Origin of the sequence: Haloglycomyces albus DSM 45210 (assembly GCF_000527155.1) — a bacterium.
Taxonomy (GTDB): domain Bacteria; phylum Actinomycetota; class Actinomycetes; order Mycobacteriales; family Micromonosporaceae; genus Haloglycomyces; species Haloglycomyces albus.
Map to the genome: position 1 here is coordinate 1,263,817 of NZ_AZUQ01000001.1, position 57,671 is coordinate 1,321,487.

Here is a 57,671-nt window from a genome sequence, read left to right on the forward strand (position 1 = left end):
GATCGCGGCCCAAGGCGTTACGCACGTGAACTTTTCGCCGACCATGCTGCGCGTTACCTTGGACGCCGCCGGATCGAACCGGCGGACCGAGGCGCTGTCGCCCCTGCGATACGTGTTCAGCGGGGGAGAAGCGCTGACCGCCGACATTGTGAAGCGATTCTTCCAGCTGCCACTGAAATGTTCGCTGGAAAACGTCTACGGCCCCACCGAGGCGACCATGTGGGCCACCCACAGCACCGTCACCGCCGATGACACCGATGCGGTAGCGCCGATCGGTGTGCCGCTCAACGACTACCGCATACTGGTGCTCGATCGGAACGGTGCCGAGTGTGGAATCGACGTGCCCGGCGAGCTGTGTATCGCCGGAGCCGGGGTCGCGCTCGGATACTTGAACCGTGCCGAGTTGAACGCCGACCGCTTCGTCGAGAATCCCTTCTTCGATCCGGAATCCGATCCAGCCCATATGCGGCGCATGTACCGCACCGGCGATCTCGGATACCTTCGTGCGGACGGTCGCTTCGCCTTCATGCGGCGCATGGATCGGCAGGTGAAAGTCGGCGGAGTCCGAATCGAGTTGGGCGAGATCGAGCAGGCCCTCCTCCACGTGGACGGAGTCGTCGAGGCGGCGGTCGTGGTCGATGAGGGTGTCACGCCGAGCCGTTTGGCGGGATTCTTCACCGCCCGAGGAGAAGTCACGCCTGAAGACGTGCGTGATGCCCTGGGCGAGACGCTGATGCCGCACCTCATTCCCGCGCCGCTGTTGAAACTGGAGGCGCTGCCGACAACGGCGGCGGGCAAACTCGATCGTAGGGATCTGGCCGAACTGCTGTCGCAGGTACGGGAGTCCACCGGCTCTGCCGCGTCAGCTCATGAGGAACGCATCGCCGGTCTGTGGCGTCGTGTCCTTGGGACGGCGGACGTCGATGTGACCGCGTCGTTCTTCGACCAAGGTGGAAACTCGCTCAGCCTCATGACCCTGCAACGCGAATTGCGCGAGGAATTCGGACGCGACATTCGCATCACCGAACTGCTGAAGCATCACAGTGTCGCCGCGCAGGCACGCCTGATCGGTGACACCACGACCGAAGAGGTCACGAGCTACACCCGGGCACGGCAACAGAGCGATATCGCGATCATCGGTATCGGTATTCAGGTTCCGGGTGCCTCCGACGTGCGGGATTTCTGGGACAACCTCCGCCACGGGCAGGAATCCATCACCTTCTACGACGACGCGGAATTGGCCGAACTCGGAGTGCCCGACGGCGACCTGCGCGATCCGAACTACGTGAAGGCCCGAGGCCGTATCGACGGGGTCAACTCCTTCGACCACAATCTCTTCGGCATTCCGCCGTCGGAAGTGGACGCCAGCTCACCGCAGTTGCGTCTGCTGTATAAGTGTTTCTGGCAGGCATGGGAAGACGCCGGATACGACCCGATGTCGCTTCCGGGCCGAGTGGGCGTGTTCGCCGGCGGCAACGACGACTTCGCCTGGTATCAGCGTGCGCTGCTGGCCGATTCCGCGTTCGGCGACGCCTATCAGAACTTCACCTTGGCCACCAACCACTTCTTGAGTACCCGCCTGTCGTACAAATTCGACCTGCGGGGCCCGTCGATGTCCACCCTTACGGGATGCTCGACGTCGTTGATGACGGTGCACCAAGCGGTGCAGTCATTGCGTTTGGGAGAGTGCGATGTGGCCGTTGCCGGGGGAGCGACCCTGGAGCTGCCCAACGAGGGCGGGTATCGCTACGTCGACGGCATGATGCTGTCACCCGACGGGCACTGTCGACCGTTCGACGCCGAGGCGGCCGGGACGGTGTTTTCCAATGGTGCCGCCTTGCTTGCGCTCAAGCCGATCGAGTCGGCGTTGCGCGACGGTGACCCGGTTTACGCCGTGATCAAGGGATCGGCGGTCGGAAACGACGGCGGTCGCAAGGCCTCCTACACCGCCCCAAGCGAGGACGGTCAATACGAAACCATTCAAGCCGCCTATGAGTCGTCCGGGATCGACCCGGCCAGTGTGACCTATGTGGAGGCACACGGCACCGGGACGCTTCTAGGAGACCCGATCGAGGTCGCCTCACTGTCGCGCGTCTTTACGAATGCCCCGACCGGGCACTGCCTGCTGGGTTCGGTGAAGGGCAACGTCGGACACACCGATTCGGCCGCAGGCTCGGTGGGACTGAGTAAAGTGGCCCTCAGTCTGAAACATCGGTATCTACCGGGCACGCGCAATTTCGCGGAACCCAATCCTGCGGCGGAGTTCGAATCCACGCCGTTCCAAGTGACCGCCGAAGGGCAGGCCTGGCAGGCGTCGAAGCGGCGAGCCGGAATCAACTCCTTCGGCGTCGGCGGCACCAATGTGCACATGATCGTGGAAGAGGCACCGGAAATCGAAATGACCGACGACAATCCCTACGAACTGCTGCAGTTCTCGGCGGCCAGTCCCGAAGCCCTGGAACGTACCTCCCAGCGGGTGGTGCGCCACCTGGCCGAGCACGCCGACGTATCGCTCAGCGACGCGGCATTGACCTTGCGAGACGGGCGCGCCGAACTTCCCTACCGGGCGTCGATGGTGGTCGCCTCCCACGGGGCCAGAGACGCCGAGGCCTGGGTGGAGAGGATCGCCGCAGCGTCCACCGCACGGAGTGTCGACGGCGGCAGAACGGCATTGCTCTTCTCCGGCCAGGGCAATCAGTACCACGCGATGGGACTGGGACTGTACCGCAGTGACAGCCATGCGGGCGTGACCTTCCGCTACTGGATGGATCGACTCATCGCCTGCCTGTCCGACGCGGAGTCCGAGACGTTCCGAGACGTGGTCTACGGTCCCGATGACGATGGCCGCATCGACCGCACGGAATGGTCCCAATTCGCGTTGTTCAGCACGCAATACGCGATGGCGAAGGTCCTGGAGACCTACGGCGTGACCCCGGACGTCCTTATCGGACACAGTATCGGGGAACTGACGGCGGCCACCCTCGCGGGAGTGTGGAGCCTGGAGGACGCGGCCATGCTGGTTCGCGAGCGCGGTCGTCTCATGCAGGCGCAACAGCCGGGTGTAATGGTCGCTGTGGCGGGCTCGGTGGATCGGGTCCGTGAGGCGGTGGCCGGCCTCGAGGGCGTGTGGGTGTCGCTGGACAATTCCACGGAGCGTTCGGTTCTGGGGATGACTCGGGAGGCGTTCGGTGACGTGGTGGATCGCTTGGAAGAGCATGGTTTGGTCGGCGGTAAGCTGCACACCTCGCATGCTTTCCATACTCCGATGATGGATGAGGCGGCTCGGGAGTTCGAGTCTCTCATTGACACGGTTACATCCTATGATCCATCTATTCCTATTGTGTCCAACCGTTCGGGGCGGTTGGTTCGCCCTGGGGAGATGACCGTTCCCTCTTACTGGGGCGAGCACATCACCGATCCGGTTCGTTTTACCGACGGTCTGCGGACGCTTCTTGCGGACGGTGCGTTGTTCGGAATCGAGTTGGGTCCCGGTCGTAGTTTGTCGACCTTTGCGGCACATGATCCCCAGCGGCGTTCCGACCAGGTGTTCGTGAGCATGGTGCGTCATATCGGAGAGACCGAGGCGGATGAGGCGCGTTTCTTTGACGCCTTGGGTCGTCTGTGGAGTGCGGGCCTGAATCTGGATTGGCGTGCGCATAATGTCGGGCGGCGGGTGTCGTTGCCGGGCTATGTTTTTGACGCTCTTGATCATCCGCAGGACACGGAGATCGCCGTTGCGCCCGCACCGGAGACGGAACGGTCGGTCGCGGTTCCGGCGACGGGTGACGCTTTGGACGGTCTTCGGGAGGCCTTCCGTTACGTGCTGGGTTATCCCGAGGTGGCCGCTGACGATGACTTCTTCGCTCTTGGGGGCGACTCTCTGAAGGCGACCGGGTTGTCGGCGCATGTGGAGAGTCGGATGGGTATTGAGGTGACGGTCGCCGATATTTTCGCCGCTCCGACACCGGCGGCTCTGGCGGAGCGGTTTGATCAGACCGCGTCGTCGGCGGCGCTGTTGCCTGCCGAGCGCGTGGAGGATCATCCTTTGAGTCCGGCGCAGACGCGCATGTACATCGCGGCGCGGATGAATCCGAGTCAGTTGATCTACAACATGCCGTCGGCTACTTTGCTGCGTGGGGCGTTGGATCCCGAGCGGGTGCGCACCGCGCTGTATCGTTTGGTGGCTCGGCATGAGCCGTTGCGGACGACGTTTCTGATGCGTGACGGTCAAGTGCGCCAGAGGGTGTCGCCGGTTGACGACGTGGCGGATCTGCCGCTTCGTTTCACGCGGGGCGATGACGTCTCGGCGGACGCGGTTGACGGTGTGCTGGCCGATTTCGTGCGGCCTTTTGACCTGGAACGCGGCCCGTTGTTCCGGATGGAGATCGTCGACGGCGGCGCTGCGGGAAGCCTGTTGCTGTTCGACATCCACCACATTATCGCCGACGCCGTGTCGGCGGAGATTTTGACACGTGACTTCAGTCGTCTGTACGCGGGTGAACTGGAGCCGTTGTCGTTGCAGTACATCGACTACGCCGAGGACGTTCATCGGCGGAGTGACGATGAGGCCTTGGCGCGTTCGGAAGATCATCTTGTCGCGGCGCTGGCCGACGTACCGACAGACGAACTACTGCGACCTGATCGGCCTCGTGGACAGAGCGAGGCGAGGGCCGACCGCGTGACGCTGCGTTTTGACGCGGAGCGCGTGGCGGCGGTGAAGTCTATGGCGGAGAAGCACAATGCGACGCCGTTCATGGCGATGTTGTCGGCGGTGGGCGCGGTGGTGTCGCGTTACGCCGATGGTGACGACTTGGTGATCGGGGCCCCGGTGACGGGGAGGACGCGAGCCGAGACCCGCGAGATGGTGGGGATGTTCGTCAATATGATGCCGATCCGGCTGCGACCACGGGGAACCGCCTCGTTCGGTGAGTACCTCGCGGAGAGTCGTGAGTCGATTCTGGACTCTCTCACCCATCAGGAGGTGCCGTTCGAGCGTCTCGTGGAGAGGTTGGATCCGGCTCGCGAGCCGGGCCGCCACCCGTTGTTCGACATCTCCTTTGATTACCACAATATGGAGCACCACGACCTGGAGATCGACGGTATTACGGCCGAGCCGATCGAGCCGATGCCGTTGGCGGTCGGTATGGATCTGGTGATCACCTGCATGGAGGAGTCCGACGGTCTGACCGTCCACTTCGACTACGCCGCCGAACTGTTCGAGCGGGCGACGATGGAGCGGTTCGCCGGATACTTCGAGACTCTGCTCCACCGGGCGTGTGCCGACGAGTCGCAACCGTTGTCGCGCGTTTCTCTGCGTTCCGACGCCGAGCTGCGGGCGATCGAAGCACGGACGAGCAGTCGGGAATTCACCCCCGTCCACGAGGTCATCGCCTCTGCCGCGACCGACGGTCCGGATGAGGTGGCCGTGGTGGACGTCGACGGCGAGACCTACACCCGCGCCCGGCTCGACGGGCTCGCCAACGCCTGGGCGGCCCGGCTGCGAGACGGCGGTCTTGAGGTAGGAGAGGCCGTCGCGCTGTTCGCTGTGCGGGATGTCAATCTCGTGATCGCCCAGTTGGCGATCTTGAAGGCGGGAGGCGCGTATGTGCCCCTCGATCCGACTCAACCGGCGGACCGACACGAACGCATCATCGCCGACGTGCGGCCCAGGTTCGCCTTCGCTCCGGACGGCCTGGACGTCACCACAAAAATAGCCACGGTATTCGATATTGAGGCATGCCGAGACGCCGAAGCCGAACGGTTCGAGGGTCCGGCGGTCGGTGCCGACGATCCGATCTACCTCGTCTACACCTCCGGGTCGACCGGACAACCCAAGGGCATCGCGGTCAAACAGCGCGGTGTCGTCAACCTGTGGCGCGACCACTCCGAACGGGAACTGTTCGCCTCCGGCGACACCATCATCGCCTTGGCCGACCCGACGTTCGACATCTTCACCTTCGAAAGCCTGATCCCACTGGCGTCAGGCGCACGCGTGCACATGTGTCCCGTCGACGAACAGAAGGACGCGGCCGCGATCGCCGGTCGCATCGCCGCCCACGAGGTCACGCACATTCAACTTCCCGTGTCGAAGATGGCCGCCCTGTGCGGCAATCGCCGGTTCCGTGCCCAACTGCCCGCCCTGCGAATGGTCGTCTGCGGAGGGGAACACTTCGCGCCCAACCTTCTGGAGCTATTGCGCGCCGAGACGGACGCCCGCGTGTTCAACATGTACGGCCCCACCGAAACGACCGTGACGGCGACGATCAAGGAATTCACCACCGACGACGAGATCACGATCGGAAGCGCGGTATCGGGAGCGGCGGTGCTGATCGTCGACGACAACGGCATGATCCGGCCCGACGGTGTTCCTGGTGAACTGTGCATTGCCGGAGAAGGTCTCGCGGTGGGCTACACGAACAATCCCGACGAGACCGAGCGGGCCTTCACGACCATCGCCGAACTGCCTCACCTGCGCGTCTACCGCACGGGCGATGTGGGAGTGCGCCTGCCCAACGGCGAGATCGCCCTCAAAGGACGCCTGGACCATCAGGTCAAATTCAACGGCAACCGTATCGAACTCGGCGAGATCGAAAAGACCGCGATGCGCGCCGACGGAGTGTCCTACGCGGTGGCGACGGTCGACGACACCGACCTCGTCCTGTACTACAGCTCCGCCGACGCCGCCGATCACACGACGGCGATCGAGACCGAGATCGACCGCGCGCTACCACGCTATATGACACCCACCCGCATGACGCGCGTGGCGGAGATCCCGAAGCTGCCCAACGGAAAGGTCGACCGTCGGGCCCTTCAGAACACCGTCGCGACAGTCGAGGCGTCCCCGGCGGCCGACGCACGTCCTCCCGCGCGTGCCGCCGGGGACGTCCTGCAGACCATCCTCTCCGCCTGGGAAGCGGTGCTCGGCCACCCGGTCGACGCTACCGACAACTTCTTCGACGTCGGCGGAAACTCCTACAAACTCATGCTCGTGAACAACCGCCTCGACGAAACGCTGGCGATGGAGGTGCCGCTTGTGACGCTCTTCGAAAACCCCACCCCACACAGTCTGGCCGGGGCCCTGGGACAGCCGGGCACTACACCCGACCAGGACCAGGAAGGTGAGATCACCGTGGACGCGCTCTCCGGATTCGACAGCTGGGACGATCCCGAACCGACCGGCGCGGAACAAAAGATCGCCGTGGTCGGCGTTTCCGGTGTGCTTCCGGGAGCGGCCGACGTGGCCGAACACTGGGAATCCCGATGGAACGGGGCCGTGGGCGTCTCTCGCTTCAGCCGCGACGACCTTCGGGAAGCGGGGATCGACGCGGAGACCGTCGCCGACCCGGGCTATGTCAACGCTCGCGGATACGTCGCCGCCGACACCTTCGACGCCGAGTTCTTCCAATACTCCACCAAAGAGGCCGAAACCATGGACCCGCAAATGCGGCTCCTCCACGAGACGGCCTGGCACGCCCTGGAAGACGCCGGGCACGTGCCCGGCCAATACCCCGGGGACATCGGACTCTTCGTCGGCAGTGGAACCAACTTCGCCTGGATGGCGGGATTCCTCGACCGCAAGGACGACCCCATGGGCGCGTTCGAAGCGATGACGATGAACGAGAAGGACTTCCTCGCCACCAAGATCGCCTACAAATTGAACCTGACCGGACCCGCCGCCACCGTGCAGACGGCCTGTTCCACCTCGCTGGTGGCGATACACGAAGCGGTGCGGTCCCTGCGTCAGGGCGAGGCCGACATGGCGCTCGCCGGAGGGGTGGCCCTCAACTTCCCCAGGAAGGAAGGCTACGCCTGGAACGACGGCATGATCTTCAGTCGGGACGGAGTGTGCCGCCCGTTCTCGCAGGACGCCGACGGTACCGTTCCCGGCCAAGGCTGCGGGATCGTCGTATTGAAACCGCTCGACCGGGCCGTCGAAGACGGCGACCACGTCTATGCCGTCGTCGCGGGAAGCGCGACGAACAACGACGGCAGCAGCAAAGTGGGCTATACCGCTCCGAGCGTGCGCGGACAGAAGAAGGTCATCCGCTCTGCGTTGGACGACGCGGGCGTCAACGCCGACGACGTCGGTTATGTGGAAACCCACGGCACCGGTACCAAACTCGGCGATCCCATCGAGTACGAAGCACTCTCGGACGTGTACGGCAAGGGCGGCCCCTGCGCTCTCGGCGCGGTGAAGGCCAATGTCGGACACCTGGACGCGGCGGCGGGTGTGGCCGGGTTCCTCGGCGCCGTCGGGGTTCTCCATCGCGGCGACGTCCCACCACTGGCGAACTTCACCTCTCTCAACGACGCCATCGACACTTCGGGGTCGCTGTACGTGCCCACCGACAGGTCAGCACCCGAGGGTGGAGTCCGCCTGGCGGCGGTGAGTTCCTTCGGCATCGGCGGCACCAACGCGCACCTGATACTGGAGGCCGCACCGCCGCGCGAGGACGGAACCGACGAGTCGGAGACGGGCGAGTGCCTCTACCCGGTGTCGGCGCGGACCGACGACTCCCGGCGTCGGATGCAGACGTCCCTGGACGACTTCTGCCGTACCGGTCCGTCCCTACGGGACGTGTCGCATACGCTGGCGCGCGGTCGCGCCGAATTCGCGTCACGCGCCGTGGCACGAGCCGTGCCGGGACGACCGCTGGAGTGGATCGAACCGTCCGATCCCCCGATAGCGATCGCCGCCTCCGATAGTGTGCGACTACAGGTATCGAGTGAACTCGGTGCCGATACCGGGCCTCTGGGAACGGACTTCCGTGACGCGGTCGAGCGGGAACTGCGCGTCTTCGACGACCGACTGCGTATCGCGTTGCGCACAGCGGTGTTCCAGGAGCCCTCGAGTGAATTGGCCATCGACCGTATCGCGCAGTTCGTGACGCGCGTGGCGCTCATCCGCATCGCCGGGCCACGCTGCCTCCACGCCGAATCCGGGGCAGGACGACTACTACGGATCGCGACGGCCTACGCGCGGGGCGACATCGGCTCCGGGGAAGCCATGAACGCACTTAAATCCGGTCGCGTTCCCGCGGGACGCGGGGAGAGCTCGGCAGCGACGCCGACGGTACTGGACGGGCCACTCGATACCTCGACACTCCGGCGAGTACTCGCCTCCCAATGGGTCCACGGAGAAAACATCGAGAGGAAGCGCTTCTGCGCGAACGGGAAACGTATCCCATTGCCCGGATACGCCTTCGAGCGGCGGCGGCTGGTCTCCGACATCCGTTGGAGCGACCTCGGTGCCACGACCGAAAAATCCACCGTGGACTCGGCGGCGGGAGACGAGGCCCTGCGGGACGCCTGGAAGGAGGTATTGGGAAGCGAACCGGGAATCGACGACGACTTCCTCACCTCCGGTGGCGATTCGCTGGCGGCGGTCCACCTGTGCTCGCTGGTCGAGAAACGCACCGGACTATCGCTCGGCGTCGGAGACGTCTTCGCCGATGCACGCTATGGCGCGATCCGGGACTTCCTGGCCGGACAGGAGGCACCCGAACCGCACGACTCGGCCGATGCCGTTTCGCCTGAATCGGAGTCCGACACAGCCGTATCGGCGACCTCGCCGGCCCAGAAACGGATGTACGCCGTCTGCGCGCTGCAGAACGACACCACCGCCTACAACCTCGCCGTCGCCTACCGCGTCACCGGTCGACTCGACGCCGAACACCTTCGCGAGGTATTCCGCGCCGTCGTGGCCAAACACGACCAACTGCGCACCTCCTTCCACCTCGAGGACGGCGAACTGGTCCAACGCGTCCAGGAGGACGTGCCCGACGTCGTCTCCGTCGTGGCGACCACCGAAGCCGAAGCGCGGGAGCGCCTCGAGGCCGAACCGGAGCCCTTCGACCTCGCCACCGCACCCCTGCTGCGCGTGGAGGTGTTGTCGGTCGACGCCGAGCACCACTACCTGCTCATCGACATGCATCACATCATCGGCGATCAGCATTCGCTGGGAATTCTCGCCGAGGACATCGCCGATGCCCTGCAAGGCAAGGAATTGTCGGCAGCGCCTCTACGCTACGCCGACTACGTCCGACAATTGGAAGAGCGGGAGAACGCCGGCCAACTGGACTACTACATCTCCTACTTCACCGACATGCTGGCCGACGACGCCCCGACACTCGAACTGCCCCTGGACACCACGCCCTCGGGAGCCGAGTCGTTCGACGGAGACGCCCACACCTTCGTCTGCGCCACCGACAAGGCGACCGTCGCCGAACTCGCACGGCAATGCGGAGCCACGCCGTACATGGTCTTTCTGACCGCAGTCACCAGAATCCTCGGTCTGTACAGCGGACAACGGGAATTCGTGCTCGGCACCGCGCTGTCGGGACGTTCCCTTCCCGGAACCGACGGCATCATCGGCATGTTCGTCAACACCTTGCCGCTGAAGGTCACCGACGCCTCAGAACGAACCGTGACCCAGGCGGTGGCGGATTCGCGCGACGCGACGCTGGAGCTCGTCAAACACCAGAACGCTCCCTTCGAAACCGTCCTGTCCGAGTTGGGCCTGCGGCCCGGTGAAGACGGCAACGCCCTGTTCGACGTGGTGTTCAACTACGTACGAACGGGAACCGACGAGCTGGACATCGACGGCGTACGGCTCGAGGCCATGCCGCCCGGGCAGATGAAAAGCAAGTACACCATGGTCGTCAACGTCGCCGAGCGCGACGACGACTTCTCCATCGACATCGAATACCGCACCGAGCTGTTCCACCCCGCCACAATCGCCCGTCTCGCCGAGCAGCTGAACCAACTGGTCGGCGCGATGACGGCGCATGCCGACCAGGCCATCACCTCACTGCGCTGCGAATCCGACGCGGAATACCGCCGCCGTCGCGCGGCGCTGACGGCTCCACCCCGGCCGGTGTTCACCGAGTCCCTGCTCGACCGGATCCGCGCATCGTTCCACCGGCACGCCGACCGTCCCGCGTTCCGCTGGCAACAACGAGAATGGCGCTACGCCGACGTCGACCGCATCACCGACACCATGGCCGGTGGACTCCAAGCCGCCGGAGTCGGCGTGGGCGACTACGTCCTCTGCCTCCTCGACAGAGACCCGGGACAGGTCTTCACCCGCCTGGCCCTCATGAAATGCGGCGCGGTGGAAATACCCCTACACGCCGACACCCCCGCCGAACGGGTCACCATGACCCTGCGGGACAGTGGCGCGCCCGTCGTGCTCTGCAACGACACCGCAGCACACGCCTGGCCCGAGGGAGTCACCGCCTACCGTCCCGAAGACCTGTCCGGTCCCTACCAGGCACCGACCGGTCTCACCGCCGACAGCCCCACGGTCATGATCTACACGTCCGGATCCACCGGCGAGCCCAAAGGCACCCTGTTGACGCACGGAGGCGTGCTGAGCACGACCGTCGACAGCGGCTACATCGACTGCCGCCCCGGCGACCGCGTCATGCACCTCACCGCCTACACCTTCGACGGCTCCCTGTACGACGTCTACAGTGCCTTCCTCAACGGTGCCACCCTCGCCATGGGACGCCACGAGCACAACATGGACATGCGGCTGTTGACCGAATTCCTGCGCGAGGAACGCATCGACAAGGGACTGCTCATCACCGCCGTCTTCCACCTCCTCATGGCCGAAAATCCCGCCGCACTCGCCGGCGTCTCCGCGCTGTACGTAGGCGGAGAGGCCATGCAGCCGTGGGCGGCGCAAGCGGCCTTCGAGGTGATGGGGCCCGGAAAACTCTACAACGCCTACGGCCCCACCGAAGTCTCCATTCTCACCACCTACTACCGCATCGACGAGGCCCCGGACCCGGTCCGCATACCCATCGGACACCCCGGCGCCCACCGCGACCTCTACATCGTGCACCCCGACGGGACGGAAGTACCGCGCGGCGTCGTCGGTGAACTATGCGTGGCAGGGCAGGGGATCGCCCTCGGCTACCACGAACGCCCCGAACTCACCGCCGAAAAGTTCACCGACTCCCTCGGCGATATCGACCGGCGCGTCTACCGCACCGGAGACCGTGTCTTCCTTGACGACGCCGACCGTCTCATCTACGTCGACCGCACCGACCGCCAGGTCAAACACGCCGGATACCGGATCGAACCGTCCGAGATCGAACTGGTTCTGCGCGATCGTGACGGAGTCGTCGACGCCATCGTCATTCACACGACCGAACGCAACGACAGCGTTCTCACCGCCTTCTACACCGGTCGCAGTGCACCCACGGAGGCCGAACTGCGCGAAGCGCTCCTAGCGAAACTCCCGCACTACATGGTGCCCAACCGTCTGAAGTGGATGGACGTACTGCCCATCACCTCACACGGGAAGGTCGACCGCCGAGCACTGGCGGCCTTGAGCAAGGACGTCGAACAACCACAAGCGGAACCGGCCGGCGACGCCGACTCCGACTCCGAGATCCTCACCGTCTTCCGCGAGATACTGTCTCTACCGACCATGACGGCCACCGACGACATCTTCCACGCCGGAGCCCAGTCACTCCAAGCGATCGCGATCGTCCGCCGTCTGCGCGAAACGGGATGGGAACTGGAAGTCGGCGACGTGTACCGCCATCCGACCGCCGAGACGTTGTCAGAGATCCTACGGCCCACCGCCCCAAGCGAGTCCGCGCCCGACACAGGCGACCGCCAATCCCTCTCCGAGGCACAACTACACCGTATGGTCGACTGGGCGGCCCAGGACGGACACCGCGTCGCCGCCGCCTTCGCCACCGAAACAGCCGCCTACCACTTCGACATGGGAGCCGTTGCCCGACTACACCGCAACGGCGGCACCGAGTCCGGCGGATTCATCCAGACCGTCACCGGCGTCACCGACGCGGAAGTGAAGGAGGCCGTGGCGGCGTTGGCGATGCGTCACGAGGCCCTCCGCACCCGCGGCGCCGGGGAGGAATTCGACGTCCTCCCGCCGACGGCGATGGACGGTCTATCGGCGCTGTTCACCGTGCAGGACCTCCGTGGTCTCGATCGCGAACAGGTCCGCGACTTCACCGACTCCGTGGCGCTCGCCTTGCAGGAGGGGACCTTTAGCGACGGTCTACTGTGGCGCTGCGTGATGGTACGGGAGTCCGACGAGACCGTGCGATTGATCTGGGCGTTCCATCACGGCGTGTTCGACGGCTTCAGCGCGGGACTACTGCGTGGCGAACTGCCGCGCCTGGTCCGAGGCGAACAGCTCCCCGCCGCGCAGCCGTACAGCCGATTCCTGGCCACACTCGACGCGGGCCCCGACTGGAGCGCCGAGACGACGGCGTTCGACTATGCCGGGTGGCTCGCCTCCAACGCCGCCGTCACCAAGGCGGTGACCGAACCAGGCGACGTCCTGCCGTCCGAACGAGTCAGCGTTCCGCTGCGCGGAGAGAACCCCCTGGAACAGGCCTTGAGCGCGGTGCACTCCCAATTGGCCGAGACGACGGGTCGTGCTCAGGTCGCCATCGGTGTCGTCGCCGACTGCCGTCGCTGGGCCGGAGAGAGCTATCTCGACTGCGTCGGCGAGTTCCTGGACGTGGTTCCCGTGCTCCTTCACGGCCGCCACGATCAACCGGCGGTGGCCGAACGATTGGCCGCCGCTCGGGACAAGGGCCTCCATTACCTGCACTCGCTGGCGGCCCGTCCGGACCTCGACGCGTCGGCCCAGGGCCTGGACTCGGTCTACTGGAACGACCGGGGACGACTTGACCTGGTGCTGTTCAACTTCCAGGGCTACCTGGCCGAATCCGAAGTGCCGCGTCATACGGCCGATGGGCCCGCCCTGGCGACCGCCCAGCTCAACGTCTGGCACGACGACCGATCCCTACACCTGGAGTGGATCGCCGGAGAGCCGACGCGGGAATCGAAAGGAGAATGACCATGACCGACCCGTCCATTGTGATTACCGGTCTGTCCCTGCGATTGCCGGGAGCGTCCACCCAGGACGAATTCTGGGATCTGCTCATCGACGGCATTGACCGCACTCGACCGGTGAGCGAGGAGCGCCGCCGCTTGACCCGTACCCCGGACTGGCACGACACGATCGGCGAGGTCGAGGGCATCGACCTGTTCGACGCGGAGTTCTTTGGAATCGACGACGAGGAAGCGCGGTTCATGGATCCACAGCACCGCATGGTGATGGAGCTGGCCTACGACGCCGTATGCGACGCGGGGCTATTGGAGGCGGGCCGAAACGACGCCCGGCGCTACTCCGTCTTCAGCGCGCTGTGCACAAATTCGTACTTTCCCAAGGTATGCCGCTACATGGAGGACAACGGTATCGGCGACCTCCATCCCCGCACCATCATGAACAGTATGAACAGCGCGCTGGCGGCTCGTCTGTCCCATCAGTACAATCTCACCGGTCCGGTCATGTCGGTCGACACCGCCTGCTCGTCCTTCCTCACCGCCCTGTCCCAGGCGGCCGATTCCATTCGCCACCAGGACTGCGAGGGTTCCGTCGTCGCCGGGGCCAACCTCCTTAGCGCCGCCTACAGTTCCCTGCTGTGCGACTGCGGCGGCATCACCACCGCTCACTCGCACACCCGGGTGTTCGACGAGGAGGCCGACGGTACTCTCCTCGGCGAAGGCGCGGTGGTGTGCGTGCTGGAGCGCGAGGACATCGCCCGGCAGCGCAATCGCAAGATCTACGGGCGGATTCTGGCCGACGCGATCAACAACGACGGTTCCTCGCTCAACATCATGGCCCCCAACCCGCGCGGTCAAGCCGAGGTCATCCGCGATTCCTACTCCTCCGGTGTCGACCACACCCGTATCCGCTACGTCGAAACGCACGGAACCGGAACACGCATCGGCGACCCCATCGAAGTCAACGCCCTGTCGCAGGTGTACCGGCAGGAGGACTTCGGTGACGTCAAGGTCGGCCTGGGAGCGGTGAAGTCGAATATCGGGCACCTGCTCGCCGCCGCCGGAGGCGCGGGACTCGCCAAACTCCTATTGAGTCTGGAACGCGGACAGATGGCCCCGAGCCTGCACATGGAGACGATCAACCCGCTTCTGGAGATCGAAAAGACCCCGTTCGACGTGGTCACCGAGGCGCGTCCGTGGCCGCGAGTGGACGACCAACCGCGGGTCGGCGCGGTCACCTCCCTCGGGTTGGGCGGCACCAACGTGCACTTCGTCATCGAAGAGGGCGACGGCGAGCGCACGGGTACCCACCTGCCCGAGCCTCTCCTGTGTTTCTCGGCCAAAACGCCGGAGGCGTTGCGTCGAATGATCGACGACCTCGGCGACTACCTGAAGACGCGGTCCGTCGACCCCTACAACCTGGCGATGACTCTGGCCCGGTTCCGGCCCGGTTACGGATGGCGCGCTACGGCCCGGATCGACAGCGCCGCGACACGACTCTCGGGCCTTCGTTTCAGCGCGGAGGAGAAGACCGTACGCCGCGTTCTGCTCCGTCCGGGTCCGGAAGCGAGTGCGCACGAAGAGATTCTGCGCGACATGCTGTCGTGCAAGGTCCGCGTCAGCGAGGAGACACCGAAGTCCAACCAGCTGGCCGTCTCCTGCAACGACACCGCGCCCACCGACGGAACGGTGGTGATCGACCCGCGATGGACGCGGCACGACATCGCCGCCGAACTGTTCCTCCACGGTGCACCAGTCGACTGGGAACCCTTCTTCCCGAACGGAACCGGGACGATCCTCAGCCTCACCCCTTATCCCTTTGCCCGACGCCAGCATTGGCTGACGAACTGAAAGGTACGACATGACCGAAGAACACATCAAAGACGTGCTCACCAAGGAGATCGCCACCGAATTGTCGATGTCGCCCGGTGAGATCGACGAGCATGCCAGTTTCATGAAACTCGGCGTCTCCTCCGTGCAGGCTCTGAAGATCATCAACCGTCTGCGTAAGGAGCTGAACATGGACATCAATCCCGTGGCGCTCTTCGAATTCAAAACCGTCTCCGACATCAGCGAATACCTCGCCGATCAATTCGAATAAGCCTCCCGATCCGCGCCGTCAGCGGCGTTTCCCCACCCGATACAGAGGAGGAACCTCGTGACTCACGAACCTCAAACCGCCAACCTGCGGTATCACGAACGCCTGAAGGAAATCCTGCCCGGCGGAGTCCACTACAACTTCAACATGCCCTGGGAGGAGGTGCCTCTGCACTTCACCGACGGGCACGGCAGCCGTCTCACTGACATGGACGGAAACGAATACCTCGACCTGTACGCCCGTTTCGGAGCCATGATCCTCGGGCACGGGCATGAGGAATACATTGAGGCACTCCAGGAGGCCATGAGTCGAGCGCTCTGTGTCAGTCACACCGACTTCGACGCCGAACCGCTCGAACTGATGCACCGCCACATCCCGTCGGCGGAGATGATCCGATTCGGACTGTCCGGAACCGAGATTCTCCAGACGGCTCTGCGTCTGGCGCGCGCTCACACCGGACGCAACCGCTTCCTGCGGTTCGAAAACCACTACCACGGTAACGCCGACAACATCATGGGTGGACGGACGGTCGACCGTGGCAATCCCGTCCCCATCGATTTCAAGGGCGACTACAAGGGAACCGCCGGACGCGCCACCGATGTGATGGCCGACCAGTCGTACATGCTGCCCTGGAACGACATCGACGTCGTGGAGTCGTTCTTCCGGGAACGCGGCGAGGAACTGGCCTGCGTGGTCACCGAACCGGTGTGCGTCAACGGTGGGTCCATCGAACCGCGCCCCGGCTATCTGGAGCGGCTGCGCGAGCTGTGTACCGAATACGGCGTGGTGCTGATCTTTGACGAGATGATCACCGGTATGCGCATGGGAGTCGGCGGTGCCCAGAAGAGCCTGGGGGTCACTCCCGACCTGACGACCTTCGGAAAGGCGATCGGCGGAGGCGGAGTTCCCGTGTCGGCTCTGACCGGTAAACGCGAGATCATGGAACTGATCGAGTCCAAAAAGGTCATCCATGCCGGGACCTACAACGGCTACCCCCTCGGCAGCGCGGCGGTGAGGGCCACCTTCGAGATCCTGTCGCGCGGTAACGAAGCGGCCGTGACGAACATGCACCGCCGGGGAGAGAAACTGCAGACGATTCTGCGCGATGAGGCCGCCGAAGCGGGGCTTCCGCTGGTTGTGCAGGGACCTCCCGGAGTGTCGTCCTTCCACTGCTGCGAACAACCGCTGGAGCACCCGGGGCAATACGACTTCGAGCTCATGAGCAAAGACATCATCGTCGCCATGGCGCTGCAGCGGCACGGCGTGCTCATATCGAGCATCTCCCGCATCTACCCCAACGTCCAACTGTCCGACGTGGACCTCGAGTACTTCCAGGTTCACGCCCGAAAAGCGCTTGGTGAAGCCAAGCAGTCCATCGACGAAATCTTCTAAACCCGGAAAGAATCATGACATCCTTGCCTAAAACGACTTCTGTCACGAAGCGTCCCGCCCGGCCTTACACCCGGTTGCTTGTTCTATTCTTCGCGCTGACCATCGGATCGGTCTGGGCGCTGACACTGTTCTACCTGTCCGCCTATGACTTCGCCGTCGCGACTTTTGGTGAGTTGAAACGGATCAATCCCATCGTGATCCTGATTCTGCACAGCCCGGCGATCGCGGCCTTGATCGTTTTCTACCGCTACGATCGTTTCCGCGGAATCGGGAACTTCTTCCGGACGTTGATTCCGCGCAAGAAGGATCTTCCCTGGATTCCCGCGCTTCTCGCACTCATGTTCGGCTACATCTTCGCCATTCGCTACCTCTGCATGCTCGTGGGCATCGACGTACCGCCGGAGCCGGAAAGCCCGGTGGAAATGATCCTGACCTTCCTGGAGCTCTTCTACGCCGAGGTCGGCATGGTGGCCATCGCGATCGGATGGTTCGGCTTCGTCTTGCCCTTCATGCACCGCATCACCGGAAAGCACGTCCTCTCCGGAATATTTACCGGAACGAGTCTGGCGATATTCGTCGCTCCGGGCAATGTGTTCGCCTCATTCGATCTGGCCATCGCTTGGCCACTGTACGCCGCACAGCTGTGCGTGCTCTGCACAGCCATGAGCTACCTGCTCAGCAAGATGAAGGGGAACATCCTGTTCTTCCTTCTCCCCTTCTGGGCCTCGGCGTCCGGTAGCGCCATGAACCTGTACTACTTCGCGGTGAAGACTCAGTTCGTGCAGCTGGCCGTGTTCACCGTTCTGGCCATCGTGCTGTACGCCTTCCTCAAGCGCCAGGCCGGAGGAGAAGAGCTGGACGCTCCCTACGTCTTCCCCGACTACCTCGAGAACGCCTACACCATTCGCATGGGCGCGGTCGTGCCCGGCGTCGGCGACAAGAGCCGGGAGACGGCCGCCGACGACGCCGATTCCTCACAACTCGCCACCACCGGTCAAGGGGAGTCGGAGTGAACGCGACGACCCTGTGGAACCTGAATCCTTCGACCACCGGTCGCCAGATCGTCATGTTCCCGTTCCTGGGAGGATTCGGAGCGTCCTACAACCGCCTGATCAAGGAAATGGGCGGCGACTGGGACGTGTGGACGGTCAACCCGCCCGGGCACGGCCCGTCCACCGAACCTCCCTGCCAGCGCCTGAGCATGCTGGTCGACCGCTACCTCACCGAACTGCGCGACGTGTTGAAACCGGGCGCGGTGTTCTTCGGGCACAGCATGGGCGGCATTCTGGCCTACCATGTGATGCTGGCGATGACGGGACATCCGTCGTTCGAACATCGCAGGCCCACCGATCTGGTGATCTCGGCGGCGCGAGCGCCCAAATGGCTCGACATCGCGGGATACGCGGCCCTGCCGGAACGGGAGCTACTGCGACGCCTGTTGGCCTTCGGCGCCATACCACCCGAGGTGGCCGAGGACCGCACGCTCATCGAGCTGTTCGAACCGGCCTTCCGCGCCGACTATCGCGTGCTGGAAGACGCTCAGCGGCTCGAACCGGTCAAGCTGGACGTCCGCACCGAGCTGATTCTGGGCGGTCGGGACACGCAGACTCCTCCCACGGCGCTCGCCGAGTGGCAGGAATACATCGTGGACCCGATTCGGCCCCATGTGCTCGACGATGAGGGCCACATGTTCGTGATGCACTCCGTCGAGACGGTGATTCCGATCCTCAACGAGCTGGAGAACGTCGCGGCGTGGAACCGGTGACTTCAACGCAGAACCCTCCCGAAGGGACGAAGACGGACATGGAGACGCGGCGCAACTTCCGCGCCTTCATGTTCATCTGGGTGGCACAGCTGGTGGCCCGGATCGGCAATGGTCTGACGGCCTTCGGTTTGGCGGTGCACGTCTACCAGGAGACGGGCCACAGCACCTCGGTAGCGGCGGTCACCATGGCCGCCTTCCTACCGGGGGTGCTGCTGGCCCCCTTCGGGGGCGTGCTGGCCGACCGCTTCGACCGGCGCCTGTTGATGATTCTGGGCGACACGCTCTCGGCCGTCGGTCTCGTCGCTCTGCTGGTGCTGCTGCACAACGGAACGGGCAATGTGGTCATCATCTGCCTGTGCGTGGCGTTCAGTTCGGTCTTCACCTCCGTAATGGACCCCGCCTACCGAGCCACGATCACCGACCTCCTGACTCCCGACCAATATGCGCGGGCCGGCGGCCTGGTGCAGTTCGCTACGGCGTCGCAGTACCTGGTCTCGCCCGCGCTGGCGGGAATCCTCATGAGCCGCTACGACATCACACTCGTCCTGACTATTGATGTGGCGACGATGGCGGTGACGGTGCTGTGCATGGTGTTGGTCTGGCGGACGGTCAAAACCGAACCGACCGTCTCGCAACAGGGATTCTGGGAGGACTTCCGGTTCGGGGTGCGATTCCTGGCGATCCATCGCGGGATCACCATGCTCATGCTGCTGGTCACCTTCGTGACCTTCTGTATGGGTTTCCTCCAGACTCTCTTGACTCCCATGCTGATGGACCTGTCGAATGAGGAGGTTCTCGGTGTCATCCGTTCGGTCGCGGCCGTGGGGATGGTCGTGGCGAGCCTGGCGATCGGGATCTTCAACATGGGAGACCGGCATCTGAAGTACATCGCGATCGGCCTGGCCGGCAGTGGAGTCACCGTCATCCTCATGGGGGCGACGGTCAACGTTCTTCTCATCGGGGTATTCGCGTTTATCTTCTTCATGGCGTTGCCGCCGTTGAACACCAGTATCGAGGTGCTGGCTCGAGGGTCGATTCCCAACGAGACGCAAGGCAAAGTGTGGGGCCTGATGGGCCTGATCTCGCAACTGGGCTATATCGCCGCCTACGCCGTCTCCGGACTCATGGCGGACTACGTGTTCAATCCGCTGCTGGTGCCCGACGGCGCCTTGGCCGACAGTGTGGGTCTTCTCGTCGGAGTCGGTCAGTCGCGTGGAATCGGCCTGATGTTCATCGTCATCGGCATCCTGTTGATCGGAATCGGATTCGTGATACCGCGCGTGAAAAGTATACAGAAAATTGAGAACAATCTGCTGCGGCAGGCAGCGGAAACAAAGGGGTAGAGCAAATGTGGATTCTGGCTATTATCGGCATGGGAGTGCTGACGGCCACCGGACAGCTGGCCATAGGGGGCTTTTCGGCCGACTTCTCTGAGGTCATGGAGGTCATGCTCCTGCACCAGTTCGTGGTGACCCACGGTTTGGTCGCCGTCATCGGGTTCATCATGAACGTGCTCTACCCGAAGAAGTCGGCGGCGCAGTTGGGCTGGGCGACCAGCCCGTTCCAAATCAAGTACGGCTTCGCTCAGTTCGGTCTGGGTGTCATGGGTGTGCTGGCCATTTGGTTCGAAGGGAACTTCTGGGTAGGAGTGCTGGTGACACTCTATATTTACGGTCTGAGTGGACTGTGGACCCATACTCAAGAGATCATGAGAAAGCGGAGGGAAGAGGGACGGATCGACTGGGTTGAGGTGAGTGCCATCGTCCTGGACGTCGTTTACCACCTCGTTCTGACGTGGATGTCCTTGCAGATTCCAGGAGTTTGGAGCTTCCAGTGAGAAATAGGGATTCTCTATACTTTCGCTACATATTTAACGACCTCATTAAAAACAAGGGCGTCAACCTGTCGCTCATGGTGATCCTGATCCTCAGCGCCTTCCTCATGGCCACCGGATCGATGGTGATGGAACGCTTGATCGGATCGGTCAACCAGCTGTTCGATGAGGCCGAACCACCGCATTACCTGCAGATGCACAAGGGCGACTACGACCCCGCGGCCTTGGAGCGTTTCGCCGACGAGCACCCGGAGATCGACTCGTGGCTGATCGAGGACATGATCGGCATCGACAGTGCGGCCATCGCGTGGGAGCGCCCGTCCACCGACGAGTCGGGGGACATGTCGGAAAGCCTGATTGACAATCTCTTCGTCACGCAGAACTGGGATTTCGACTTCCTGCTCGACGAGTCGGGCGATATTCCCCGCCCGTCGGAAGGCGAGGTCTATGTCCCGGTAACCTATCAGGAAACCTTTGACCTCCAGACCGGCGACGTGCTGCGGATACGGACGGACTCGGGAATCGAGGAACTGACGGTCGAAGGTTTCGTCCGCGACTCACAGATGGCCTCGTCCCTGTCGGCGGCGACCCGGTTCGTCGTCTCCGACGACGACTTCCACACCTTGAGCGAAGCGGGGGGAGGTACTCCCGAAATCATCGTCGAGTACCGGCTCGACGACGTCTCGCAGATCTCGGAGTTTCAGGCCGCCTACGAGGGAGACGACAGTCTGCCGAAGAACGGTCAGGCCGTCACCTATCAGATGATCCGCATGATCAACGCCTTCAGCGACGGCTTGGTCGCGGTGGCGCTGGTGTTCGTCAGCTTCCTGCTCATCGCGATCGCTCTACTGAACTCGCGCTTCGTGATTCGCGGAACCATGGAGGATCAGGTCCGGGAGATCGGGGCCATGAAGGCCATCGGCCTGCCCGACAAATCCATCTCGGGTCTGTACCTGTCGAAGTACCGGGCGATGACCTTGCTGGCCTGCGTGGTCGGCGGTTTGCTGGCGATCGTGGCGACGGATCTGTTGACACAGACCATTCAGGTCAACTACGCCGACGCTCCAGTGGGCTGGACGACGTTCGTGGTACCGGTCGTGGCCTTGGCGCTGGTGTACCTGTTCGTGGTGGGAATCTGCCGTCGGGTCTTCCGCAAGGTTCGCAAGATTCAGGTCGTCAACGCTCTGGTCCACGGCAGCACTCTCGACGATCGGCAGACCGCGCGCCGCGCCAAACGGCAGGCACGCCGCAGCCGCAAGAGCAGTCTCGCCTCGTACCGGGGAAGCAATGTCAACCGCCGCCTGACCTTGCTCGATCTGCGAGCCGAAGCCGGGCAGTGGCTGTTGGTTCCGACGGTGTTCGCTCTCGCCTATGTGCTCATGGCGCTCCCGCTGAACCTCCTCAACACCTTCGAGAGCCCCAAGTTCGTCACCTACATGGGAGCGTCGGAAAGCGACCTGCGGGCGGACCTGCAGTTCTCGGAGGACGTCGACACGGTCCGGGAGGACATGTACGCCGACATGCGCTCCGACGACCGGCTGGCCGAGGTCCGCTCGTTCGCCAACGTGCTGTACGAGACCGAAGGGGAAGAAGGCTGGGAGACCTTCCGCGTGGAAGTGGGGGATTACTCCTCTAGCGGCATCGAGTTCGTCGACGGGGGACTCCCCGAAGCCGGTGAAATCGCCGTCTCCGTGTTGAACTCCGAGAAGTACGACCTGTCTCCGGGCGACGATCTGGACATTCGCCACGGCGAGGAGACCGAGACCGTCGCCGTCAGCGGCGTCTATCAGGACGTCACCTCCGGCGGATACACCGCCAAGATGCAGGGCGAGGTGACCGGCGACGCGACCGGGTACGTGATCTACGCGAACCTCGCGGGCGACACCGACGCCGCCGCCGTCGCCGACGAATACGGCACGGACTATCCGACCGCATCGGTGATCCCCATGCGCGAGTATGTGGAACAGACCCTGTCATATGTCACCGGGGCCTTCCGCAGTGCCGCCGTCCTCTCGTTCGCCTTCGGGCTCGGCGTCGCCGTACTCATTACGTGCCTGTTCCTCAAACTGCGGCTGACGAGGGACCGCACCAAGATGGGAATGCTCTCGGCCATCGGCTTCTCGACCGGCGAGATCATCGCCCAAGTGAGAGGGAAGACCCTGCTCACCGTCGCCGTGGGAACCGTCCTGGGAGTGGCCTTCACCGCCACGGTCGGAGAGTCCTTCGTCGGCTCCTTTATCGCACTGGCGGGACTGGGGATCGCGGACCTGTCGTTCCTACCGAATCCCTGGCTCGTCTATGTGGCCTACCCGTTGATTCTGACCGCCGCCGGATACCTCGGCGCCGTATTCCTCACCGCTCGCCTACGCGGTGCCGATAAGAGCTCGTGGCTCAGAGGATGACTAGGAGAGTACCAATGACAAATGAAGACCAGGCCATGCTGGAGTGCACGAGTCTCACCAAGACGTACTATTCCACCGAACCCGCCACTCAGGTCCTCAATGGAATCAACCTGACCGTCGACACGGGCGAGTTCCTCGTGGTGATGGGAGCGTCCGGGTCGGGGAAGTCCACCCTGCTGTACAACATCAGCGGGATGGACCGCCCGACCGGCGGTGACGTGCTTCTCGAAGGCCAAGAGATCACCAGTCTGAAGGATACCGAGCTCAGCCGGGTCCGGCTGACCAGGATGGGTTTCGTATTCCAACAGCCCTATTTCCTGAGCAACCTCAACGTCCAGGACAACATCCTTCTCCCGGCCTTCAAAGCCGCGCCGAAGGACAAGTCCGCCGCGACGGCCCGCGTCGACACGCTTCTGGAGCGGTTCGGCATCGATCACGTCAAGTGGCACGGCATCACGCAAGTGTCCGGTGGACAGCTTCAGCGCGCCTCCATCTGCCGTGCCTTGGCGGGCCAACCGGGCATCCTGTTCGCCGACGAACCCACCGGAGCGTTGAACAGCAGCATGTCCAGCGAGGTCATGGACGCACTCACCGACGTCAACACCGACGGCACCACCGTCGTCATGGTCACCCACGATCCCGTGTGTGCCGCCCGGGCCGACCGGGTCGTCTATCTCCGTGACGGCCTGCTGGTCGACAGCTACGAAATGGGCAAGTGGAGCGACGACAAGGCCGCACAACGTGAAGACGACATGTTCGCGTGGCTGAGCAAAAAGGGATTTTAATACAAGGAGTAAACGATGAACGAAACGGATTTCCGGGAAGCCCTGGAAGAATTCACCGATAAAAAAGCCGACGAACTCGACATGACCGATGACCTCGCCGAAATCGGCGCCGACTCGATCGCGCTGTTCGAGTTCATGATGAAGATCGAAGACGTGATCGGGCCACAGGGCGTCGACGTCACCGACGAGATCGCCAGCGTCCAGGACCTCTTCGACTGCGTCCAAGACGCGGCGGAACGGCAGAAAGCCTAAACAAACTCATTCGACGTCCAGTTGAATGGTCGGTCGGCGGTGGCGGGCCCGCTTATCCGCCACCGCCGACCGACGCCCCCCTTGCGCGGACAACACGTTTGACCAGAAAATACACAGTTGCAAATTTACGGAGAATCATGGAAAAGGCCGTCATCACCGGAATGGGAGCCGTCAGCCCAATCGGCAACACCATCCCCGAATTCGAGAAAAACCTCTTCGCGGGCCGCCACGGAATCGTGCCCTGCGACCACTTCGACACGACCGACATGGCCGTCAACGTTTACGCCCCGGTCACAGACCTCGACATCAACACCCACTTCCCACCCCGCGAAGCACGCCGACTCGACCGACACAGCCTCTTCGCCCTCATCTCAGCCCGCGAAGCGGCCAAGGAATCCGGCATCCTCGACGCCATCGATCCCTTCCGGATCGGAGTCAACCTGAGCACCGGACTCGGAGGCGTCGACACCTTCATCGACACCCACCTCACCATGCAAAACAAAGGCCCCCGCCGTGTCACCCCCATGCTGATCCCAAAATTCGCCCCCAACATGTCCGCCGGACTCGTCGCCATCGACCTGGGTGCACGCGGACCGTCGACCTCCCACTCCACCGCATGCGCGGCAGGAACGGTCAGCATCGGAGAAGGCATGCGCGCCATCCGCCACGGCTACGTCGACGCCATGATCTGCGGCGGAGCCGACGCCGCCACCCAGAAACTCATCATGGCGGGCTTCCAAAGCCTCAGGGCCCTCTCCACATCAGACGACCCCGACCGCGCGAGCATCCCCTTCGACAAAGAACGAAAAGGATTCGTCATGGGTGAAGGCGGCGGTGCCGTTGTGCTGGAAAGCGAAACCCACGCCCGCGCCCGAGGCGCCACCATCCTCGCGGAAGTCTCCGGCTACGGACTCACCAGCGACGCCTCCCACATCACCGCCCCCGACGACGAAGGCGAAGCCATCGACCGGGCCATCACCGACGCCCTATCGGACGCCGGCGAGCGCGACGAGACCGTATACGTCAACGCCCACGGCACCGGAACGGCCAAGAACGACGCAGTCGAAGCCGCCGCCATCGCCCGCGTATTCGGCGACAAGGCCCTCGTGTCCTCCACCAAATCCATGACCGGGCACCTACTCGGGGCCGCCGGAGCCGTTGAGGCGATCGCCGGAGTCATGGCACTACAACGCGGAGAAGCCCCTCCCACGGCAGGCACCACCGACATCGACGACGACATGCACATCGACGTCGTGCGCGGCGAATCCCGCTCCGCGCCCCTGACCCGGTCCGTTTCCTTGTCACTCGGCTTCGGCGGTCACAACGCCTGTCTGGTCATCGACCGCCCGGGCGAATGATCGCGCTCGCTGTCGCCCGTACCGACGGTCTGGACGAATCGACGTATGAGCGTCTCCGCGCGAGCGTACCGGCCTATCGGCAGCGCAAGGCGGATCGGCATTATCGGCGTCTCGACCGGTTCGCCAGTGTGGTGTCCTTCTCTCTACTGCAAGGCCTCTGGGCGGAGTATGGCGAGGGTCCGCTGCCGCCGATTGTTCGTGACCGGTTGGGGAAGCCTCGATTTGCGGAGTCCGGATGGCATTTCAACCTGTCCCACGATTCCTGGATCTGCGTCTGCGCATTGGCATCGGTATCGGTGGGGGTGGATGTGCAGTCGCGCGTGCCTTTTGACGCGGACCTCTTCAAATCGATGGTGGCCTCGAGTGAGTGGGGTCTGCGGGATCGTTTGGTTACGGCAGACGATTTGAGTGCACTGTGGACTCGCAAGGAGGCCATAGTGAAACGGAGCGGTCGCGGCTTGTCGACCCCGCCGCATGAGGTGGACACGCTCGCGGCACGGGACGTGCTCACTTATTCGGCGGACGCGGAGGACTTCCGCCTAAGCCTGTGCGCCACAGGGAGTGACGTCGACGAGCTCGCGTCGCAATTGCGCATTCGCCGTGTACGCCCCGAGACCGATGCGTGGTCCAGCGTGACGTGCCGGGACCTGCGTCGAGTGCCCCGGCACCTCGACTGACGTCGCCTTTCCCCTTGGCCGGGTAATTACGACTGCTCCGCCAGTTTCAGGAGCGATTCGTCGGTGTCGTGGGCGGCAATGACCTGCAGATTGACCGGTAGACCGTCGACCCGGCCCAGCGGTAGGGATATGGCGGGAGCGCCGGAAAGGCCGGACAGACAGGTCATTCGCACCAGCGCCTCGCGATCGAACGGAGCGTCCGGCTTCGGGGCGGGCCCGGGGGCGGCCGGAATCGCCAATACCGCTCCATCGGTCAAATGTTCTCTTATCAGCGTGGTGATGCGTTCGCGGTGTTGCTCGGCGGGTGTGACGTCGTCCTGGGTGAGCTTGGCGGCGTTGGCAAACCGAGCACCTACACCGGGGCCGAACTCAGGCCGAGCCTGCTCGATCCAGGTGCCGTGCTGCTGCCACGCCTCCCACGCCAGGATCGTCGCGTAGGTCTGTCGAGCCGTCTCAAGTTCGGCGATGTCGTCCAGCAGGGGCGTGCGGTCGATCTCGAGCCCAAACCCCTCGATGGCAGGATAAAGCGCTTCGCGCACAGCGGGATCGACGGAGTCCCAGATGTCCGCAGGAGCGATGAGCGTCGTGATGGGCGACGTTGGATTGGCCGACTGATAGAGGACGTCCATAGCCGTGCGGAGGGTAGAAGCGTCGCGAGCGAAGAGGCCCGCCGTATCGAGTGAGGGTGCCAAAGGAACCACGCCGTCCATGGGGATGCGGCCATGAGTGGGACGCAACCCGTATAGGCCGCAGTACGAAGCGGGGACACGCACCGAACCGCCGGTGTCAGTGCCGAGAGCGATGTCGGCGGCTTCCAGCGCAACCGCCGAAGCCGACCCCGAGGACGAACCTCCGGGCACTCGCCCCGGCGCGGCCGGATTGGTTGGGGTGCCGTAATGGAAGTTGGTGCCGTTCAAACTCCAGGCAAGCTCATCGGTGATGGTCTTGCCGACGACGGTGGCGCCGGCGTCCTTGAGACGCGCGACCGCCGTGGCATCGGAGGTCGGTATGTCGTGGGTTTCCAGCCAGCGCGGATTACCGGCCCCCGTCGGAATTCCCGCTATGTCATACAAATCCTTGACCGCCAGCCGTAGACCGGCCAGCGGGCCCGTCGCGTGGGAGTCGGATTCGGTGCTGTGAATCGTGCGAATAAAGGGATCTGTCATCCCCACACAATAGCGACCCGACGGGCGGACCTCACACCGCACCGCAGGATACCGAATACCAGCCCGCACCTGCAAGACCTACTCTGGAGGCCCTGTCCCACAACCCGAATCGCAGCGGCCGTGGCAATAACCGGACAGAGCGGTCCGTCATTCGGGCGATCCCACGACATTCCCGGCGAATCCACTGAGCCGAGTGCGCGATAAAACCGGTCAGCAGCGTAACGGGTGGAACGAACGCGTTGCGCTCGCGATTCGGGGAGAGCCGTTCGCCCTCCCCGAACTCAATGCTCGACCCACGAGCCGGACGACTCGGATCAATCTCTCGTCACAACACTCCGAGCCGTCCCCAATACCAGGGCCACCGCAACGGCGGCAGCCAAGGCCCCCAGCCACATCGGAGCGGTGACCCCGATCCGGTCCACCGCCAGTCCACCGAGGACGGCACCGGTGCCGATCGCCACCTGAAAACAGGCCACGAAAAGCACCGAAACACCCTCAGGGGCCTCCGGAGCCGACCGCAGTGTCCAGACCTGGAGACCGACCGGAACCGCGCCGTAGCCCAGACCCCACACCACCAGCACGACCGCAGCGGTGAAGGAGCCGTCAGCCACGGTCGGAACGGCGGCCATCGCCGCCACCAAGAACACCGCACTGCCCACAACCACGGCCTGCAAATACCGACCGGCCAAGGCGCCGGCGATGAAAGTACCGGCGATTCCCGCGACGCCGTAAACCAACAGCAGGACGGCCACGGTCGGACCCTCAAGACCGGCCGAGGCGCTCAAAACAGGCGTGACATACGTGTAGGCGGCGAAATGACCGACCACAATGAGCAACAGGCTCAGCAGTCCGGCACGGACCGGACTCCGACGTAGCAGGTCGGTCAGATCGGAGACCCGTAGACTCCCCGACGAAGGCAATTTCGGGAGAAAGAACGCCAGAGCGATCAAGACCAACAGGGACAGACCCGCCATGGAAACGAAAGCGGCGCGCCAGCCGGAATGGTCCCCGATAAACGTTCCGGCGGGGACACCCACTACCGAGGCGATCGAGATGCCGCTGATGATGATCGCGCTCGCCCGGGCCACGGACTCCTCAGGGACGAGCCGGACGGCCAGGCTGGCCCCGATGGCCCAGAAACCGCCGATGGCGAAGCCCACCAATATCCTGGCGGCCAATAGTAGTGCGTAGGAGTCGACGATAGCCGTCACGACGTTCGCCGTCAGAAGGACGGTCATCATGCCCACCAGAAGGATTCGCCGGTCCACGCGTCCGGCCACGATCATGATTGTCAACGCCGAGATCACGGCGGCCACCGAAGCGGTGGTCATCAGCTGGCCGCTGGCTCCGGTGGAGACGCCGATGTCGGGACCGATGAGCGTCAGCAGGCCAACCGGCAGCATTTCGGTGGTGACGATGGAGAAGGTTCCGCATGCCACGGCGACCACGGCGATCCAGGCCAGGGCCGGGTGGCGTCGGGTCTCGGGCGGAGTGGAGACGGTTGTGCTTGTCATGGCACCAGTCTCGCCACGTTGCCGACGGGGAACAACGGCGAAGTATCAATCGTTCCATCAGTGAGACTAATCGATCGGAAAGGACCTGGCATGAGCGGCGTGGAGCGCGACGAGATGGAGGTGTTCCTCACCCTGAGCAAAGAACTCCATTTCGGACAGACGGCGAAGAGTCTTTATCTGTCTCAGGGGCGGGTTAGCCAACTACTGCGGAACCTGGAGGGCCGCATCGGTGGCAGGCTCTTCGAACGTACCAGCCGCCGGGTCGCGCTGACCGACTTGGGCGAACGCTTCCGCGCCGAAGCGGGCCCCGCCTATGAGCGGCTGAACGCGGCGTTTGAGGCGGCGCGATCCCGTGCGCGAGGACTGGACGGACATCTCCACCTCGGGTTTGTGGGTGCTGCTGACACCGGCCTGTTGCACACGGTGCCACTCTTCGCGGAGCGTTACCCCGGCTGCGACCTGAAGATGCACGAGTTGACGTTGTCCGACCCCTTCGGTCCGCTGCATCGCGGAGACATAGACCTTGCCTTCGCTTGCCTGCCGTTGCACAGCCCCGAACTTTCCGCCGGCCCTGTGCTCGCCACCGTGCCCGTGGTGCTGGGAGTCGCTTCGGCGCACCCTTTCGCCACCCGAGCCCGGATATCGGCCGAGGAAATGGCCGAGTGCCGCATGATCGACATCGACGGACCCGCTCCCCGAGAATGGCGGGCACGCTCATCCCCGCAGGAGACTCCCGGAGGGCGGTCGATACCGCGCGGCCCGGTAGCTCGTACACAACAGGAAGTGCTCTCGCAGATCGCCACCAACCGGGGAGTGATGGTCTTCTGCCGGAATTTTTCCCATCAGACCCGGCGAGACGACATCTCGTTCATTCCCGTCGACGGACTTCCGGACTCCCGATATTCCCTGGTTTGGCATCGCGACCGGACTAACGCCTTGGTGCGGGCCTTCGTCGACACCGCACACGAAGCCGTGGTCGCGCAGCCGGCCTGAGGCGCAGCCTTTCGGCTAGAACCGTTGCGCCACTTGTCCTGATCTGGCGGGATTCGCGTTCGTTACCGGCGATCCCTATACAGCTGACGGAGATCGCGACAAAGCCTAAAGGGTTGGCGTGGAATGTTGAAATGTACGCCTCGGAGTGTCCTGGATGTCGGTGGCAAGCGGTGCCGCCCGGAATGGGGGAGAGAACTTCACAGCTAAGTGTTTGTTGCTCAAGCACTACCGTGGCGGCCCGCAACGCCACCCGAACTTCGACGTCCCGATGGACCGTTGGGATCCCGAGCAGATTGAACCGCGTTAGGCGATAATATCTATCGGAGGAGAGCCCAATCTTCGGGAAACACCAGGCATTCACGAAGACGTTCTACCGTGCTCAAATGGATCTGTTCAGGAGTGGGTGCCAGGATAAAGAACGAACCTCTACCGTTGGTGCTGTCTACGACCTGCACTTCTTCGGGCAAGGTTCCGGTCTGTGAATATACGTCTGGCTCTAGGTATATGATCCATGATGCCAGTGCGTTGATCATCTCGCCTTCACTGGCGTCGTCAAGGCTAAGGGGTTGTATCCGACTCCATGCCGGTTCCCATGCTGACAGCAGAATCTCAAATACCTGCAACATCGCGTCCACCCGATACAAACCAGGCCACGCCGCCGGAACCGGAGGCTTGAAATCGAAACCTGGCTGAAAGGTATCAGTTGTTGAACCGCAGGTCACGGAAAAACTCGCAATTCCCTGATCGTCCTTGACGCCGTTCCAGAGCGAGAGGGTGGTGCCCAGCTGACCATGAGGACCCTCGGAGTCCCAGTTCCGGCTGAGCCACTCCTTCAGAATGGATTCCGAAATCGGAACATGCTGATCATTCCAATACCATTCTGTTAGACTGGGGGACAATGTAGCCAGTGCATTCATACATTCTGCTAGGCGAAATGTACAACGATTCAGGTCGTCACACGCACGAGCTTTCCATTGCGCTTGTAGCAACCAATTGTCCGTAGACAGGTCGATACCATCGGTCCAGTCGGCACTGGATGTCGGGTTGTCCGTTTCCATTAGGCTTTGCCTCCAGCTCTACCGGATATCTCAGTTGGCCCCGACTTGCGTCGACGGAGGAAAAACAGTACGACGAACCCGGCGGTGAAGGCGGCGAGCCCGATAGCCGTCACCTGCCAGGTCATTAGTCCGGTAACCGGCAGCTTCGTATCGCCTTGACCTGTGTCCTTGGAGGGATCCTCCGCCTCCGGGGCGTCTGCCACGATTGAATGACCGCCCAACCAAATCCAATCGTCGTCGTCCGCGTCAACCGTAGGTTCATTCAGTGAATTCTGTACCGTTTCCGGCAAATTCGGATGGTCGTCATTGAACCGTTGTTCGGACATACGAGTCGAGGGAGATTGCGAAAAATCGACTCCGCCATGGGTGAAATGGTATGTCACACCGTCGATGACGATTGAACCTTCAGCGGAATCGAGCAGCTCAAGCATCTCGTTGAACGAATCCATCGGGTCCCAAGGTTCACGTGATTCCCACGGGCCAATGATTTCTTCACCGATCAACTCTCCGAAGTGCGTGTCTTGCTCGGCGCTAAGGTCTTTATACCATTCAGCGGCGACTCGACTTAGATAGACGCGACGGAGGTCAGCGTACTCAGGATCATTGTTGACCATCTCCTCAACCTCCGGCAGGATCAGCTCATTGATCGCCGCTTCGTTGTACTCTTGGCGTTCTTTAGTCTGTCCTGGACAGACGTCATCGATATCGTCTTGCGTCGCCGTCTCAACCTTCAACGGTGCGTCCAGGATGTGGAGTTCATCTCCGGAGACCCGTACACTCGCCGGTTCAGGACTGATCCAGTTGCGAACCCAGAAACAGGTGTCATCGTCCGGGCCGGTGAAAATCCTTTCCCAGAATTCGTATCCGGTATCGGTTTCGGGGTCCATGGCTGCGATCATCGATCGTTTCAGTTCAACATCCGCCTCAAGCAAGATTTTACCAACATCGGTGCGCGCTAGCTCGGGGTCTATGATTCTATCGGGTTGATCCGGATGAAGGTTTACCCAGAACCGTGAGGGATCCAGTTCCAGCCAGACGAAAAAAGCGTCTGACGCCAGGCGTGCGCTCTCCAAGTCACTACCGTTCGGACCGATGGAGTTTTTAAATGAATACGATACACCGGAGCCTTCATCGGTATTGGATTCCGATAGATATTGCAGTTGTAGAGTGGAAAAGTCGATTCCGCCCGACTTGGCACGTGGAGCAGCTCCGGTTTGGCGACTTTTCCCCGACTTGTCGGAGGGACTTCCAGGTGCACTGAACAGCGACGGGTGTTTAGGTTCGGTGAAGCTGGTTTTTACACCGAACGCTTTAAGCGATCTCTTCATACGTTGTTCCGCTGCCGTCTCGGCAAAATGCCATCGAATTGAGGCCCCAGTTCCTTTAGCAGCTGATTGTTGTCGTTTAGCTTCGTCTTTTAGCTGATCTGCGGCTTTGGACCATTTAGCGTTCTTTTCGTCAAGTAGGTATGCGTAACGAGCTCCCTTGGCATCGAGAAGCTCTTTCTTCTGCCGGTCCCATCCGTCAAAGGCGACGCCGTCGAAACTACCGTCGGGAAGCCGGCTTGGAACCCACTTGCGCAAGTCAAATCCCGGCTTTTCTCGAGTCTCTGGGTAAGGCACCCAGTAGGCTTTCCCTGGTCTATCGCCTTTAATCTGCTGTTCGTAGTACCACGCCTGGGTATTGGGTTTGGCGCCACCAGGCTTCTTGCCTCCCAACGTCTCGTCGTGCCACTTTCCGGGCCCACCGTCGGTGAGATCCTGAGCGGACGCCGGAACGACCGGTGATAGAACGAGGGCGCATAGCAGCGCCAAAGTGACGGCTAGGACTCTGCGAGCGACTCTAGCCGCACTAGATTGATTACTACCTTCTTGAATTTGGGGATAATGATGTGCCGATGTATGCATGTGTGTCAATCCATTCTGCATCATTCTAAAGACAGCAAAAGTGCTGCAGTGAAAGAATATTGAGTTAGATGACTTGGGGGGAACTCAGAGTAGCATCCAGTTTCGAATGTAGCAATATCATTATCTAGTGGGGCGCAAGGTTATATATATCTGATGAGCGTGGTATCCCATTCAAGGATCGGAGCTGAGAGCTTCACAATGCATTCCGGTCTCCAGAGAGCCGCGTGCGAATGTGAAGCATCTGAAAAAAGAAAGTCCGATAGCACGATGAGTCGATATCGAGATGCCGCACCATTCAAGCTCACTTGCGATGAATAACGGGTGGTCCATCGCCACCGGAGTGATTGAGAGGGCTTGCCGCTACCCCGTGAAAGACCGTTTGAATGTGACAGGAGCACGATGGAGTCTCCCCGGAGTACATGCCATGTTGTTGCTCCGCGCCACGTGCCTCTACAACGAATTCAGCACCTTCTGGAAACATCAAGTTGCGGCAGAACAACAACGCCTTTACCAGGGCATATCTAAAGACAAACACTATGTTCTCGCCGTATGACAGGTCAAACAGTAACGTCCGTACAACCTCACGTGTTTCCGCAAAAGGAACTACCCCCAGTTCGCCACACAATATAAGACTAGGACAGTCCTGTTAAAACACTGGCCTTGTCGTTTCACAATATTTAACACTTGGCAAGCCAGCCAATGCGTCCTGCAACTCAGGATCAACGTCAATAGCCTTGACATACTTAAGATTTGTCAGAGAACTGAAATCGCTTGGCCAACTGTAAAAGTTGTTATCCGAAATATCCAACTCCTCAAGATTCTTCAATTCCAACAAAGAATATGGCAGTTCTCGTATCGAAGGATTATTCGCTATATTCAATTTACGAAGTTTCTTCAATTTAGCCAAATCTCCTGGTATGCACTGCAATTCTGACTTGCCTATATCTAGTGTTTCCAATTCTGTCATTTCAGTGAGCCAATTATCTCCCATTTTTGACAAGTCACAACCATTTGCATCCAATTCTACAAGGGATGATGGGAATCTAAAGTCAAACGGGAAAGCAAAGTCATCACTACTAACATAAGACACTTCGAAGCAAGCAAGATACTTCAACCCGTTGAGGAGATTAATCCAATACAAATCATATTGCCGTGTTAGCGAAATATCCAGTTTCAGCAAATTAGTAAGTCGGACAATCTGACTCGAAATAGTGAGAAACTCAGAATTGCTCTCCAGCATAAACTCCCTAAGATTCTCAAGTTCATAAAACCCATCTGGAAGATCTGACAAAAAAGCTCCACCGATTTCAAGATTTACCAATGTATACTTCAGCAATCTGATGTCGTCCGAAATGCTATCCATTTCATATCCCATGAGATTAAGATGAGTAACACCAGATTCAGCAAGCAATCGCCATGGGATACACTCTCCAATATCAAAATTGGACAGATAAATCTCTCGCGTACTTCTGAGTTCACGCTTGAGTCGGTCCATTTCTCGGTTAAATACACTCATTCCATTCCCTAAATCAAATATGTATTACCAATACAGGATAATTTCATTCCGTCAATGCAGTTACTTCAATTCAATACGAAACCTCGGTTTACATATATGCAATCTATTTAGAACTACCATCATTATCTTCTGAGATTATGGAATTCAATATCCTATATTATTGCCACTCACTGTAATTAACTAAAAGAATATTCAATATACTATTAATTCCAGAAATTACACGTACGGAGAATAATGATATCAATGGTAACTCAACATAGATTGACAGACCCAATCCTATTGAGGCGGAACTTGATCGTTCCTCATTCGTTAGTCCTTGATATGAATGATTCTCCCGGCATGGACATGCGGCAGTTGTCGCCTGCTGGGTGTGTGCGAGTTGTGGTTACGTGGTGATTCCGAAGGTCGGTAGGGCTTGGAGTGGGTTTTTGGCATTGTAGCGTATTGTGGCAGCAATGTTGGCTGCGCCGCTGAGGCGCAGTGCTCCGATGGCGAGGTTGCGGATGCCGGCTATGACGCGCGGAGAGCTACCGATGGAGACGGTGGACACGTCCTCGCCCAGGACGTGGTCGCGGATATGGTGCGAGCGATTCTCTATGGACCATTGTCCGCGCATGTAGTGGTTGACGTTTTTCGCCGTAGCCTCCCGTAGCGGGAGGTTGGAGACGGCATATACGATCCTCTGCTCTTTCCTGTTTTCTTGATTGCGGCGGCGGTGTAGCCGTCGGCGACTGTGGCGCCGTGGTGGTGTAAGGAATCGAGCTTTTTATCGACGGCGGCGACCTTGCTCGATCGGAACTCGCGTCTGCCGTAGCCGGTGGCGGTGGGGCTGGTCGCGTCGGGGTGATCCCTCCTGCGTTTTCCATCCACTGCCAATCCTTGCGGGCGATCGTTGTTCCCGTCTGGGCAGTCGGAATCGAGGTCTGAAGGCTGGGCTTCGCCAGCGTGGTCGGCAAGCCACTGACAGATCGCCTGGTCGAAAGGTTGTTCCCCATGCTGCACAGCGAATTCAAGTGAGGACAATGGAGCTATACGAGAACAGTGTCGTGCCGATTCGGCCTGCATTCGATGTCTCAGTAATTTGAAGAACCCTATCTTTGTCATTGTTATGTGGACTGCGATGATGAGTGTTGTTGATGGATGCGAGAATATCCCACCTGAATGAAAGGGGAGGCTTGCGATCGTGTGCTGCTAATTGGAACTCATCCGAGCTGGGCGCGGGTCTAGATATCGAGTTCCGAGGATGTGGGGGCGTCAGTGAAGTGGAATGATATATATAAATTGACAGTACTTAATCTCACTGCGATACTCACGTGGCGGCTTGGCGAGTGGGTTGTAGGCCAATATCTCAACGATATTTCCACTACCATGTCGATCTTGCTGATTGGTGCCGTGTACCTAGGTGCATTCGTAGTCGGAGTCTTGTTTATGTGGGACAGCAGAGGAATGCGATGGCGATCGGCGTTCTATGCCGGTCTGGTTCTAGGATTCTTTGGTGTAGCTGCCGAGTTCGTTAGGGAGCCCGGTTGGGGTACGGTAATCCCAGTGCTCGTCTTCGCTACCTGTTCAGGGCTGGTCGTTATGCTGTCGTTTATCTGTTCAATGCGGCTTGGAGAGCGACGTCAGTCTAAAGAACCGGAACGTCTTGGATAACCGAAGACTGCACCGCGAATTTGAACAATTCCTCGATGCGCCTCGGACTGTTTTAGTCTTGGCCTATCCTGACTGGTATGCGCTAACGCAGCACATGAATCGTTCTAGAGATGACCATGATCTACTAGTTGGTATGGTCAGTCCGGATACTGCAGTGGGGATATAGATTGCCCTGCGGGGTAATGTGCAGGTGGCGACCTGAATGTCAGAGGCTTTGATTAGAGTTGCTGCATGTTTTCTTTTGAGGATGATTCCAATATGATGATCACCGATGGTGGTCCTATCATTCTTCTTGATTCCAAGTATGCGTCCCTCTGGGGCAGCGTACCAATTGATGTAGACCCACCGCACAATATATCGGACTGGGATGACTACGGACGTGCTTGTACTGTTGATGACTACCTAGGGCTGGTTCAATACGGCTCCTCTGCACAACAAAGCGAGGCAGTGGTTTTCGGTGCCGAACGCATGACCGCGTACTACTCCCCAGAACTGGAGGACGTTCGAAAAAGTAGACACTCTCGCATGTGTATTATGCGGCTTGGGTCAAGTTTACCCGGTGTTGTGCCTCGAACTCCTCAGGTGTGAGGAACCCCAAGGCTTTCTGAATTCTGCCCCGGTTGTAATCAGCTTCGATAAATTCGAACATAGCGAGACGAACTTCGTCCAGGTTCTTCCATTTCCGCAGGTTGATAAGCTCTTTCTTGATCGTTGCATTCGTGCTCTCCGCCTGAGCTTTGTCGTAGCACGATCCTGTGCGCCCGACCGAAGGAATAACACCGGCCTCAAAGCACCTGTCCCGGAAGGCCTTCGATGTGTATTGGCTACCGCGATCGGAGTGCACAACGAGCCGACCGGGATCTGGTGCGAGATCCACGAGTGCTGTTTCCAACGCGTGCAGGACGAACGTGGTGTCCATGGTAGGGCCGATCTCCCACGAAACGATACGCCGAGAACAGGCATCCGTGAACAGAACGACGTACGCCCAGCCGTCCTGTTGTGTTGCAACATAGGTGATGTCGGTATACAAGACCTCTCCGGGTTGATCGGGGACGAAATCGCGGCCAATGAAGTCGACCAGGCCTTCGGTCTCCCTGCCTCGAGTGGTGGTGGTCGGTTGTGATGCAGGCGAGGCCCTGTTGGCGGGCCAGCCGTCGAATGCGCCGTTCGGAGTGATATCGCCCCTCGCGGGCCAGCCCGGCGGTGAGCCGTCGAATGCCGTAGCGGCGTTTAACGGCCTCGTGAAGCTTTTTCACACGAGCGCCGAGTTCAGCGTCGTCCTGGGCGCGCTGGGAGGTTCCTCGTCGCCGCCACGCATAATAACCCTGGTGGCTGACCTGCATGAGCTCGCAGGAACGCCGGATGGACAGTCGTGAACGGCGAGGTCGTGACTGGTTCTCGTCGTCAATGTGGGCGATTAGTGCGAATCGCCGCGATTTCGGTTCGCGAACCAGCCCATCGCTTTTCCCAGAATTTCGTTGTCCTGTTCCAGATCACGGACCTTTTTACGGAGTTCTCGCAGTTCAGTAACGACTTCCGGGGGGAGGTCGGGCGTCTTATCGTTGGTAGGCACGGTGCCATTCTGCTGTGCCTGCCGACGCCAGTTCATCAGGGAAGCCGTACTGATACCCAGGTCACGGGCGACACTAACCAAGGACCGCCCGGGCAAATACGACAACGCGACGGCCTTTTCCCGGTATGCCTCGCTGTAGGGACCCTTCTTCGCCATCTTTATCTATATCCTCTCTCCAGTTAGGAGAGTGTCCACTACATCGCTAGTCCTTCAATGTTGTTCACTATCGGTTGATCTCGTCGGACCGAATGGTGCGTGTCGACTAGAGCAAAGTAGTCCACATCGCTCGCGATGGAACAATGCGGACTACTTATCGTGTGGGTTGTCAGATTCAGCTGTAACGGCAGCAGATGTTGTAGCCTCGGTTCATCCAGAAGTTCGTTGGGATCGGGTTGGTCAGGTTCGGATCGCCAACGCTTGGGGCTGCGTGGGTCTTCCATCCCGGACGCATTTCGAAGTGCGTATGAGCGGCGCTGGATGAGCTAACGCCTCGCCAATCCTCAACACCGATCTTCTGACCTCTAGAAATATGATCTCCCTGGCTAATGCCGTTCAGCGGATTGAGGTGCAGGTAAACGATGGTCTTATTGAGGTTTGAGTTGTAGATCGCGAGAGTCGAGAGACCCCCAGAGCCCCGGTAACCCTCCGTCTTGTTGGTGACCGTCCCGGAAGTCAGTGAGTAGACCGAAGCGCCGGTATACCGGGTGATGTCAACACCTTCATGGCGACCTGACGTGTTGACGTAACCGTCGAAGTAGGCGGTGACCCTCGCATTGGAGGAATGGTACAGCCCATATTCCAGGTTTTTGCCAGCGTTGCCGCTCACTCCAATGCGGTGTCCGGCGTTGTCGTTTTTCAGGTAGGAGCGGAGGTTTGCTGACGCTCCCGGACTGAAGTTGTCGATCGGCCCTTTATAGGAACTGTTGTAGAAGACGGTGACGTACTTACCGGTCCGGTTCCAGGCTGAGGCGGCGTTATTCTTGACGCACTGCCCCTTCCCAGAACCCGGACCTTTGTATTCGTAGCAGGAGGGTTGCGAGGCACCGTAGTTGCTGATAGAGCCCGCGTGATCGCTCACCGACCCCTGAGTGTTGCTGTTGTAGTACAGGCAGAATTCGCCCGGCTCACAGACGCCGTTGCGTGCTGTGGCGGCTTGTGCGGGTGAGACTGCGGCAAACCCCACCGCAACACCCATCAATACCGCCGACATCAGCGCGAGTAGGCGCCGTTGCTTCGATCTCATCCAGTTCATAAGTACTCCTCCTGGCAATACTGCGAAGTAAAACACCGATGTGGTTCTGGCCGAACGGTGAACTTGGCATGTTGGTGTCGTTCCCGTCGTTCCCGTCGTTCCCGTCGTTCCCGTCGTTCTCGTCGTCAGTGGCGGGGCAAGTGGTCGTGGTGGACATGGGCACCCGTCGCTCGACGGAAGCTCCCGCTCCGCACTGGGCGGCACGGGATCGACGGATTCCTCCAGTGCGGTCTTTGCCGATAGGAGGCGATCCCCTCTCATCATGGAGGAGAACGGTTACCAATGGGAATAATCGACAATAAGAAATGTCTGCGAGTGTAAGAACAGCGCGCAGGTCAATCTGTTTTTATCGGGGATCTGACAATGCTTTTCGTCGCTCGAGCCAGGCTTACCAAAAGTCTCTGAATTATCGTGAGTGGCTTAATAGGGCGATGTACCAGTCAAGCAATACCGCGACTGTTAAAAAGGTTTGCTTAACTCCTGTGACCCGCTTATCGTAATAGTCTGCAATGGATTCCCGACAACCGTTATCCCTTGGAATACGGTCGTCGTGTTAGTGATCGGGCTGGAGCGAAACGTGCGGATGCCGCAGAACCCCTACATGAAACCCCTTCCCGCCGAACAACCTACCCATACCTCCGGCTGGGGGATTCTTCTCTGGTTGGCGCGACACCAGAAGGCGGCGTTGTTCACCACCTTCATCGTTCGCGTCGTCTGGTTGTCCACCATCGCTCTACTGCCGGTCGTCTTCGGGGTTGCCATAGACACGGTCATCGTCGACGGAGAAGGACTGCTGTGGTGGGTACTCGGCCTGATCGGCCTCACCCTGTTGGTGGCGATATTGACCGTCGCACGTGAGGTGGCGGGGAACCACTGCGGCATGATCGCCTCGATTCGCGCCACCCGCTTGGTCAACGCCCACGTCGCGCACGTGGGCGGAGCGATCAACCGTGACGGTCGAGACGGCGAAATCGTATCCGCCGCCAATTCCGATGCCGAACAACTTCAATTCAGTTTCGGCGGAGACGTGCAAAGTTTCGGCTCGGCTCTGATCACGCCAGTGGTGGCGGTACTGCTTCTCAGCTATGACGTGCTAGTCGGAACGGTCGTCATTATCGCCGTCGTCGTTCACATCATCGTCCTCAGCCGCCTATCCAAACCCCTGGAAAACCGAATAAGCGGATACCGTAAGAGGCTCGGTTACGTTGCCGACGACACCGTGGACATCGTGACAGGGATTCGACCACTACGTGCGATCGGCGGCGAGGACCGGATTCGGGAACGTTTCGGGCGTCGCTCGCGAGATCTGCGGAACGAAGGATATCGCATCGCCGTTCCCGACGCCTTGTTGGAAATGCTCACCGTCGCCATGCCCGCATTCCTTGGCATCGGCGTCCTCGCACTCGCCATCTCAAAGGCGGTCACCGGAGACATCAGCGAAGGTGACGTTGTCGCGATCTTCGGTCTGTCGAGCTTCCTCATCATGCCAATGGAAAACATCGCGGCCCTGTTTCGAAACATCCCCCAAGCGCTCGCCTCCGCCAAGCACCTCGGCGCGTTTCTGGAAACAACACCGGAATACACCCTCAGCGGTGTCAACAGCCCGTTCCGGCCTGGGCAATGGAGCGACGCCGACACCGGGCTCTCCCTCACCCCCGGCGCACTCACCGTCATAGTCGCAAGCAATCCGCGACGCATGGACGAAGCTGCCAATCGCCTCACCGGACAGTCCGACGGCGACGCTCGAATCGACGACGTCCCCATCACCGACATCGCGGCCCGGGAACTCAGAGAGAACGTCGTTCAGCTGCGATCCGACCATATTCTCTTCACCGATACCCTGCGCGCCAACCTCGACCCTCACGGCCGTCACGACGACGAAGTTCTGAACTCCGCACTTGCCGCCGCGACGGCCCACGACGCGGTCGACTCACTCGGCGGCCTCGACGGAATACTCCGCAAGAACGGCAGCAATGTGTCTGGAGGGCAGCGAGCACGTTTGCGCCTGGCACGCAGCCTGGTGCACAATCCGGAATTCCTGCTCGCCGTCGAACCGACATCGGCGCTCGACGCCTACACCGAACAGGCGGTCGTCGAAGCCGTCACCAGGTACCGCGAGCGCGCCACCACGGTGGTTGTCTCTACCTCCCCAATGTGGCTCGACGCAGCCGACCGGGTGGTCTTCCTCTCGGATTCTGGTGCTGCCGTTGCGGGTTCGGTTGATGAACTCGCCTCCGCCTACCCCGAATTCGCCGACGCGATCGCTCGCGTGGGCGTCTGACTCCAGGAGATCAATGTGACTGACGATCTACTTCCCATCGCGTCGAACTCCACTTCCTGGTCGGCGGCCAAGAAGCTGCTGACGTCGACTCGAGGACAAATGACGGTCATTGTCGTCCTCTATATCGCAGCGGCGGCGTTTGCCGTGGTACCGAACTGGGTTTTGGGAAAGCTGGTGGACACCTACGGCGATTCCTCGGTCGCCGAGATCGCGAGTTGGATCGCGGTGGCGGCGGCGTTCGTCATCGGTCAGGCCGTGGTTATCTTCTTTGCTCGTCGTTCGGTGTGGACGTGGGGGCAGGAGGCCATGCACGCACTGCGCGTGCGGTTTGTGGACGATCTGGTGGACATGCCGCCGCGTCGATTGGACAACACGGCGGTCGGTGACATTACCTCCCGCGCGACCATCGACGTGACGATGCTGGGGCGATCGGTCATGTTCGCGATCCCCGTCTCGGTCGTGGAATCGTTGACCATCGTCGTCATCGCAGCGGCGTTGTTGATAATCAGTCCGTTCATGTCGTTGGCGCTCTTGATCGGCGTGATATTGGCGATACCGGCGTCGATATGGACATGGCGGCGTAGCTATTCGGCCGCGCTGCGGCAGCGTCGAGCGGTGGGAGACGTTACCGACGCGACGAGCGAAAACATCCACGGTGCCGGGTTTATCGAGGGCCACGGGCTCGATGGTGTACGTAAGTCGGTGTTGGAGAAGGCGATTGGACGGCGTTGGGCGACCACGTTGTATCTGTTGAAGGTCCGTTGCATATTCTTCCCTGCGATCGACATCGGTAAGAACGTGGCGATAGCGGCGGGCATCGTACTCGGCACGGTCGCCTATTCCGGTGGATACGCCACACTTGGCGAGATCGTGACCAGTCTGCTCTTGCTGCGGTTGGTGGGCGAGCCGCTCGCGAAGCTGTTGATCAGCTTTCAGGGCGTATTGGTCGGCATCGCGTCGTTCTCCCGCATCGTCGGAGTCTCGGAAGCGACCGAAAAAGGCGACGACAGTGAGATCGTTGAGTCTGAACCGGGACGCGTTCGACTTAAGGACACCTCATTCGCCTATCAACCGGGGAAACCGACACTCGACTTCCTCAATCTCGACATCACGCCGGGCAGCCGTGTCGCGGTCGTAGGTGCCTCCGGTTCGGGTAAAACCACTCTTGCCAGATTGATAACGGGAACGCTTTCGGCCGATTCGGGCGACGTGTTCATCGGCGGGGAGGAAGCGCGTGGTCTGTCCCATCAACAGCACCGGCGTCGTGCTCTGCTGGTCAACCAAGAACACCATGTCTTCTCCGGAACCGTGCGCGACAATCTCATGCTGGGCGCGCCAGAGGCCTCCGATGACGACCTGATTGCCGCGCTGCGAACTACAGGAGCCGACACCTGGCTTGACAGTCTCAGCGACGGGCTCGACACCCGAGTGGGAACAGCGGGCCACAACGTGGACGATACGGTCGCGCAGCGCATCGCGCTCGCCCGGATTTTGTTGTCGCGATCGTCGATCCTGGTTCTGGACGAGGCCACGGCGTTGTTGAGCGGACGTGACGCGGTGGCGGTGGAACGGCGTTTCAACGCGGCGACCGAAGGACGCACCGTCATTACGGTCGCTCACCGGTTGAGCTCCGCTCGCGACGCGGATCGTGTCCTGGTAATGGACAAGGGGCGCATCATAGAAGACGGATCGCACGAGGAACTGCTGACCGCGGGCGGACACTACTCTCAACTGTGGAAGATGTGGACGGGAGTATCCCAAGGCAAGGCGTGATCGTGACACCTCAACCGCATATGGGATTAGCGAAACCGTAAAATGCTCGTGATCCAGGGTATCGGTAGAACGGACCCGGCCACCCCTGACAAGCAAGGAGCCCTTGATGTCTGAGCTCGACAACTACCGGACACAGGACAACCTCGAAGCGCGTATTTCCCTGTACGACTACAAATACCCTCAATACGACTTGGACGGAATCGTGTCCAATGCGATCGACTTTAATGCGAGAACGATCGTTGACGTTGGCAGTGGAACCGGCCGGTACACCCGGCGACTTCGCAAGGAACACCCGCATGCCGAGGTCATCGGGATCGACCTTTCTCCGGGTATGGTCGACGACTTGGACGAGCCGACGATGGTCGCCAATGTGGAGAACCTGCCGTTTCCGGACGGCTATGCGGATGTCGCGCTCGCGATGCACATGCTGTATCACGCGGACGACGTCGATGCCGCGCTTGATGAGCTCGTGCGTGTGACGAGGTCAGATGGCATCCTGTTTATGTCCACGATGGCGGCGGACAACTTCGTCGAATACGAGGACCTGTTCCTGCGTGCCCAGTGCGACGTTCTGGACGACGACCGCCGTACCTTCCGGGACGACGTCATGGAGAGATTCTCCCTGGACATCGGGGTATCGAAGGCTCGCGAACGGTTCTGGTCGGTGACGGTACGCCACTTGCAGGGGCGCATTGTCCTGTCAGCCCCCGAACCGTTGTTCGATTATTACCGATCGGGTCGTTCGTTTCATTCCACGTTGTCCGACGATGAGTTCGACAGCGTCATGGATCGGATTGAAGCGTTGCTCAAGCGACATTTTGAAACCCATGAGACGTTTACCGTGACGAGCCATCCGGGGATCATCGAGTGCCGGAACCCGCGTTGAACCGGGCCCTGATCTTCTCGGCGCGGTGTGTGGGTCAATTCGCAGGTGACTACGCATTGGGAATGCGTAGTCTGGAACCATGGCTGAGAATCAGAATGATCGCTCCGAGAGTGATACACCGCAGAAGACGGCGGGCACCGAATATTCCACCAAGGGTGCGTATGTGACCGGCGGCGAATTCACCCGGGACACCAACTACATTGAAGACCGCGTGGTCGCCGATGTCGCGGCGGTTGAATCGGCACCCACCGAACCGTCGTCGAAGATCGGTGATCCGCGTATTGCCGGTCTTACCGAAGGGGCGGAGGCCTGGCCGGTCGAGCCGGGACGGTACCGCTTGGTCGCCGCGCGGGCGTGCCCGTGGGCACATCGTTCTATCATCATTCGGCGCCTGTTGGGCCTGGAGAACGTCATTTCGCTGGCCACTCCGGGACCGACCCACGACGTTCGGTCCTGGACGTTCGATCTGAACGACGATGGTCGTGACCCGGTGCTCGGCACCGAGCGCTTGCAGGAGAACTATTTCAAACGTTTCCCCGACTATCCACGGGGGATTACCGTTCCCGCGCTCGTAGACATCCCGTCCGGTGCGGTGGTGACCAACAACTATCCACAGTTGACGTTTGACTTCTCCACACAATGGAGCGAATACCACCGTGAAGGCGCTCCCGACCTGATTCCGCAGGATCAGGTCGAGGACATGCTTCCGGTTATCAAGCGGATCTTTACCGAGGTCAACAACGGGGTCTACCGAGCGGGATTCGCGGGAGGCCAGGACGCGTACAACGATGCCTATCGCCGACTGTTCGAAGCGCTGGACTGGCTGGAAGAGCGCCTTGCCGACCGCCGGTATCTGATGGGAGACACCATCACCGAGGCCGACATCCGCTTGTTCACGACCCTCTTGCGGTTTGACCCCGTTTATCACGGTCACTTCAAATGCAATCGCAACAAGCTCACGGAGATGCCGAACCTGTGGGGATACGCCAGGGATCTGTTCCAAACCCCGGGATTCGGCGACACGGCGGACTTCGACCAGATCAAACGGCACTATTACGTCGTCCACGAGGACATCAATCCAACGCAGGTCGTTCCGCAAGGTCCGGACCTGTGGAACTGGCTGTCCGAGCATGGACGGGAAAGCTTGGGAGGCAGCCCGTTCGGGGAAGGAACGGCCCCGGGTCCTGTGCCCGATGATGAACGCGTGACAGGGGCGAATCCGCTCTACGACGATTAGTCGAAAAGTCGATTCGTCATGGCGACGATTGACTCGTACTGAGCCGTGTCCGTCACGGGTGGTGGTTACCTGTGTGGGACACGGCTGACTTCAGTCGGTTCTAGTCCAAGTCCCGCCACATGCCGCGCTTTTCGTCCTTAGCCAGGCGCTCGGCTTTACGAAGGGTATCGCCGATGGTCAAATCCTGGTGCGGCATGATGTAGGCGTGAGCCATGCCGTCGGCTACGGCCTGCACCCCGTAGTTGATGCCACCGTCGTCGATGACCACATGGGCGAGTAGTCGGTGGTACTGGTCCCACATCGGGTCGCCGGGATCGGTGTACAGGTGGACGAATCGACCTTGCAATTTCTCCTTTGCGTAGATTTTGGCCTCTTGGCCCCATGCTTCTTCCTCGCGGTATCCGCCGGATTCGGGGGTGTTGATGCCCATGATGCGTACCTTGATGTTCTTGCGTTTAATCGTGGTACGGAAGGTGTCTCCGTCGATGACGTCCTCGACCGCGCATGTTCCATAGAAATCACCTGGACCGGTCACGTTGGGCTCCTTAATGGTTGCATAATTCAATGTAGGTAGAGAATCGGTCTGTACCGTGAATCATGTTCGCACACACGCTGATCGTGACTACATGGTTAAAGGAGTGCATTGTTATTAGTCGTAACGGCAGTGCGGCAATCGTAATAACGACCATGTCCGTCCATCGTGTGGTTGCTTCACGACGGAAATGACAGACCGTAGGAAGCAGACGATCTACGATCATCGTGTGGATACAGAAAGTAATCATGCGCGAACAACGCGACACCTGGGGTGGCCGTTTACGTATTTGGTGGTGGCGTCGATTGTGGTCGCGGCAGTGGCAGCCGGAATGACCCTTTTCGCACCCTCCGCCGGGGCCGCCGGCCTGCCGGGTGGACTGGGGCCGTGTCTGGGGGACGAGTGTCCGGATACCTGGCCGGACCCGAACAACGGCACCGTCTCCGGATACGACGAGAACGTCAACATCTTTGTGGGTGGGGACTACGACGTCCGCGGTTCGGCCGCCGAGGCGGAAGGCCGCATCGTGACCTTGGGGAGTTTTGATCTCAATAAAGACCCAGGGGGCAGTTCGATCTATAACGTCGGCATCGTGGGTGTCGGCTCCCGTGTGCCGCCGCCGGACGAATCTCCCTATCTGATTGTGGGTGAGGACATCTCCACGGCTCCGGGGCAGAGCATTAAAGCGGAGGAAGGCGACCACTGGGGAGAGGTGCTATACGGCGGAACCTTGGACGGCGAAGTTGAGCCGGAGCAGAGCCCGAGACAGGATTCCGCAGCCGTCGATCCGTACCGAGACCTACGGGAACAGCTTGAGATCGCCTCCGACTGCTACGCCCGGGAGGACGGGGATCAGAGAACGGCCACCGGCGACGTAGTGGTGACTCAGCCGGACCGGGTGATGTTCAGTGGGGACGGTACGTCCGAACTGCAGGTCTTCAATATTAATGAGCAGCTTCCGAACAACGCCTACATTGAGTACGAGAACATTCCGGAGAACGCGACGGTTCTCATCAACGTTTTCGGTGATGACGTCACCATCGACACCTCGCAATTCGCCCCGAGCGCGATTCCGTTCCGCCAGCGGACTCTGTGGAATTTCCCGGATGCGAGTTCGGTCAACCTAACCGGTACCTCCCAATTCGAGGGGAGTGTACTCGTCGGCAATCCGGACTCCACGACGACGGTGTCGGTGCCAGGCGTGAACGGGCGGTTCTATACGGCCGGTTCATTGACGCATACGTCATCGGGAATGACGGGCACCGAACTTCACAGTTATCCGTTCGATGGGGATTTGCCCGAGTGCGACGAGATCGATCCGACACCGTCGCCGACAGAACCGACGTCAGCCGAGGACGACCCCACTCACTCACCGTCTCCAACGGACGGCCCGTCGCCGACCGACGATCCAACGACGTCACCGACCGACGGGCCGACAACCGATCAACCGAGTACGGCGACGTCGTCTCCATCGATTCCTTCGGACAATGACGGACTGGCGGTGACCGGGCGGTCCCTGGTCGGTGCCGTTGGTCTGGCGGCGGTTCTCGGCTTGACCGGTGTCGCGGTCCTCTATTACACCAAACGAACTCGTCAACAGTAAATTCCAACGATTCAGCGGCTCGGACTCGTGTAACGGCGTGAGTCCGAGCCGCCGCTGCTGGGATTGCGTTGAGTACCTTCATCATCTCTATCGACAATAGACGATATATAACAACTTACACATTCTGTAATAACGTTTTTGCAACGCCCACTAGTGATAAGCGACACGCAAGATTAGCCTGAGCTCCATGGATATCCAAATAAATTAGTCCAATGGAGGTGTTGGAATGGGGCGAATGTGGAAGGCCACCGCTGCGGTCGCGGCAGCGGGGTTGGTTCTCAGCGCCTGTTCGGGCGGAGGCTCGGAAGAAGAGGAACTTGAGGGTGGCACCCTCAACATGCACATCGGAGAGGTACGCAGCCTCATTCCCGGCGGCTCCGGAGAAGTCGAGGGTTTCAGGGTCATCCGAAACATCTACGACGGCCTGGTGTATTACGACGCCGAGACGGGAGATCCGGAAAACCTGATGGCGGAGGAAATCACCTCCGACGACAATCAGGTGTGGACGATCAAGATCAAGGAAGGCTACTCCTTCCACAATGGTGAACCGGTCAACGCGGAGTCCTTCATTCGCTCCTGGAACCGGACGGCATACGGCCCCAACGCCCTGCCGCTGAACTACTTCATGGCACCCATTGAGGGCTACGGCGATATGAACCCGGAGGAGCTTCCCGAGGACGAGTGGGAGGACCCGGACACTCCCGAGTTCGAGGAAGCGCAGGCCGACGAGCTCTCCGGCCTGGAGGCCGTCGACGAGCACACCCTGCAGGTGTCGCTGTCGGAACCGTTCATCGGATTCCCCACCATGCTGGGGTATGAGGCGTTCTTCCCGATCGCGGAAGCGTGCCTCGCCGATGAGGAGAAGTGCGAAAAGCAACCCATCGGTAACGGCCCCTTCATGTTCGAGGACGGATACGATGTCAATACCGGCGGCACCGCCGTCGCCTGGGACGAGTATCAGGGGGAGAAGCCCAATATCGGTGGCGTGCGCTGGCACGTGTACGTGGACGGCTCGGACTGCTGGGCGGACTACCTGACCGGCGACATCGACGTCTGCGCTCCGACCGCGGCCGACTACGAGCAGGCGATCAACGATCCCGATCTGGTCGAACGGCGCATCCAGCAGGACAACACCAGCGTCCTTATGATGGCCTACCCCATGTACGAAGAGCTCTACCAAGACGTCAACATTCGTCGTGCCCTGTCGGCGGCCATTGACCGCGAGGGAGTCATCAACGTCATCGGTGAGGACCGCGCCAAGCCGCTCGACTCCTGGGTCCCGGCGTCGATTCTCGGTGGCGGACAAGGTGCGTGCGATTACTGTGAACACGACCCGGACACCGCTCAGGAGCTGTTGAAGGAGGCCGGTGGCTGGCCCGAGGGCGAGCCGCTGAAGCTGTGGGTCGACGACCGCATGGACAACCTGGACGTGTTCCGCGCGGTCGGAGATTCGATCTCCAACACCCTCGACATCGAATACGAGATCGTTCCGATGGAGTGGACCGAAATGCTCAGCAGCCGTGAGCAACACACTCTGGACGGTCCGTTCCGTTCGGGCTGGGGACCGGACTACAACTTGAATGAAAACTACCTCGAGCCCATCTATGGCGGTGGCGCCGACATGAACGACCAGGGCTTTGAGAGCGAGGAGTACAACGAGGCCATCAAGAAGGCCAACGGTGCCGATACGCTCGAAGAGTCCGTCGAACTCTACGCGGCGGCCGAGGAGATTCTGGCCGAAGAAATGCCCAGCGCGCCGATCTGGGTCGAACAGGTCAACTTCTTCTACAGCGAGCGCGTGGACAACGTTATCGTGCATCCGATTTACTCAGGAACCGGCGGTGACGCGGAACTTCGCGACATCGTGATCAACGAATAGACATCGGCTATTCCACTAGGGGTGTGCGGCTGGAATCCGGTCGCGCACCCCGCACTTTGGATGTCAATCATTAGATTGGGTTAATCGCATGGGGCGATATTGTCTCCGACGGTTGTTGCAATCGTTCCTCACGTTGGGTGCCGTTCTTTTTATCCTGCATTATCTGATGGCCCTGTCGGTTCAGATTCGCGGTAATCCCGCCTTGCTGTTCTTCGGGGGTGATCGACACGTCGATCCGGCGATGCGCGCGCAGGTGGAGCGGATGTACGGGCTCGACAACGCCTGTTATGAGCGCACGGGTGATCCGTGCATCGGTCCGTTCTTTACTCGCCTGGGGAACTATCTTCAGGGGGATTTCGGTACCACGATCAATGGAAATCAGCAGGTCAGTGAGCAACTGGCGCTGGCCATTCCCAATACTTTGCGGCTGTTTCTCTTTTCCACCATCACCTTGGTGGTTTTGGCGTTGGTGTTGGGCACGTGGGCGGCCCGCCATCACGGCAAGTTCCGTGATCATTCGGTCCGAGTGACCACGATTCTCATCGACGCCGTTCCGGTGTTTTTGATTTTGCTGTTCTACGTTTACGTTCTGGCGGTTCCGTTGACGAATTGGGCTCGGGACATCTGGGGTTCGGATTCGTTCATGGGGCAGCTGTTCCGACCGTCGTACAGTGCCGATTATCCGTGGGTGACGATCATCGTTCCAGGGATTTTGCTGGGTTTCGTCGGGCTGGCGACGTTGACGCGCCTGGTGAGGGCCAGCCAGTTGGAGAACTACAACGCGGAGTTCGTGAAGACCGCTGATGCCAAGGGGCTGAAGAAGATGCGTATCACGATCGTCCACGTGCTACGGAATTCGTTGATTCCCATCGTCACGGGGGTCGGCTATCTTTTTGCCTACATGTTGGCCGGGGCGGTTCTCACCGAAGGGGTCATGAGTATTCCCGGCATGGGGCGCTTGATTTTCGTGGGCGTACAGCGTCAGGACACGAACGTGGTGATCGTTGGTCTCACTGTGAGCGCGGTGGTGGTCATTCTGGTGACCTTGCTCGTCGACCTGCTGTATGCCGTTCTAGATCCGAGGATCCGATATGACTGAAGCTCCCGTTTCTCCCGATGCTCAGGTTTCCCTGTGGCGGGACGCCTTCCGTACGATGCGGCGACGGGTGGATGTTCTCCTGTCGTTGGCCATTCTAGTGTTCGTGGTGATGATGGCCGCGTTTCCACGTCTCTTCACCAGCGCCGATCCCAAGTCTTGTGACGGGATGCAGGCGCGGCAGCGGCCCGATTCGTGGCTGTCGGGAGATCATCCGCTGGGGATGGACGCGTTCGGCTGTGACTTCGCCGCGAAACTGGTGCACGGTACTCGTCCGACGCTCTTGTTGGCTTTCACCGTCATTATCGCGTCGATTGTGATCGGGCTGTTTCTCGGTATCGTGGCGGGTTATTACGGCCGGTGGGTCGACGTCGGCGTCTCGCGCACCCTTGAGGTGTTCATCGTGGTGCCGTTGCTGTTGGGGGCCATTCTGATCCTCAGTCTCTTCCGCGATATGGGAGGGACCGGCGGTGGTGTCGTCAAAGCGATTCTTCCGGCGGCCTTGGCATTGACCCTGTTCGGCTGGATGGAGTTCTGTCGTTACGCACGTGCGGCGACGATCGAGACCAAGAGCCTCGATTACGTTGCCGCTGCGCGGTGTCTGGGCGCCAAGGACGGACGCATCATGTTCCGGCACGTGCTGCCCAATGCGATCGTGCCGATCACGGCCGTCGTTCCGACCACTTTGGCCAATATCGTGGTGACCGAGTCGGCGTTGGCCGTCCTCGGGGTGGGGATCAAACCGCCGGAGACCAGTTGGGGCATTCTGTTGGCGGAGGGTACCAACTGGGCCGGTGGTGGATACACGTATCTCTTCCTCTGGCCGTTGTCACTGCTGGTCATTACCGTTTACGCCTTCGCCACCATCGGCGATGCGCTCCGCGACGCTCTCGATCCGAAGCTGAGGTGAGGACCATGGCCCGCACATCTACCGATATAACCGAGACCTTGCCGGGGTTCGATACACGGCGTCCTCTGCTGGAGGTGAAGGATCTTGAGGTGGAGTTCAATGTCCGCAAACGGCGTTTTTCGGTCGTCAAGGGCGTGAATTTCACCCTGGACCGAGGTCGGACTCTGGCCGTGGTCGGCGAGTCGGGCTCGGGCAAGTCGGTGACGGCCCAGGCGATCATGGGAATCATCGACTCGCCGCCTGGTTTCATTTCCAACGGGGAGGTGGTGTTCCAAGGGGTCGACCTGTTGCGGCAGAGCGAGGACGTTCGGCGACAGGTGCGGTCCAATCACATCTCCATCGTCTTTCAGGACGCCCTGTCGGCGCTCAACCCACTGTGGACCGTCGGTTTTCAGATCGCCGAGTTGTTCCGGGTGCATCGGGGGATGAGCAGGAGCGACTCCTATAAGCGGGCGGTCGAACTCCTGGATATGGTCGGCATTCCCGACGCGGCCGGTCGAGTGCGGCACTATCCGCATGAATTCTCCGGCGGAATGCGACAACGCGCCATGATCGCCATGGCCTTGGCGCTCGATCCGGAGGTGCTCATTGCCGATGAGCCGACCACGGCCCTCGACGTCACCGTGCAGGCGCAGATCATGCGTTTGCTGCGCGAGATTCAGGTCGAACGGGACATGGGTCTGATCCTCATCACCCACGATCTCGGGGTGGTCGCCGACGTCGCCGACGAAGTGGCCGTCATGTACGCGGGCAATGTGGTGGAGCGCGTCAACATCTACGACCTCTTTGCCCGTCCGGCCCATCCCTACACCGAAGCGTTGCTACGTGCCATTCCTCGCGTGGACGCGGTGGGGAGGGATTTGGAGGTCATCAGCGGATTGCCGCCCAATCCGCAGGCACTGCCGCCCGGGTGCGCCTTCCACCCACGGTGTCGGCGTGCGGAACAACGGTGTTCCAGTGACGTGCCGCAACCCCTAACGGTATCGGAAGGTCATACGTCCACCTGCCATTTCGCCCCGGAGGTCTATGCCAATGAGTGACGAACAGTCTCGGCCGGAACCGGTCTTGGAAGTAAACGGTCTCGTCAAACACTTCCCGGTGAAGAAAGGCGTGGTATTCAAGAAAACCGTCGACAATGTCAAAGCGGTCGACGGCGTTTCACTGCGGCTCGACAAAGGCAAGATTCTCGGAGTGGTCGGTGAGTCGGGGTGCGGCAAATCCACCCTCGCCAAAATGATGGTGGGACTCGAACCGGCGACCTCCGGGTCCATTAAGGTGCTGGGCCAGGAGATCGCGGGGCGGAGCCAACGTAGTATCCGTCCTCTGCGTCGTGATATACAGCTGGTCTTTCAAGACCCCTTCACCTCACTGAATCCCCGCATGACCGTCGGCGACATCGTCCGCGAACCCTTCGACATCCACCCCGACGTGATGCCGCGGCACAAGCGCGACAAGGCCGTTCACGACCTCCTCGACGTGGTAGGGCTCAGCAGGGAACACGTCCGGCGTTATCCGCACCAGTTTTCCGGTGGTCAGCGTCAGCGCATCGGTATCGCCCGGGCTCTGGCGCTGCAGCCGAAGGTGCTGGTATGTGACGAACCGGTGAGCGCCCTGGACGTGTCGATCCAAGGTCAGGTCATCAACCTGCTGGGGCAGCTGCAACGCGAACTCGGCCTGTCGTACGTGTTCATCGCCCACGACCTGTCGGTGGTGCGCCACATCGCCGACGAGGTGGCGGTCATGTACCTGGGACGCATCGCCGAACAGGGACCGAGCGAGGAGATCTACCAACGCCCTCGCCATCCTTATACACAGGCGCTGCTGTCGTCGGTGCCGGTTCCCGATCCGACCCTGCGTGGCAAGCGGGAGGAGATCCGCCTCAGCGGCGACGTGCCCTCGCCGTTGAATCCGCCGTCGGGATGTCGGTTTCGGACCCGCTGCTGGAAGGCCACGTCCATCTGCGCGGAAGAGGCGCCCGCTCTGGAAGCTCACGACGATACGGGACACACGACGGCCTGTTTCCACGCCGCGGAACTTCCCGAGGTGACGCGCTGAGTGCGGCGAGGCCGATGACGCTGCTGTATCTCGTGCGGTGCGGCGGGGAATCCGAAATTCGGACTCCGAAGCACATACGCGCCCATAGAATCGGCGTGTGGCAGGACACGAGCACGAACAGCTACGGCAGGGGTCCGTACGCCGTTACGTCGACGAGGGGCGGTTCTGGTCGTACGTGGCCCGAGACCGTACCACCGTGCTGTGGTTTCGGCTCCTGCCTTTCGTCGTCATCGGCGCGCTCATGCTGGTCAACTATCTTGACGACGAACTGGTTCGGGGGCGTTATGTCCTGGTCGTAGCTCCGGTGATGATTGCCCTGGTCAACGGCCCTATCATCACCTTGATTGCCGGAATGGTGTCGGTCGCCGCCTATATCTCGGGGCGTTCGGTTTCGGCCTACGGGCTGGAAGCCGACTGGTGGATCGACATCCCCAGCGTCCTGATCATCGCCCTGCTCGCGGTGTTCTTCGCCTGGGCACGCGGACGCCTGATCGACCGTCTACTGGGCATCACCATGGTCGCCGAGACCACGCAGCAGGCCATCGTGCCCGAAGCGCCCCGCCACGTGGGGCCCTACGAGATCGCCTCCGTGCTGCGCACGCCGCAGGGAAGCACCAACCTCGTCGGGGGCGATTTTTTCGACGTGGAGGCCTCCGCTCACGGCATGCGTCTCATCCTGGGCGACGTTCAAGGTCATGACCTGCAGACCATTCAGATCACCAATACCATTATGGGAGCGTTCAAGGAGCGCGCCGGAGACGACATATCGCTGTCCCTACTGACCGAACGGCTGCACCGACGCATGGTCGCGATCAACTCTGGACTGTCCGAATGGCACCAACGTTTTGCGACGGCCCTGGTGGCGGAATTCCGTCCCTGGGACACCAGCGTGACCTTCTTGACCTGCGGGCATCCGCCTCCCGTGCTGATTCGCGACGAGGCGCGACTGCTGTCGCTGCCCGCCCTGCCGCCGCTGGGAGTCGAACATCAGCAGAACTTCGAGTCGTATGTGCGACAGACGCCGTTCCACCCCGGCGACATGATCCACCTCTACAGCGACGGCATGGTCGAGGCCCGCAACTCGGCCGGAGACGAATTCCCCATGGTGAAATACATGAACGAATACCTCCGCCGGGATTATCCCCGCGATCCGGAACTGTTCATCGACTTCATTCGGCAGGCGTTCTTCCGCAACAACTTCGTCATCACCGACGACCTCTCCAGCCTGACCATCCTTTACAACTGATCGACCGTTTACTCGGCGCGCCGTCCCGCGCACCCGGCCTCAGTCGTCGTTGTGCTTGTCCAGAAACTCGTACACCTCGGTCTCGTCGACGCCCGGAAACGACCCGGGGGGCATCGCGGCCAGGTGCGAGGAATTGGCGCGCGCACTCGGCCAGACGTTCCCCGCCCAGGTCATCGACAGGTCGGCCGGCGGGCGGCGGCAACAGTCGGGTTCCGGACAGCGGCTGCGGGAACGCGAGGTGGTGTCCTTACCACGGAACCATTTCGAATGGTCGTACGGAACGCCGACGCTGAGGGAGAACTCGCCGTCGGGGCCGCTCTCGGTGCGTGCCGTGCACCAGAACGTTCCGTTCGCCGTGTCGGTGTACTGGCTGAAGGCGCTGAACTTGTCGGTGACGTCGAAGACCTGTCGACTCGTCCAGTAGCGGCAGATGGGCTGACCCTCGATGGCCCCGGTCGGATCTTGGGGGAAGGCGACTCCGTCGTTTTCGTAGGCTTTGAAGATGATGCCGGACTTGTGGACCTTCTGGAAGTGCGTGGGGATGCCCAGGTGTTGCGTGGCGAGGTTGGTGAACCGGTGCGCGGCGGTCTCATAGGAGACGGCGAAATTGTCGCGGAGATCCTCGACCGCGATCTGCTTGTTGCGCATCGCGTCGCGGAGAAAGTCCACCGCACTGCTTTCGGGAACGAGAAGCGCGGCGGCGAAGTAGTTCGTCTCCACCCTCTGAGCGAGGAAGTCCGAGTAGTCGGTGGGAACGGTATGACCGAGAACGTAACTTCCCAGCGCTTGCAGCAGGATGGCGCGCGGGTCGTGGGAACTGGTCTGCTTCTGAGTCAGGTAGATACGGCGATTGCGTAGATCGGTCACCGAACGGGTGGAATGCGGCAGGTCGTTGACGTGATGCAGGCTGAAACCCAGATGGCTGGCCAGGTCGGAAATGGCGTGCTGGCTGAGCGGACCGCTGGTGTAGCCGACCTCGTGGAGGAGCTTGCGGACCTCCTGCTCGATCTCCCCGAAGTAGTTGTTCTTATCGCGCATCCGCAGCCGTAGCTCGCTGTTGGACTGCCGGGCCTCTTCGGGCGTGGCGGCGCGGATATTGGTTTGGCGTTGCACCTCCCGGTGCAGCCCCACGAGCGATTCGAGCACTTCGGTGGGGATGCGGGACGACGGTTTGACGTTCGGCAGGCCCAGACTCCGGTAACCGTCTCCGCGCTGGGCGCGTTCGAGTTCGATTTCCAGCGCAACGCGGCGGTCCGGCGGCTCGGTGCCGAGTAGATCGTCGGTGGAGACGTCAAGCGCCTGCGCCAGAGCACGCAGTAGGGAAAGTTTGGGTTCTCTTTTCCCGTTCTCAATAAGTGACAGTTGGCTGGGTGCGGTATTGATCAACTCGCTCAGATCGTCAAGAGTGTAATTTCTTTTCTTACGCAGATAGCGGATGCGCTTACCCAGAGCGATGAGGTCAAGGCCGGTGTCGTCGGTATTTGTCGGTTCTTCGGAGGTGGTGGCTCCCCACGGGCCGGGGTCGGTAGCGGGTTGTTCCTGGTCGGGTCGTTGCTGTTTATTCGGAAACCGGTTTGTGGGAGATTTATTCGCCATATCTTTATTATTAGTGAAGATCGGCGGTTCTTTCCACCTTTGAGCCCTTCTTTTTCACTGTTTTGCCTGAGAAATTGGTATTACCGGCAAGTAATGGTCGCCAGTGTGGCGATTAGCTCAGTATGACGCAGGAGATAACCATGACTGATCACCGTTCCGACAAGGTCCAGACCGCTGAGGAACTGAGTGCCGATTGGGAGTCCAACCCCCGGTGGGCGAATATTACTCGTGACTACAGCGCTGAAGATGTCATTGCCCTGCGTGGACGGGTGCAGGAGGAACACACTCTCGCCCGTCGCGGGGCTGAGAAGCTCTGGAGGCAGCTGACGACTGAGGCCGAGACCGATGGTTACACCAACGCTCTCGGAGCCCTCAGCGGAAACCAAGCCGTCCAGCAGGTCAAAGCCGGTCTGCGCGCGATTTACTTGTCGGGATGGCAAGTCGCCGCCGATGCGAACCTGTCTGGTCACACCTACCCCGACCAATCGCTCTACCCGGCCAACTCGGTCCCGGCCGTCGTGCGACGTATCAACAACGCACTGATGCGCGCCGACCAGATCGAGTTCGCGGAGGGCGAGCAGTCGGTGGAAGACTGGCTGGTTCCCATCGTCGCCGACGCCGAAGCGGGCTTCGGTGGACCGCTGAACGCCTATGAACTCATGAAGGGCATGATCGCCTCCGGTGCCTCAGCGGTGCACTGGGAAGATCAGCTCGCTTCGGAAAAGAAGTGTGGTCACCTGGGTGGCAAGGTTCTCATTCCTACCAGTCAACACATCCGCACCTTGAACGCCGCCCGGTTGGCCGCCGACGTCGAAGGGGTTCCTTCCCTGCTGGTGGCCCGCACCGACGCGGAGGCGGCCACTCTGATGACGTCGGACATCGACGAACGCGACCGTCCGTTCCTCACCGGCGACCGCACCGCGGAAGGATACTTCCAGGTGCGTGGGGGCATCGAGCCGTGCATCGCTCGCGCCAAATCCTACGCTCCCTACGCCGACCTGCTGTGGATGGAGACCGGTACGCCGGACCTGACCGTGGCACGTGCCTTCGCCGAGGAAGTGAAGGCCGAGTTCCCCGATCAAATGCTGGCCTACAACTGTTCGCCGTCGTTCAACTGGCGGCGCAACCTGGACGACGACACCATCGCCAAGTTCCAGAAGGAACTGGCCGCGATGGGTTACACCTTCCAGTTCATCACTCTGGCGGGCTTCCACGCGCTCAACTACTCCATGTTCGACCTGGCCCACGGCTACGCCGACGGGGGCATGAGCGCCTATGTGGACCTGCAGGAACGCGAGTTCGCCGCCGAGGAGCGCGGCTACACGGCGACCAAGCACCAGCGCGAGGTCGGTACCGGGTACTTTGACCGTGTCAGCACGATTCTCAACCCGAAGGGTTCTACCCTGGCGATGGTGAACTCCACCGAAGCCGGACAATTCGAATAGTTCGACCCGAGGTGAGGGGCGACCTGGCCCCTCACCCCCATCCGACACGGACAGACACCCCTACTTGAGGAGTCCAGATGAACGCAGTCCAGAATTCG

General features: G+C 61.0%; 41 protein-coding genes and 1 pseudogene (2 of these 42 only partly in view). 30 read left to right on the forward strand and 12 right to left on the reverse strand.

Annotation, left to right across the window (positions count from 1 at the left end; translation table 11 throughout):
- The 13 genes from HALAL_RS0105985 to HALAL_RS0106045 all read left to right on the forward strand — a co-directional run.
- On the forward strand, positions 1-13,849 hold the 3' portion of the coding sequence (locus HALAL_RS0105985; protein WP_156937624.1) for a non-ribosomal peptide synthetase/type I polyketide synthase. Its footprint begins 2,036 nt before the window's first position; only the last 13,849 of its 15,885 coding nucleotides appear in the window; the start codon falls outside the window, past its left edge; the stop codon is at positions 13,847-13,849.
- A 2-nt stretch (positions 13,850-13,851) separates the two neighbouring features.
- Positions 13,852-15,690 (forward strand): beta-ketoacyl synthase N-terminal-like domain-containing protein, encoded by a 1,839-nt coding sequence (locus tag HALAL_RS0105990; RefSeq protein ID WP_035534392.1) that lies wholly within the window; start codon positions 13,852-13,854, stop codon positions 15,688-15,690.
- A 10-nt stretch (positions 15,691-15,700) separates the two neighbouring features.
- Positions 15,701-15,940 (forward strand): acyl carrier protein, encoded by a 240-nt coding sequence (locus HALAL_RS0105995; RefSeq protein WP_025273134.1) that lies wholly within the window; start codon positions 15,701-15,703, stop codon positions 15,938-15,940.
- A gap of 57 nt (positions 15,941-15,997) precedes the next feature.
- The gene (locus tag HALAL_RS0106000; RefSeq protein WP_211240434.1) at positions 15,998-17,329 is read left to right on the forward strand and encodes an aspartate aminotransferase family protein; all 1,332 of its coding nucleotides are present in this window, start codon (positions 15,998-16,000) and stop codon (positions 17,327-17,329) included.
- Between the two features lie 23 nt (positions 17,330-17,352).
- On the forward strand, positions 17,353-18,342 hold the full coding sequence (locus tag HALAL_RS0106005) for a hypothetical protein (RefSeq protein ID WP_156937625.1): 990 nt from the start codon (positions 17,353-17,355) through the stop codon (positions 18,340-18,342).
- Positions 18,339-19,094 (forward strand): thioesterase II family protein, encoded by a 756-nt coding sequence (locus HALAL_RS0106010; RefSeq protein ID WP_025273137.1) that lies wholly within the window; start codon positions 18,339-18,341, stop codon positions 19,092-19,094. Before HALAL_RS0106005 ends, HALAL_RS0106010 begins: the two co-directional genes overlap by 4 nt.
- Positions 19,091-20,437, forward strand: coding sequence for an MFS transporter (locus HALAL_RS0106015; protein WP_211240435.1), 1,347 nt, complete (start codon positions 19,091-19,093; stop codon positions 20,435-20,437). Before HALAL_RS0106010 ends, HALAL_RS0106015 begins: the two co-directional genes overlap by 4 nt.
- 5 nt (positions 20,438-20,442) lie before the next feature.
- Positions 20,443-20,931, forward strand: coding sequence for a DUF6790 family protein (locus HALAL_RS0106020; RefSeq protein ID WP_025273139.1), 489 nt, complete (start codon positions 20,443-20,445; stop codon positions 20,929-20,931).
- Positions 20,928-23,330, forward strand: coding sequence for an FtsX-like permease family protein (locus HALAL_RS0106025; protein ID WP_025273140.1), 2,403 nt, complete (start codon positions 20,928-20,930; stop codon positions 23,328-23,330). Before HALAL_RS0106020 ends, HALAL_RS0106025 begins: the two co-directional genes overlap by 4 nt.
- Before the next feature lie 14 nt (positions 23,331-23,344).
- On the forward strand, positions 23,345-24,115 hold the full coding sequence (locus tag HALAL_RS0106030) for an ABC transporter ATP-binding protein (RefSeq protein WP_025273141.1): 771 nt from the start codon (positions 23,345-23,347) through the stop codon (positions 24,113-24,115).
- 15 nt (positions 24,116-24,130) lie between these two features.
- Positions 24,131-24,367, forward strand: a complete 237-nt coding sequence (locus HALAL_RS0106035; protein WP_025273142.1) for an acyl carrier protein — start codon at positions 24,131-24,133, stop codon at positions 24,365-24,367.
- 137 nt (positions 24,368-24,504) lie between these two features.
- Positions 24,505-25,725, forward strand: coding sequence for a beta-ketoacyl-[acyl-carrier-protein] synthase family protein (locus tag HALAL_RS0106040; RefSeq protein WP_029767473.1), 1,221 nt, complete (start codon positions 24,505-24,507; stop codon positions 25,723-25,725).
- Positions 25,722-26,402, forward strand: coding sequence for a 4'-phosphopantetheinyl transferase family protein (locus tag HALAL_RS0106045; protein WP_025273144.1), 681 nt, complete (start codon positions 25,722-25,724; stop codon positions 26,400-26,402). Before HALAL_RS0106040 ends, HALAL_RS0106045 begins: the two co-directional genes overlap by 4 nt.
- A gap of 26 nt (positions 26,403-26,428) precedes the next feature.
- Here the strand turns inward: HALAL_RS0106045 and HALAL_RS0106050 are convergent, their stop codons facing one another.
- Together HALAL_RS0106050 and HALAL_RS0106055 are read right to left on the reverse strand one after the other, a co-directional pair.
- Positions 26,429-27,568: an amidase gene (locus HALAL_RS0106050; RefSeq protein WP_025273145.1), complete on the reverse strand. Its 1,140-nt coding sequence runs from the start codon at positions 27,566-27,568 to the stop codon at positions 26,429-26,431.
- A gap of 314 nt (positions 27,569-27,882) precedes the next feature.
- Positions 27,883-29,082, reverse strand: a complete 1,200-nt coding sequence (locus tag HALAL_RS0106055) for an MFS transporter (protein WP_025273146.1) — start codon at positions 29,080-29,082, stop codon at positions 27,883-27,885.
- 90 nt (positions 29,083-29,172) lie between these two features.
- On the opposite strand from HALAL_RS0106055, the gene HALAL_RS0106060 reads away from it, so the two are divergent.
- Both HALAL_RS0106060 and HALAL_RS18480 read left to right on the forward strand, forming a co-directional pair.
- Entirely contained in the window at positions 29,173-30,075 is a 903-nt protein-coding gene (locus HALAL_RS0106060) for a LysR family transcriptional regulator (protein WP_025273147.1), read from the forward strand.
- Between the two features lie 154 nt (positions 30,076-30,229).
- Complete coding sequence (locus HALAL_RS18480) at positions 30,230-30,382, forward strand: hypothetical protein (RefSeq protein ID WP_156937627.1); 153 nt, start codon at positions 30,230-30,232, stop codon at positions 30,380-30,382.
- A 10-nt stretch (positions 30,383-30,392) separates the two neighbouring features.
- Here HALAL_RS18480 and HALAL_RS0106065 read toward each other — a convergent pair whose 3' ends face one another.
- A complete protein-coding gene (locus HALAL_RS0106065; RefSeq protein WP_025273148.1) occupies positions 30,393-31,133 on the reverse strand; it encodes an Imm52 family immunity protein in 741 nt (246 codons plus the stop codon).
- The gene (locus HALAL_RS0106070; protein WP_169732411.1) at positions 31,133-32,851 is read right to left on the reverse strand and encodes a Tox-REase-5 domain-containing protein; all 1,719 of its coding nucleotides are present in this window, start codon (positions 32,849-32,851) and stop codon (positions 31,133-31,135) included. The genes HALAL_RS0106065 and HALAL_RS0106070 overlap by 1 nt, the downstream gene beginning before the upstream one ends.
- A 574-nt stretch (positions 32,852-33,425) precedes the next feature.
- On the opposite strand from HALAL_RS0106070, the gene HALAL_RS18485 reads away from it, so the two are divergent.
- On the forward strand, positions 33,426-33,593 hold the full coding sequence (locus HALAL_RS18485; protein ID WP_156937628.1) for a hypothetical protein: 168 nt from the start codon (positions 33,426-33,428) through the stop codon (positions 33,591-33,593).
- Positions 33,594-33,686: 93 nt separating this feature from the next.
- Here the strand turns inward: HALAL_RS18485 and HALAL_RS0106075 are convergent, their stop codons facing one another.
- Entirely contained in the window at positions 33,687-34,556 is an 870-nt protein-coding gene (locus tag HALAL_RS0106075; RefSeq protein ID WP_156937629.1) for a leucine-rich repeat domain-containing protein, read from the reverse strand.
- A 385-nt stretch (positions 34,557-34,941) separates the two neighbouring features.
- Positions 34,942-35,172: a hypothetical protein gene (locus HALAL_RS0106080; protein WP_025273151.1), complete on the reverse strand. Its 231-nt coding sequence runs from the start codon at positions 35,170-35,172 to the stop codon at positions 34,942-34,944.
- Positions 35,173-36,470: 1,298 nt separating this feature from the next.
- Here HALAL_RS0106080 and HALAL_RS19460 point away from each other — a divergent pair.
- Positions 36,471-36,797 carry an Imm21 family immunity protein gene (locus HALAL_RS19460; protein ID WP_425402657.1) on the forward strand — a complete coding sequence of 109 codons (327 nt, stop codon included), beginning with the start codon at positions 36,471-36,473 and terminating at the stop codon, positions 36,795-36,797.
- Here the strand turns inward: HALAL_RS19460 and HALAL_RS0106090 are convergent.
- From HALAL_RS0106090 to HALAL_RS0106105, 4 genes and pseudogenes are all read right to left on the reverse strand, one after another.
- Complete coding sequence (locus tag HALAL_RS0106090) at positions 36,742-37,386, reverse strand: IS3 family transposase (protein WP_084471881.1); 645 nt, start codon at positions 37,384-37,386, stop codon at positions 36,742-36,744. The two genes, HALAL_RS19460 and HALAL_RS0106090, sit on opposite strands and share 56 nt — an antisense overlap.
- A 1-nt stretch (position 37,387) precedes the next feature.
- A pseudogene (locus HALAL_RS19465) lies at positions 37,388-37,552 on the reverse strand (IS3 family transposase); the annotation flags it as partial.
- Positions 37,553-37,626: 74 nt separating this feature from the next.
- Positions 37,627-37,938 carry a transposase gene (locus tag HALAL_RS0106100; RefSeq protein ID WP_025273155.1) on the reverse strand — a complete coding sequence of 104 codons (312 nt, stop codon included), beginning with the start codon at positions 37,936-37,938 and terminating at the stop codon, positions 37,627-37,629.
- A 175-nt stretch (positions 37,939-38,113) separates the two neighbouring features.
- The gene (locus HALAL_RS0106105; RefSeq protein WP_025273156.1) at positions 38,114-39,034 is read right to left on the reverse strand and encodes a peptidase inhibitor family I36 protein; all 921 of its coding nucleotides are present in this window, start codon (positions 39,032-39,034) and stop codon (positions 38,114-38,116) included.
- A 601-nt stretch (positions 39,035-39,635) separates the two neighbouring features.
- Between HALAL_RS0106105 and HALAL_RS0106110 the strand changes: the two genes are divergently transcribed.
- The 4 genes from HALAL_RS0106110 to HALAL_RS0106125 all read left to right on the forward strand — a co-directional run bounded on the left by HALAL_RS0106110 (position 39,636) and on the right by HALAL_RS0106125 (position 45,211).
- Positions 39,636-41,315, forward strand: coding sequence for an ABC transporter transmembrane domain-containing protein (locus HALAL_RS0106110; protein WP_211240436.1), 1,680 nt, complete (start codon positions 39,636-39,638; stop codon positions 41,313-41,315).
- Positions 41,316-41,330: 15 nt separating this feature from the next.
- Positions 41,331-43,088: an ABC transporter ATP-binding protein gene (locus HALAL_RS0106115; protein WP_025273158.1), complete on the forward strand. Its 1,758-nt coding sequence runs from the start codon at positions 41,331-41,333 to the stop codon at positions 43,086-43,088.
- A gap of 106 nt (positions 43,089-43,194) precedes the next feature.
- A complete protein-coding gene (locus HALAL_RS17435) occupies positions 43,195-43,974 on the forward strand; it encodes a class I SAM-dependent methyltransferase (protein ID WP_025273159.1) in 780 nt (259 codons plus the stop codon).
- A 79-nt stretch (positions 43,975-44,053) separates the two neighbouring features.
- Positions 44,054-45,211 carry a glutathione S-transferase C-terminal domain-containing protein gene (locus HALAL_RS0106125; protein WP_025273160.1) on the forward strand — a complete coding sequence of 386 codons (1,158 nt, stop codon included), beginning with the start codon at positions 44,054-44,056 and terminating at the stop codon, positions 45,209-45,211.
- Positions 45,212-45,311: 100 nt separating this feature from the next.
- Here HALAL_RS0106125 and HALAL_RS17440 read toward each other — a convergent pair whose 3' ends face one another.
- Positions 45,312-45,746 (reverse strand): thermonuclease family protein, encoded by a 435-nt coding sequence (locus HALAL_RS17440; protein ID WP_025273161.1) that lies wholly within the window; start codon positions 45,744-45,746, stop codon positions 45,312-45,314.
- A gap of 226 nt (positions 45,747-45,972) precedes the next feature.
- On the opposite strand from HALAL_RS17440, the gene HALAL_RS0106135 reads away from it, so the two are divergent.
- From HALAL_RS0106135 to HALAL_RS0106165, 7 genes are all read left to right on the forward strand, one after another.
- On the forward strand, positions 45,973-47,346 hold the full coding sequence (locus HALAL_RS0106135) for a choice-of-anchor A family protein (RefSeq protein WP_211240437.1): 1,374 nt from the start codon (positions 45,973-45,975) through the stop codon (positions 47,344-47,346).
- Positions 47,347-47,572: 226 nt separating this feature from the next.
- Positions 47,573-49,225, forward strand: a complete 1,653-nt coding sequence (locus HALAL_RS0106140; protein ID WP_035534400.1) for a peptide ABC transporter substrate-binding protein — start codon at positions 47,573-47,575, stop codon at positions 49,223-49,225.
- Positions 49,226-49,391: 166 nt separating this feature from the next.
- A complete protein-coding gene (locus HALAL_RS0106145; protein ID WP_211240438.1) occupies positions 49,392-50,324 on the forward strand; it encodes an ABC transporter permease in 933 nt (310 codons plus the stop codon).
- Complete coding sequence (locus HALAL_RS0106150) at positions 50,317-51,231, forward strand: ABC transporter permease (protein WP_025273165.1); 915 nt, start codon at positions 50,317-50,319, stop codon at positions 51,229-51,231. Before HALAL_RS0106145 ends, HALAL_RS0106150 begins: the two co-directional genes overlap by 8 nt.
- 5 nt (positions 51,232-51,236) lie before the next feature.
- On the forward strand, positions 51,237-52,271 hold the full coding sequence (locus tag HALAL_RS0106155) for an ABC transporter ATP-binding protein (RefSeq protein ID WP_025273166.1): 1,035 nt from the start codon (positions 51,237-51,239) through the stop codon (positions 52,269-52,271).
- Positions 52,264-53,286: an ABC transporter ATP-binding protein gene (locus HALAL_RS0106160; protein ID WP_025273167.1), complete on the forward strand. Its 1,023-nt coding sequence runs from the start codon at positions 52,264-52,266 to the stop codon at positions 53,284-53,286. Before HALAL_RS0106155 ends, HALAL_RS0106160 begins: the two co-directional genes overlap by 8 nt.
- A 97-nt stretch (positions 53,287-53,383) precedes the next feature.
- The gene (locus HALAL_RS0106165) at positions 53,384-54,532 is read left to right on the forward strand and encodes a PP2C family protein-serine/threonine phosphatase (protein WP_025273168.1); all 1,149 of its coding nucleotides are present in this window, start codon (positions 53,384-53,386) and stop codon (positions 54,530-54,532) included.
- A gap of 39 nt (positions 54,533-54,571) precedes the next feature.
- Here HALAL_RS0106165 and HALAL_RS0106170 read toward each other — a convergent pair whose 3' ends face one another.
- Positions 54,572-56,128 carry a helix-turn-helix domain-containing protein gene (locus HALAL_RS0106170; RefSeq protein ID WP_084471882.1) on the reverse strand — a complete coding sequence of 519 codons (1,557 nt, stop codon included), beginning with the start codon at positions 56,126-56,128 and terminating at the stop codon, positions 54,572-54,574.
- 140 nt (positions 56,129-56,268) lie between these two features.
- Between HALAL_RS0106170 and aceA the strand changes: the two genes are divergently transcribed.
- Together aceA and aceB are read left to right on the forward strand one after the other, a co-directional pair.
- The gene (gene aceA / locus HALAL_RS0106175) at positions 56,269-57,573 is read left to right on the forward strand and encodes an isocitrate lyase (RefSeq protein WP_029767480.1); all 1,305 of its coding nucleotides are present in this window, start codon (positions 56,269-56,271) and stop codon (positions 57,571-57,573) included.
- 77 nt (positions 57,574-57,650) lie between these two features.
- Positions 57,651-57,671, forward strand: the beginning of a protein-coding gene (gene aceB, locus HALAL_RS0106180) for a malate synthase A (RefSeq protein WP_025273171.1). It continues 1,593 nt past the right edge of the window; the window shows 21 of its 1,614 coding nt (coding positions 1-21); it begins with the start codon at positions 57,651-57,653; the stop codon falls past the right edge of the window.

Coding starts and splice junctions, on each gene's coding strand:
- HALAL_RS0106080 (WP_025273151.1), bottom strand. CDS start 35,172: ATGCGCGGACAATGGTCCATAGAGAATCGCTCGCACCATATCCGCGAC.
- HALAL_RS0106055 (WP_025273146.1), bottom strand. CDS start 29,082: ATGACAAGCACAACCGTCTCCACTCCGCCCGAGACCCGACGCCACCCG.
- HALAL_RS0106060 (WP_025273147.1), top strand. CDS start 29,173: ATGAGCGGCGTGGAGCGCGACGAGATGGAGGTGTTCCTCACCCTGAGC.
- HALAL_RS0106040 (WP_029767473.1), top strand. CDS start 24,505: ATGGAAAAGGCCGTCATCACCGGAATGGGAGCCGTCAGCCCAATCGGC.
- HALAL_RS0106075 (WP_156937629.1), bottom strand. CDS start 34,556: ATGAGTGTATTTAACCGAGAAATGGACCGACTCAAGCGTGAACTCAGA.
- HALAL_RS18480 (WP_156937627.1), top strand. CDS start 30,230: ATGTCGGTGGCAAGCGGTGCCGCCCGGAATGGGGGAGAGAACTTCACA.
- HALAL_RS0106170 (WP_084471882.1), bottom strand. CDS start 56,128: ATGGCGAATAAATCTCCCACAAACCGGTTTCCGAATAAACAGCAACGA.
- HALAL_RS0106150 (WP_025273165.1), top strand. CDS start 50,317: ATGACTGAAGCTCCCGTTTCTCCCGATGCTCAGGTTTCCCTGTGGCGG.
- HALAL_RS0105990 (WP_035534392.1), top strand. CDS start 13,852: ATGACCGACCCGTCCATTGTGATTACCGGTCTGTCCCTGCGATTGCCG.
- HALAL_RS19460 (WP_425402657.1), top strand. CDS start 36,471: ATGATCACCGATGGTGGTCCTATCATTCTTCTTGATTCCAAGTATGCG.
- HALAL_RS0106065 (WP_025273148.1), bottom strand. CDS start 31,133: ATGGAAACGGACAACCCGACATCCAGTGCCGACTGGACCGATGGTATC.
- HALAL_RS0106110 (WP_211240436.1), top strand. CDS start 39,636: ATGAAACCCCTTCCCGCCGAACAACCTACCCATACCTCCGGCTGGGGG.
- HALAL_RS0106140 (WP_035534400.1), top strand. CDS start 47,573: ATGGGGCGAATGTGGAAGGCCACCGCTGCGGTCGCGGCAGCGGGGTTG.
- HALAL_RS0106100 (WP_025273155.1), bottom strand. CDS start 37,938: ATGGCGAAGAAGGGTCCCTACAGCGAGGCATACCGGGAAAAGGCCGTC.
- HALAL_RS0106125 (WP_025273160.1), top strand. CDS start 44,054: ATGGCTGAGAATCAGAATGATCGCTCCGAGAGTGATACACCGCAGAAG.
- HALAL_RS0106155 (WP_025273166.1), top strand. CDS start 51,237: ATGGCCCGCACATCTACCGATATAACCGAGACCTTGCCGGGGTTCGAT.
- HALAL_RS0106045 (WP_025273144.1), top strand. CDS start 25,722: ATGATCGCGCTCGCTGTCGCCCGTACCGACGGTCTGGACGAATCGACG.
- HALAL_RS0106145 (WP_211240438.1), top strand. CDS start 49,392: ATGGCCCTGTCGGTTCAGATTCGCGGTAATCCCGCCTTGCTGTTCTTC.
- HALAL_RS0106020 (WP_025273139.1), top strand. CDS start 20,443: ATGTGGATTCTGGCTATTATCGGCATGGGAGTGCTGACGGCCACCGGA.
- HALAL_RS0106160 (WP_025273167.1), top strand. CDS start 52,264: ATGAGTGACGAACAGTCTCGGCCGGAACCGGTCTTGGAAGTAAACGGT.
- HALAL_RS0106035 (WP_025273142.1), top strand. CDS start 24,131: ATGAACGAAACGGATTTCCGGGAAGCCCTGGAAGAATTCACCGATAAA.
- HALAL_RS0106030 (WP_025273141.1), top strand. CDS start 23,345: ATGACAAATGAAGACCAGGCCATGCTGGAGTGCACGAGTCTCACCAAG.
- HALAL_RS17435 (WP_025273159.1), top strand. CDS start 43,195: ATGTCTGAGCTCGACAACTACCGGACACAGGACAACCTCGAAGCGCGT.
- HALAL_RS0105995 (WP_025273134.1), top strand. CDS start 15,701: ATGACCGAAGAACACATCAAAGACGTGCTCACCAAGGAGATCGCCACC.
- HALAL_RS0106105 (WP_025273156.1), bottom strand. CDS start 39,034: ATGAACTGGATGAGATCGAAGCAACGGCGCCTACTCGCGCTGATGTCG.
- HALAL_RS0106050 (WP_025273145.1), bottom strand. CDS start 27,568: ATGACAGATCCCTTTATTCGCACGATTCACAGCACCGAATCCGACTCC.
- aceA (WP_029767480.1), top strand. CDS start 56,269: ATGACTGATCACCGTTCCGACAAGGTCCAGACCGCTGAGGAACTGAGT.